This is a genomic window from Faecalibacterium butyricigenerans, from assembly GCF_020687345.1.
Classification (GTDB): Bacteria; Bacillota; Clostridia; order Oscillospirales; family Ruminococcaceae; genus Faecalibacterium; species Faecalibacterium butyricigenerans.
The window spans coordinates 1-56,616 of record NZ_JAJEQL010000002.1 but is presented as its reverse complement, the minus strand read 5'-3'; the positions used below and the strand labels follow the sequence as shown (position 1 = coordinate 56,616).

Here is a 56,616-nt window from a genome sequence, read left to right as displayed (position 1 = left end):
CAACGCCCGCCGGGACACCAACGGCATCGCCCACGCACTGCTGGAACGGTTTGGCAGCTTTACCGGGGTGCTGGAGGCCAGCGAAGAAGAGCTGTGCAGTGTGGCGGGCATCGGCCCGGCCAGCGCCCGGATGCTGCATCTCCTGCCCGAGGTGAGCCGATACTATGAGCACGACCGCACCAGTGCCGAGGGTGCGCTGACGACCACCGAGCGGCTGGTGACTTACCTGAAGCCCCGCTTCGCCGGGGCAAGGCAGGAGAGGGTCCTGCTCCTCTCGCTGGACAGCCGCAGCCGGGTAAAGGGAGTCTGCTGGCTGAAAGAAGGGAACAGCCGGATGGTGGGTCTGGAGGTGAAGGATGTTGTCTCGGCGGCGCTCCGAGGCGGGACGGAGAGTGTTGTGCTCTGCCATAATCACCCGAACGGTGTGCCGCTGCCCTCCCGGGAAGACCTTGCCGCCACAGAAAACATCGTCCGTGCGCTGGGGCTGGTGAAGATACGCCTGCGCGACCACATCATCATCGCGGAAAATGAGTATTTTTCCATGCGGGAATCCAACCGCCTGCCCTTCTACGACTTCGAGACCGGCACAATGTTACGCCCATATGGAAGAGAATGATTTACATTATAAAATAATTGTGGTATAATAACGCTACGACATACAACTAATCGTAGTTTCAAAAAGGAGGGCTTTTTGTGGCAGAGGAAAAATTCCATCTGGTGTCGTCCTACGCCCCCACGGGCGACCAGCCGCAGGCCATCGCCCGGCTGGTGGAAGGGGTAGAGCGGGGCGACCGCTGCCAGACCTTGCTGGGCGTCACCGGCAGCGGCAAGACCTTCACGATGGCGAACGTCATCGCCCAGTGCAACCGTCCCACGCTGGTGCTGGCCCATAATAAGACGCTGGCGGCCCAGCTCTGCACCGAGTTCCGTTCGTTCTTCCCGGACAATGCTGTGGAGTATTTCGTCTCCTACTACGACTACTACCAGCCGGAGGCCTATATCCCCAGCACCGACACCTATATCGAGAAGGACAGTGCCATCAACGACGAGATCGACCGTCTGCGCCACTCGGCCACGGCGGCGCTGTCGGAGCGGCGGGATGTCATCATCGTGGCGTCGGTGTCCTGCATCTACTCTCTGGGCGACCCTATTGATTACCGCAGCATGGTCATCAGCCTGCGGCCCGGGATGCAGATGGAGCGGGACGAGCTGTGCGAGAAACTGGTGACGCTGCAATATGAGCGGAACGACGTCAACTTTATCCGCAATAAATTCCGCGTCCATGGGGACATCGTGGACATCTATCTGGCCTATATGAGCGAGCTGGCCATCCGGGTGGAATTTTTCGGCGACGAGATCGACCGCATCACCGAATTCAACCCCCTCACCGGCGCAAAACAGAACGTGGTGAAGCACGTTGCCATCTTCCCGGCCAGCCACTATATCGTCAGCGCCGACAAAAAGGCTGCGGCCATCGAGAAGATCCGGGCAGAGTGCGACGCGCAGGTGAAGCAGTTCACCTCGGAGGGCAAGCTCATCGAGGCCCAGCGCATCCAGCAGCGGACGAACTACGACATCGAGATGCTCACCGAGGTGGGCATCTGCAAGGGCATTGAGAACTATTCCGCTGTCCTGTCGGGCCGCGCGCCGGGCAGTATGCCCACGACCCTGCTGGACTATTTCCCGGAGGATTTTCTGCTCTTCGTGGACGAGAGCCATGTCACCCTGCCGCAGGTGCGGGCCATGTACGGCGGGGACTATGCCCGCAAAAAGACGCTGGTGGAGTACGGCTTCCGCCTGCCGTCGGCCTTCGACAACCGCCCCCTCAAGTTTGAAGAGGTGGAATCCAAGCTCAACCAGATGATCTTCGTCTCGGCCACCCCCGGCGAGTACGAGCGCCAGAACAGCACGCAGGTGGCCCAGCAGGTCATCCGGCCGACCGGTCTGCTCGACCCGCTCATCTCGGTGCGCCCGGTGGAGGGGCAGGTGACAGACCTCTTGGGCGAGATCAATGCCCGCATCCAGCGGCATGAGCGCGTCCTTGTCACGACCCTGACCAAGAAGATGGCCGAGGACCTGACGGATTACTTCACCGAGCAGGGAATAAAGGTCAAGTATATGCATCACGAGGTGGACACCTTTGAGCGGATGGAGATCATCAAAGACCTCCGCCTCGGCACCATCGACGTGGTGGTGGGCATCAACCTGCTGCGTGAGGGCCTCGATCTGCCCGAGGTGAGCCTTGTGGCCATCCTCGACGCCGATAAAGAAGGCTTCCTCCGCAGTGAGACCAGCCTGATCCAGACCATCGGCCGTGCGGCCCGCAACGCAGAAGGTTTGGTCATCATGTACGCCGACGAGGTGACGGACAGCATGGACCGCGCCATCACTGAGACGGAGCGCCGCCGCGCCATCCAGACGGCCTACAACGCCGCGCACGGCATCGTGCCCAAGACCATCGTGAAGGCCATCCCGGACAGCATCGAGATCAGCGACAAGGCCGAGAACGCCAAGATGAACACCCGGCGGATGGGCAAGCTGGAGCGGGAAGCCGCCATTGACCGCCTGACCCGGGAGATGAAGGAGGCAGCAAAGCTGCTGGAATTTGAGCACGCGGCCTTCCTGCGCGACCAGATCGACCGGCTGCGCCGGGGCGAGAACCCCACCGTGGATTCCTCGGCGGAGACAGAGCGGAAGCAGAACCATGCACAGACACAAAGAAGAGGGAGAAAGTACCTTGGCAAACGATAAAATAGTCATAAAGGGTGCGCGGGAGCATAACCTGAAAAATGTAAATCTGACCCTCCCGAGGGAAAAGCTCATCGTCATGACCGGCCTGTCCGGCTCGGGCAAATCGAGCCTCGCCTTCGACACCATCTACGCCGACGGCCAGCGCCGCTATGTGGAGAGCCTGTCCAGCTATGCCCGGATGTTCCTTGGCCGGATGGACAAGCCCGATGTGGACGAGATCACCGGCCTGTCACCGGCCATTTCCATCGACCAGAAGACCACCAGCCACAACCCCCGTTCTACGGTGGGCACTGTGACCGAGATCTACGATTACCTGCGCCTTCTGTACGCCCGTGTGGGCGTGCCCCACTGTCCGGTCTGCGGGCGGGTCATCAGCCAGCAGACCGTGGACGAGATGGTGGACGCCGTCCTCAAGCTGGAAGAGGGGACGAAGTTTCAGATCCTTGCCCCCGTCGTCCGCCAGCGCAAGGGCACCCAGCAGAAAGAGCTGGAAGCCGCCCGCCGCGCTGGCTATGCCCGCGTGAAGATCGACGGCAACCTGTACGATCTCGACGAGGAGATCACGCTGGAAAAGAACATCAAGCACACCGTGGAGGTGGTGGTGGACCGCCTCGCCCTGCGCAAGGGCATCCGGGGCCGTCTGGCGGACTCGCTGGAGACCGCCCTTGCCCTCACCGGCGGCGTGGCCGAGGTGGATGTTATCGGCGGCGAGTGCATGACCTTCAGCCAGAATTTCGCCTGTCCGGAGCACGGCATCTCCATCAGCGACCTGTCGCCCCGTCTCTTCTCCTTCAACAACCCGCTGGGTGCCTGCGAAAAGTGCACCGGCCTCGGTACCTTTATGCGGGTTGACGAGGAGCGCATCCTGCCCAACCGGAATCTTTCCATCCGGGAAGGGGCCATCAAGGCCAGCGGCTGGTACTACGCCGAGGGCTCTGTGTCGGAGATGTACTATCTGGGTCTGGGAAAAAAGTACGGCTTCACGCTGGATACGCCGATCAAGGATATGAGCACTGAAGCCGTCAACGCCCTGCTCTACGGCACCAACGGCGAAAAGATCGAGATGCACCGCACCAACGAGTTCGGCAGCGGTGTCTACTACAACACCTTTGAGGGCATCGTCGAGAACCTTGAGCGCCGCTTCCGGGAGACCAACAGCGAGTGGATGAAGGAGGAGATCGGCAGCTTTATGTCAGGCGTCGAGTGCCCCGACTGCCACGGCAAACGCCTCAAGCCGGTGGTGCTGGCGGTGACCATCGGAGACAAGAACATCAGCGACTTCTGCGAGCTGTCCATCCGGGACGAGCTGAAGTTCATCGCCGACAATGAGCCGAAACTGACCGAAAAACAGAAGCAGATCGGCGGCCAGATCATGAAGGAAATCAAGAACCGCTTGCAGTTCTTGCAGAGCGTGGGACTCGACTACCTCACGCTGGCCCGGGCGGCAGGCACTCTGTCCGGCGGCGAGAGCCAGCGCATCCGCCTGACGACCCAGATCGGCAGTGCGCTCTCCGGCGTGCTCTATGTGTTGGATGAGCCGTCCATCGGCCTGCATCAGCGGGACAATGATAAGCTCATCGCTACGCTGAAAAATCTCCGCGACCTCGGCAACACGGTCATCGTGGTCGAGCACGATGAAGATACCATGCGCAGCGCGGACTATATCGTGGACGTCGGCCCCGGCGCAGGCGTCCATGGCGGTGAGATCGTGGCTGCCGGCTCGGTGAAGGACATCTGCAAGGCCAAGCGCAGCATTACCGGCGACTATCTATCAGGCCGCAAGCGCATCGAGGTGCCCCAGACCCGCCGCACCGGCAATGGCAATTTCCTCACGGTGAGGGGGGCACGGGAGAACAATCTGCGGAATATTGATGTGAAGTTCCCGCTGGGAGAGTTTATCTGCGTGACAGGCATCTCTGGCTCGGGCAAATCGAGCCTCATCAATGAGATCCTGTATAAGACGCTGGCCTGTGAGTTGAACGGCGCGCGTTCCCGCGCAGGCAGATGCGATGGGGTAGAGGGCCTCGAATTTGTGGATAAGGTCATCGGCATCGACCAGCAGCCCATCGGCCGGACACCCCGCTCCAACCCGGCCACCTATACCGGCGTCTTCAACGACATCCGCACCGTCTTTTCGCAGACACAGGACGCCAAGATGCGGGGCTATGGCCCGGGCCGGTTCAGCTTTAACGTCCGGGGAGGCCGCTGCGAGGCCTGCGAGGGCAACGGTATCCTCCAGATCGAGATGCACTTCCTGCCTGATGTCTACGTCCCCTGCGAGGTCTGCAAGGGTGCACGTTACAACCGGGAGACGCTGGAAGTCAAATATAAGGAAAAGACCATCTCCGACGTGCTGAACATGACGGTGGAGGAGGCAGTGGTCTTCTTCGCCAATCAGCCGAAGATCGCCCGCAAGCTGCAGACCCTGCTGGATGTGGGGCTGGGCTATGTCACACTGGGACAGAGCGCCACGACCCTTTCGGGCGGCGAAGCCCAGCGCGTCAAGCTGGCCAATGAGCTGGCCCGCCGCAGCACCGGCAAGACCGTGTATATTCTCGACGAGCCGACTACAGGCCTCCACATCGCGGATGTCCACCGCCTCATCGAGGTGCTGCAGAAACTGGTGGATGCGGGCAATACCGTCATCGTCATCGAACACAACCTCGACCTCATCAAGTGCGCCGACCACATCATCGACCTCGGTCCCGAGGGCGGAAGTGCCGGCGGACTCATCGTGGCGGAGGGAACACCCGAGCAGGTGGCAGAGGTACCGGAGAGCTTTACCGGCCAGTACCTCAAGCCGCTGCTGGACAAGGACGCCCGCCTCCGCGCAGAGGGAAAATAAGGATACAGAAGCAGACAGAGCCGCAGCCCCCGAAAGGACTGCGGCTCTGTTGTTTAAAAAGCTTCGGATAAAATAAAAAAGCTCCTCAATCGAGCCAACCCGAAGGTTGTTCGACTGAGAAGCAAATGGTCCGAGTGGCGAGAATCGAACTCACGGCCTCTTGAACCCCATTCAAGCGCGCTACCAAAACTGCGCTACACCCGGTCATCATCCGGTGCTTTTTTCTGTCGGAGCACCGGCGACATGAAATATTATACTCAGATATGACGTCCCTGTCAACGGTTTTTTGAGAATTTTTTGAATTTTTTCGAAAAAAGTATGATTTTCACGGTAATGCGTTGCTTTGCATCACGCGGGGCAGGGGGGATCAGAGCATCTTCAGTGTCAGAACTTCGCTGGTAAGCTCCTGCGCGGTGTTGGCCTGCTCGGGGGAGTCGAGGATGTACCGCAGCACCAGGACCTCGCCTACATAGAGGACGGCTACCTTGATGGGAATGCTGCCGGAGTCCAGCGGGCTTTCCTGTGCGCCGCAGCGAAGGACGACATCGGCCAGCGATGCGCCGGGGGAGTCCTCGTAATGGGTCAGAAGGATGATCTTCGCGCCGGCAGCTTTGGCCGTGCGGAGAGTCTCCATCATATCGCGGGTCGCACCCGAGTAGGAGACGAAGAGGACGACGTCGGCCTCGTTCATCAGGCTGGAGGTCAACAACTGCAGATGGCTGTCGCCGGAGGTGCGGAATTTGGTGGAGAGGCTGGCGAAGCGGGCGCAGATGTCGTTGGCCAGCAGCATACTGCCGCCCTGTCCGAAGCAGAAGACCTGCTTGGCCTCCCGGAGCATCCGTGCGGCCTCATCCACGGCCTCGGCAGAGAGGGCGTTCTGAGTGCCGTTGATGGCGGTAAAGAGACGGGCGCTGGCGTGTTCAAAGAGCGTCTCGGTGGAAGCCCCGGGCTGAAGCTCCCGCTGGCTGGACATGGTGCCGGTGGCATTGGCCTGCGCCAGCGCAATGCGCATCTCGTGGTAGCCGTCGAACCCGAGCGCCCGGCAGAACCGGAACACCGTGGCCTCGGCGACATTGCACTCCCGGGCCAGAGAGGAAATGGAAAGATACTGCGCCTCATCGGCGTGCTGTAAGAGGTAGTCGGCCACGGCATGGCCGGATCTCGTCAACTGGCCCTGCCGCTGCTGCAGCAGTTCCCAAAAATTCGTACCCATAACTTTGCTCCTTCGGTCAGGCGGGCCGCAATGCCCGCAGGCGTCTTACACCTTCTTATCCTTATCGCCCCGTCCGCCGCGCAGGGGAGGGGACGCCTATATAAAAAGTATAAAAGAATTTCAGCGGCTTGACAAGTGTACCTTTTACCATAATTCAGGCGCAGATGCTGTGCAGAGCATCCAAAAATTGAGGAAAAGTAGTACCCATTACTGAAAATAAATTTCAAAAACGAAAAATGATCGAGAAAATATTTTTCCTGTTGAAAATGACAAACTGCGCAGAGATGATTACAAAATGGCTACAACGACGTATAAAATTAGCGAAAATGGCCAAAAAATAGCTGGTATCCCAGATATTTGTGCGGAATAGACAAGAAAACTTTCTGAAAATTGTGTATGCAACCGATGGACAAAATGAAAGAGATTTTCTATAATAAGGCCAACAAGAGCGGTCTGGGATGAAGGGCCGCCGATATGATAGGTAAGGAGAACTCATTATGAAGAATGTTATCTCTCGTCGCTCCTTCTTGAAGGCCGTTGGCGCTTTGAGCGCAGCCGGTGCTCTGGCTGCCTGCGGCGGTAAGCCCGCTTCCACCAGCACTGCAGCTTCTGCCGCTGCTTCCACCGCAGCCTCCGGCGCAAGCATCAAGCTGTGGACATACCCCATCGGCGGCTGGGGCAAGGACGAGACCGTGCAGGAGCTGATCGCCAGCTTCAATGCAAAGTACCCTGACATCAAGGTGGCCGTCGAGTATCTGGACTATACCAACGGCGACGATCAGGTCAACACCGCCATCGAGGGCGGCAGCGCACCCGACCTCATCATGGAAGGACCCGAGCGTCTGGTGGCCAACTGGGGCGCGAAGGGCGTCATGGCCCCGCTGAACGACCTGTGGACCGATGATGCCAAGAAGGACATCTACGAGTCCGTCAACTCCGCCTGCCACAACGACAAGGGCGACTACTACGAGTACCCCCTGTGCATGACGGCACACTGCATGGCCGTCAACATGACCAAGGTCAAGGAAGTGGGCGCAGACAAGTACATCGACACCGATAAGCACACTTGGAGCACCGAGGGCTTCCTGAACACCGTTGACGCCCTGTACAAGGGCGGCTACGAGAACGTGGCGGCTGTCTACTGCGGCGGTCAGGGCGGCGATCAGGGAACCCGTGCGATCATCAACAATATGTACGGCGGCACCTTCACCGACGATGCACACACCAAGTACACCGCAGACTCCGCTGAGAACATCAAGGCCATCCAGACCCTGTACGACACCGACGGCATCAACTTCGACGCTTCCATCGCAGGCGGCGACGAGATCACCCTGTTCCGCAACGGCACTTTGCAGATGGCTTTCTGCTGGAACATCGCGCAGCAGCTGAACAGCGACAACAACGACGCCGGCCTGACCAACGACGGCGACGAGATCATGCCGATGGCATTCCCCACTGCAAGCGGCGACCCGAAGCTCTGCGGCGGCATCTGGGGCTTCGGCATCTTCGACAACGGCGACGAGGCAAAGGTCAAGGCAGCAAAGACCTTTATCGAGTTCATCGCAGCGGACCCCGATCAGGTCAAGAACAGCGTCCTGGCTTCTACCTACTTCCCGGTCCGTGCCAGCGTGGGCGACATCTACGCCGACAACGCCATCATGAGCGAGTACACCAAGTTCATGTCCTATCTGGGTGACTATTACCAGATCACTCCGGGCTGGGCAACGGCTCGCACCGAGTGGTGGAATATGCTCCAGCGCGTGGGCACCGGTGAGGACGTTGCAACTGCTGTTGCCACCTTCGTCGAGAACGCCAACGCAGCCGCAGCGGCCGAAGCATAAGCGTCCCGCCTGAGGGCAAATCAGGAAATGCGTGCCCCTCCCTCGAACATCCCGGCGAGGGAGGGGTATTTTTGGGTAAGACACCGCACCCCATCAGAACGAAAGGTTTGGTGATTTCTTTGGCTGCAAAGACAGCAAGGGTCAAAGAGCCGAAGCGCAGCAGCGCCTTGGTTCGGCAGGAGACCATCGCTTCCTATCTGTTTCTCCTGCCCAGTCTCATCTTCTTCCTCGGCTTTGTCATCTACCCTATGATCCTCTGCGTGGTCACGAGCTTTTTTGACTCGACCATGAACCGCGCGGACATATTCGTGGGTCTTGCGAACTATAAAGAGCTGTTCGCTGACCCTATCTTCCGCGGTGCGCTGAAGAACACCTTCATCATCGTGGTCGTCTCGGTGCCTGTGACCTGCGCGTTCTCGCTGTGGATCAGCTCAGCCATCGTTGACCTGCCTGAGTGGGCGACGAGCCTCTTCCGCTGCGTGTTCTACCTGCCGGTCGTCACCGGCTCGGTGGCCGTCACCGTCGTGTGGAAGTGGATGTACAACAACTACTACGGCATCTTCAACTATCTGGGCAAGGCCGTGGGACTCATCGACAAGAACATCAACTGGCTGGGCGATGAAAAGTATGCACTGGGCTGCATCATCCTCATCCTGCTCACCACCTCCGTCGGCCAGCCCATCGTGCTGTATGTTTCTGCGCTGGGCAATGTGGATCAATCCATCGTGGAAGCCGCTGAGGTGGACGGCGCAACGGATTTCCAGTGCTTCTGGAAGATCAAGTGGCCCGCCATTATGCCCACCACCCTGTACATTCTGGTCATCACCACCATCAACTCCTTCCAGTGCTTCGCGCTGATCCAGCTGCTGACCTCCGGCGGCCCCAACCACAGCACCGATACCATCATGTACTATATCTACTACACCGCGTTCAAGCTCTACCGCTATGGTTACGGCAACGCAATGGGCGTTGTGCTGGCCGTTATCATCGCCATCCTGTCGGCTGTCCAGTTCAAGCTTGGCAGTCAGGATAATTAAAGGAGGTGCCGGGCAATGACTGCAACTGCAAAAAAACAGAAACCGCTGAAGCGTCACCCCAGCAAGCTGAAAAAGATGAGCGCCTACATGATCCTGACCCTCATCCTCATCAGCATCATGGCCGTGCTGTTCGCCTTCCCGCTGTACTGGATCATCACCGGCTCCTTCAAGACCGGCGCGGCTATAAACTCTACCACCCCTGAGTGGTGGCCCAGTCAGTGGGTGCTGACCAACTACCAGAAGCTTTTCGCCGGCAAGAGCGCACCCCTGTGGCAGCTGGCGGTTCCGTTCAGCGGCTCGTTCAGCGCGGACGGCGAACCCATCTATTTCTCCATCGGCCCTACGGCCCCGGCAGCCCTGCGCTGGATGATCAACACGGTGTTCATGGCTGTCATGTCCATGATCCTCACCTGCATCACCGCAGCAATGGCAGGCTATGCGCTGGCCAAAAAGCGCTTCGTCGGCCGTAAACTGCTCTTTACCCTCATCGTCTGCGCGATGGCCCTGCCCAAGCAGGTCATCCTCATCCCGCTGCTGCGTGAGATGAGCTCGCTCAACCTCTACAACACCATCTGGGCCGTCATTTTCCCCATCGTGGGCTGGCCCTTCGGCGTCTTCCTGATGAAACAGTTCAGTGAGGGCATCCCCACCGAAATGCTGGAGGCGGCCCGCATCGACGGAGCCAGCGAGGCGCGCACCTTTATCAGCGTCGTGCTGCCGATGGTCAAGCCGGGCATCGGCGCACTGGCCATCTTCACCTTCATCAACAGCTGGAACGACTACTTCATGCAGCTCATCATGCTGTCCAGCACCAGCAACCTTACCATCTCGCTGGGCATCGCAAAGCTGCAGGCAGAGAACAGCACCGATTTCGGCCTCATCATGGCCGGTGCCGCGCTGGCCGCTGTGCCGATCATCATCATCTTCCTCATCTTCCAGAAGTATTTCACCAAGGGCATCGCAATGGGTGCGGTTAAAGGCTAAAGTTGCGACCGCGGCCAGCGGCCGAAACAGGGAGCAACTTTTGGCACCGCGGTCTGCAAGACGCGAGGCCCGCCCAAGGGCCGAAGCGGATGCAGGGCACCGCAAGAGGAAAGCCGCTTTGGAAGAGCATCGAGTTTGATTGAAATTATCAGAAAGGACATAGACAAATGAAAGACATCACCAAATATCAGGGCGTGATCCCGGCTTTCTACGCCTGCTATGACGCAGAGGGCAACATCTCCACCGAGGGCGTCAGGGCGCTGACCCGCCACCTCATCGCCAAGGGAGTCAAGGGCGTGTATGTGGGCGGCTCGTCGGGCGAGTGCATCTACCAGCACGTCGATGAGCGCAAGGCTGTCCTCGAGGCGGTCATGAGCGAAGCTAAGGGCAAACTGACCGTCATCGCACACGTCGGCTGCAACAACACCGCCGACAGCGTCGAGCTGGCCCGTCATGCCGAGAGCGTGGGTGTGGACGCCATCGCATCCATCCCGCCCATCTACTTTCACCTGCCGGAGTACGCCATCGCCAAGTATTGGAACGATATGTCCGCCGCAGCGCCCAACACCGAGTTCGTCATCTACAACATCCCACAGCTGGCCGGCACCGGCCTGACCATGAGCCTGCTGGGGGAGATGCTCAAGAACCCCAATGTCGTCGCGGTCAAAAACAGCTCGATGCCCACGCAGGACATCCAGATGTTCAAGGACGCCGGCGTCGCCGCCCGGGGCGAGGGCAGTTTCGTGGTCTTCAACGGCCCCGATGAGCAGTTCGTCTCCGGCCGCGTCATCGGCGCAGACGGCGGCATCGGCGGCACCTACGCCGTCATGCCCGAGCTGTATCTGGCTATGAACGACCACATCAACAAGGGTGAGATCAAGGAGGCACAGGCCATCCAGTACGACGCCGACCGCATCATCTATAAGATGTGCTCGGCCCACGGCAACCTCTACGCTGTGCAGAAAGAGATCCTGCGCCGGATGTACGGCCTTGAGCTGGGCGGCGTCCGTCAGCCGATGCCCGGCCTCATCCCAGAGGATGAAGCAGTCATCGCCGAGGCACAGGCCATGATCGAAGCCGCTATCGCAAAGCTCTGAAAAGCAAAAAAAGCGTCCCCCTCTCCGTCTTTTCATGAGGGGCGAGGGCAGACGCTCTTTGTGCTTGTGAAAAAAATCAGTTAGGAGAAAATCACCATGATCTGCGACGCACTGGAGAACCTGAACCGTTACCGGGGACTCCACAAGAATCTGGAAACTGCCATCGACTACCTCACCGCCTACTATGTAGCTCACGACCTGAGCGACCTTCCGCTGGGCCGCACCGAGGTGGACGGAGAAAATGTCTTCATCAACGTGATGGAGGCCGGGCTGAACCCCGACAGTGCCCGCCTCGAGTACCACAAAAAGTACGCCGACCTTCAGATCGACCTGACCGGCGGCGAGGGCTGGGGCTATACCAACCTGCCCGGCGAGGAAGCAGGGGAGTTTGCGGGAGACATCGGTTTCAGGACCAGTCCGGACGCCGTCAGCGGTGTGCTGGGCGAGGGACGGTTCGTTCTGTTCTTCCCCGGTGAGCTGCACAAGCCCGGCGTGGCACGCCCCGGCTGTGACCATGTGCGCAAAGCAGTCATCAAGATCAGGATGGAGGACTGATGGATATGGAAAAAGAAAAGCTGTTTGAGCAGATCAAGGGTGGGCTTATCGTCTCCTGTCAGGCCCTTGAGACGGAGCCTCTCTACACCAAAGAGGGCGGAGTCATGCCTCTGATGGCAAAGGCGGCCGCCATGAGTGGCGCTGTGGGCATCCGCGCCAACACCGTCCGGGACATCACCCAGATCAAGCAGGTGGTGGACCTGCCGGTCATCGGCATCATCAAAAAGGATTACCCCGGCACGCCGATGTACATCACTGTCACCATGAAGGAAGTGGACGAGCTGGCAGCCTGCGGCGTGGACATCCTCGCCGTGCAGGGCACGGGTGCGCTGCGCCCCGATGGCTCTACCTCGGCCCAGTTCATCCGTGCCATCAAGGAAAAATACCCCGACCAGCTGGTGATGGCCGACTGCGACAACTTCGAGAATGCCATGCTCTGCGCGGAAGCCGGGGCTGACTTTGTGGGCACGACCATGCGCGGCTATACGCCCGAGACCAAGGGCATCGACGACATTGATTTTGACTTTGTCCACAAGCTGGCCGCAGAGTGTCCGGCAAAGATCATCGCCGAGGGCCACATCCACTACCCAGAACAGGCCGTCAAGGCGCTGGAGGCCGGTGCGTTCGCCCTCGTCGTCGGCGGTGCCATCACCCGCCCGGCTGAGATCACGGCCCGCTTTACCGGGGCCATCAACGCCATGCAAAAATAAAAATGATACGGAGATACGACTATGAAACAGTATCTTGCCATCGACATCGGCGGCACCAGCGTCAAGCTTGGCATCGTAGATGAAGGGGGCTGCGTCCTTGCCAAGGCGGAGCAGAGCGTCTGTTTCGACTACTATGAGACACCCATCCTCACGACGGTGCTTTCGGCCTCCGAACAGTTTCTGAAGGAGCAGGACGTCAGGCCGCAGAGCCTTGCGGGCATCGGCGTCTCGGCCACGGGCCAGATCGACACCCACACGGGCACGGTCGTGGGCACTTGCGGCAGCCTGCCCAACTACATCGGAAGCCCCATCAAGGCCGAGCTGGAAGCAAAATTCGGCCTGCCCGTCACCGTCGCCAACGACGCCAACTGCATGACGCTGGGCGAAGTCTGGGTCGGCGGGGCGAAAGGCTATACGGACGTCATCGGTGTCACGCTGGGCACCGGTGTGGGCGGCGGCATCCTGACCGGCGGACGGCTGTTGGAAGGTGCCCGGGGCCTCGGCGGTGAGCTGGGCCATTACCGTACCCATGCGCTGGACGGCGTCCTCTGCACCTGCGGTGCATCGGGCTGCTGGGAGCGGTATGCCGCCACTACGGCCCTCGTGCGTGCTGCGCAGCCTCGCAATCATAAGTGGAGAGATGGCCGTGCCATCTTCGAATCGGCCCATGCGGGCGACCCCATCATCCTCACCCTTCTCGAGGACTGGACGGACGAGATCGCGCAGGGCCTTGCGGGATTGGTGCACATCTTCAACCCGCAGCTCATCCTCATCGGCGGCGGCGTCAGCGCTCAGCAGGAGCTGCTCATCGAACCCATCGCCAGAAAGGTGAGGGCTTCCATCATGCCTGCCTTTGCAGAGGGACTGGAGATCCGCGCCGCCCAGCTTCACAACGACGCCGGCATGGTGGGCGCAGTCTACTACTTCCGCCAGTCACGGGGTGAAAACTGAAAAGGGGGATGGAACGATGAAAAAGCATATCCTTTGTCTGGGCGACTCCAACACTCACGGCTATTGCGCCGACCCGGCGGACTGCGCCGACCACGGCATCCGCTTCAACGAGGATGAGCGCTGGACCTGTCGGCTGCAAACAGCGCTGGGCAGCGAGTATCTTGTGACGGAAGAGGGCCTTTCGGGCCGGACGACGGTTTTCGTGGACCCCATCCATGAGTCGATGGACGCTTTGAGCGTGGCCTATGCGCTCCTCAAGAGCCATGAGGTCATCGACCTGCTCATCATCATGCTGGGCACCAACGACGTCAAGGAGCGGTTCAACGCCAACGCCGCCTGCATCGGCGCAGGGATGGAGCGCCTCATCCTCAAGGCAAAGAGCGTGGACTGCTGGGGCACCAAAGCCCCCAACATCCTTGTCGTGGCTCCGCCCCGCATCGGCGACGGCTTCCACGACGCCGTCATGGGCGAGGGCTGCGTGGAGAAGTCGAAGGGCGTGGCAGAGCAGTTCCGCATCGTCGCCGAGCGGCAGGGCGTCCACTTCCTCGATGCTGCCGACTGCGCATTCAATCAGGTGGATTTCATGCACCTGACCCGTCACGGTCACGCACAGCTGGCCGAAAAGCTGGCGGCGCTTGTCCCGACGCTGGTGTAACGGTAGGAGAAAAAAGGCCGGAGTCCCGAGAGATCCTTGGGGCTTCGGCCTTTTTTGCGTCATATTTTCCTCATGTCCGCGCATAAAGTGTACCCAGAAACGGGAAGAGAGGGGAGAGCGTTTTGGCAAATCAGGAACGAATCGAGCAGGCGGCAGTCTGCCGCGAGATAGGGGCACGCACCGGCGGAGACATCCTCATCGGCGTGGTGGGGCCGGTGCGCACGGGCAAGAGCACCCTCATCAAGCAGTTTATGGAGAAGCTGGTGCTGCCTGCCATCGGGTCGGAGGACGCAAAGCTCCGTGCCCGCGATGAGCTGCCTCAGTCGGCGGCGGGGCGCACCATCATGACCACCGAGCCGAAGTTCATCCCGGAGTCGGCGGTGCCGCTGGCGCTGGAGGGCGGGGGAGAGTGCAGCATCCGGCTCATCGACTGTGTGGGCTATATGGTGGAGGGGGCGATGGGCCACGAGGAGAATGACAAGCCCCGGATGGTCAAAAGTCCGTGGTTCGACGAGGAGATCCCATTCGACCTCGCCGCCGAGACCGGCACCCGGAAGGTCATCCGGGACCACTCCACCATCGGCATCGTCGTCACCACCGACGGCACCATCAGCGAGATACCGCGGGAAAACTACGTCCCGGCGGAAAAACGGGTCATCGACGAGCTGGAAGCGCTGGGCAAGCCCTTTGTTATCCTGCTCAACAGCACCCATCCCGATGCCCCCGGGACAAAGGCGCTGGCGGCGGAGATGGAAGAAAGCTACGGCCGGACGGTGCTGCCTGTGAGCTGCCTCGACCTCGACGAAGAGCAGCTGGGGGAGATCCTGCGCCGGGTGCTTTACGAGTTCCCGGTGCGGGAGCTGGATTTTGCCCTGCCGCGCTGGGTGACGATGCTGGACAAAGGCCACTGGCTCCAGACTGAGGTGTACACAGCGGCCATGCAGCTCTCCGGGCAGATCGCGCGGATGAAGGACATCTCGGATTCTGGCCGGGCGGTGCTGGACTGCGAGGCGGTGGAGAACGCCGCCCTCAGCGGGATGGATCTTGCCGACGGCATCGTGCGCATCACGGTGCTGCTCAAGCCGGAGGTGTTCTACAGGGTGCTCAGCGAGCAGACGGGGCTTGAGATCGGCGACGAGGCCGGGCTGATGCCCTGCATCATCGAGCTGGCGAAAGCGAAGCGTGCCTATGAGAAGATACGCAGCGCGATGGAGCAGGTGGAGGCCACCGGCTATGGCATCGTGATGCCCTCCATCGATGAGCTGTCGCTGGAGCAGCCCGAGATCGTCCGGCAGGGCGGGCGGTATGGCGTCCGCCTTGAAGCCAGCGCACCGTCCATCCACATGATGAAGGCGATCATCCACACCGAGCTAAGCCCCATCGTGGGCACCGAGAAGCAGAGCGAAGACCTCGTGCAGAGCCTCTTGCAGGATTTCGAGGACGACCCCGTCCGCCTGTGGGAGTCGAACATCTTCGGAAAAAGCCTCCACGAGTTGGTCAACGACGGCTTGCAGAACAAGCTGCTCCATATGCCGCAGGAGGCCCGAAGCCGCCTGCAGGAGACGCTGGAGCGGGTCATCAACGAGGGCTGCACCGGGCTTATCTGCATCCTGCTGTAACAAAAACGGCCGCTGCACGTTGGTTTCGTGCAGCGGCCATTTCGGTCATTTCTCTTCTTCGGTGAGCTTCGTGATGAGCATCTGATAAATCTCGTTGCCCTTGAGGATGAACTGCTTTTTCACCAGCTCGGCGCTCAGCCGATCGGGCGTGCCGATGTCCAGACAGAACAGCTCGCTGTCCAGCGCCTTCACCTGACAGCGCACCGAACAGTGGCCGTCGGCTTTTTCGCGGATGCGGGCGCTGTACTCGGCCTCCTTGCGCGTCCACGTCTGGCTGCGCAGCACAGCGGCCACCGCCTTTTCCCGCACGCTGCGGGGCAGGTCGTAGGCCAGCTCCTGCGCCACTTTCCGGCCCTTGTCGGTGATGGTATACCGGTCGCCGTCCACCACCACGAGCTGCTGCTTGGCGATGTCGTCCAAGCAGGAGCCGATCTCAAAATAATTCACCAGAGCCTCTTCCATCAGGGCGTTTTCGATCTCCGCCCGGGTGATCGGCCCGGCATTCTTGACAAGATAACACAGCAGCAGTCGGATCTCGGTGCTGTTGGTCAGCCCACCGGGACGAACACCGGCGGTAAAAGCATCGTTGGCAGCCATTGTTATTCCCATCTCCCGTGTTCTATAGTATATCTATAGTATAAAGGGTTTCAGGCCGGATTGCAAGCCATGTCCGCAAAATCGGTCTCGATGCGCTTGCGGCTCTCGGGGGTGGAGTAGAGCCAGTGGTCGAGATGCCCTTCGGTGATGAAGTACCGCAGCTCGAAGCGGTGGCTCTGGCTGAGGGCATGATTGACGATGACCAGCTTGATCTTCATCTTCTCGGGCAGGATGTTTTTGATGTAGACGCTCACGGCCTGCCCGGGATGCAGGTCGGGGCAGCTCTCGGCGAGGCCCGCGAGGTTGGGCGCGATCTCGACGAAGGTGCCGTATTCCTCCACGCTTCGCACGATGCCCACCACCGTCTCGCCCACCGTAAAGGCGGCGGCGTTCTCGGCCCATGTGCCCAGAAGCTCCCGGATGGTCAGCACGAACCGCCCTTGCGCGTCCCGGCTCTTGATGGCGCAGAGGATCTGCTGCCCCACGCTGACCCGGTCGGCGGGGGAGGAGATGCGGCTCACCGACATACAATCGATGGGTAGAAGAGCGCTGATGCCGCAGCCCACATCACAGAACGCGCCGAAAGGCTCGATGTGGGTCACGACGCAGGGCAGGATGTCGCCGGGCTGAAGCTGGTCGAGGTATTCGGCCTTGCACATCCGCTGGGCCTCGGCCCGGGAGAGCCGGTAGAAGGGCTGTCCGTTTTCGTCGGTGTCGATGCCCTCAATGACGAAGCAGGTGGGGCGACCCACCCGCGTCAGCACGGCGATGTCCCGCACGCTGCCGGTGTCGGCCCCGTCGGCGCACTGTCCGAAGGGCATCACGGCCCGGCAGCCGCCCAGCTCGAACCGAAGCTGACGCTGGGTGTCGAAGGCCAGAGCGGTGCTCTGCAAAATTTCGCGGCTGGTCATCGCGGCCCGCAGCTCGGCGGCGCTCAGGCGGGAAGCATTGCGGTAGTTGTTTTCAGTACGAAACGCTTGCATCATCTTTCATTCCTCTTTCTCTGATTTTTTGGGTTGCAGCGCAGGGTGTGCTGCATGGTTAAACCATATGCGGCTGCATTTGCATTTTATACGAGTTTGGATTATACTATAGGTGTGTGTCATGCATTGGGCACACGGCCTGTGCCATCTATGGACAGACAGAAGGGAGCCAATATGGATATTGCAGTCGGCGATACCATCCTCACCCGCAAGCAGCACCCCTGCGGAGCGTCCAGCTTCGAGGTGCTGCGGGTGGGCATGGATTTCAAGATCCGCTGCACGGGCTGCGGCCGCGAGGTCATGCTGCCCCGGGCAAAGATCGAGAAGAACATCAAAAAAGTCATCCGGCCGGGTCAGGAATAGCCCGGCGGCACAGCACATTCAGAAACTGTTTTGTAAGGAGAACTGCCTGATATGCCGAATCTGACTTCCCAAATGGAGGCCGTCTGCCGTCGGTTCGAAGAACTTTCCGTCCGTCTCAATCAGCCCGAAACTGCTGCCGACCCGGCGCAGTTCCGCCGCCTGATGCAGGAGTACCACGAGGCAGAGCCGGTGGTGGAAGCCTACCGCGCCCTTGCCACTGCGCAGGATCATCTTGCACAGGCGAAAGCCCTGCTGGAAGGGGAGGAACCCCTTGATGCGGACTTTAAGGCTATGATACAGCAGGAGATCAGCGAAAAGAGTCAGGATGTGGCAGAGCTGGAAAATAATCTCAAAATTCTGCTGCTGCCGAAGGATGCAAACGACGAAAAAAGCGTCATCATGGAGATACGCGCCGGTGCCGGCGGCGAGGAAGCTGCGCTGTTTGCCCACAGCCTCGTGCGGATGTACACGATGTACGTTCAGGGGCGGGGCTGGGAGATGGAGCTGCTGAACCTCAATGAGACCGAGCTTGGCGGCACGAAGGAAGCCGTCTTCGCAGTCAATGGCCGGGGCGCGTACAACCGTCTCAAGTACGAGAGCGGCGTCCACCGGGTGCAGCGCGTCCCCGAGACGGAGACGCAGGGCCGCATCCACACCTCGACAGCTACGGTGGCCGTGATGCCGCAGGCCGAGGAGGTGGACTTTGCGCTGGACATGAAAGACCTGCGCATCGACACCTTCCGCTCCTCGGGCGCAGGCGGACAGCACATCAACAAGACGTCCAGCGCCATCCGCGTCACCCACATCCCCACCGGGACGGTGGTCGAGTGCCAGAACGAGCGCAGCCAGTTCCAGAACAAGGACAAGGCTCTGGAGATCCTGCGCAGCCGACTGCTGGCCCAGAAACAGAAGGAGCAGCAGGATGCCATCAACGCCGACCGCGCCGGTCAGGTGGGAACAGGGGACCGCAGCGAGAAGATACGTACCTATAACTTCCCGCAGGATCGCTGTACCGACCACCGCATCGGCCTGACGGTGCATAACCTCGCTAAGATCATGGACGGCAATCTGGACGAGATCATCGACGCCCTCGCCACCCGTGAGCAGGCCGAGAAATTACAAAAACTGAACGCATAAACCTGCGCATATTGCGCATGAACATCTGTAAAGCTTGATTACTTTACATCAGAAAAGAGCGACGATTCGTATGAATATCAAAACTGAAGTCCGCCCGGCGGACGCGGAGGGCATTGCCCGCGCCGCCGAGCTTCTGCGGCGGGGCGAGCTGGTGGCTCTGCCCACCGAGACGGTCTATGGCATCGCGGCCGACGCCCGCAACGGCGAGGCCGTGAGCAAGATCTTCGTGGCGAAGGGGCGTCCGCAGGACAATCCCCTCATCGTCCATGTCACCGGCCCCGAGATGCTGCACGGCCTCGTCAGCGAGGTGCCCGAGCGCGCCCAGCTGCTGATGGCTGCGTTCTGCCCCGGGCCGCTGACCATCATCATGCCCCGCGGCCCCGAGGTGGCAGCGGAGTGCTGCGCGGGTCTGGATACCGTGGGCATCCGGATGCCCAGCCATCCGGTGGCCCGGGCCGTCATCGAGGCCAGCGGCTGTGCCTTTGCAGCCCCGTCGGCTAACCTGTCCGGCAAGCCCAGCCCCACCAATGCGCAGGATGTCTTTACCGATATGGATGGCCGCCTGCCCCTCATCCTCGACGGCGGCGAGTGCGACTGGGGCGTGGAGTCCACCGTCGTGTCGGTGGTGGGTGAGAAGCCCACCCTCTTCCGCCCCGGACACATCACGCTGGAGGATCTCGAGCGTGCGCTGGGCGAGGAGGTGGAAGTCTCCAAAGCCATCCTCGAAAAGCTGCCGGAGGGTGCGGTCGTCCGCAGCCCCGGCATGAAGTATAAACATTATGCCCCCAAGGCCGATGTTACCCTGCTGGACGGCACCTTCGAGCAGTTCAAGGCCTATGTGGACGCCCACGCCGCCGAGAGGCCCAGCTGCCTCTGCTTCACCGGTGAGGCCGAAAAGCTGGGGGTCCCCTGCGTGGAGTATGGCCGGGAGGGGGACGGTGCCGATCAGGCCAGACACATCTTCCGCTCTCTGCGTGCGCTGGATGAGCAGGGGGATGCCGTAGTCTACGCCCGCTGCCCTCGGAAGGACGGCCTGTCGATGGCGGTCTATAACCGTCTTATCCGTGCGGCCGCGTTCCGGGTGATCGAGCTATGATGACGCTGGGCATCACCGGCCGCAGCGGCTGCGGCAAATCCACCGTCACCGCGGTTTTTGCGGCCCGGGACATCCCGCTGGCAGACGCCGACCAGCTCTCCCGCGAGATCCTGCTTCCCGGCTCTCCGCTGCTGCCCCAGCTGGCGGAGCGCTTCGGGGCGGATATTATAAGGGCAGACGGCACCCTCGACCGCCGCCTGCTGGCCGACCGCGCCTTTGCGACCCCCGAGGGGAAGGCGGCGCTGGACGCGCTGACCCACCCGGAGATCGTCCGCCGCATCCGTGCCGCAAAACAGGCCGCTCTTCGTGCCGGTGCGAAGCTCTTCGTGCTGGACGGTGCGGTCATCGTCGGCACGGCGGCAGAAGCGGAGTGCGATAAGCTCTGTGTGGTCACGGCTCCTTTTGAGGTCAGTGTGGAGCGCATCGCTGCCCGGGACGGTATCTCGCCCGAGATGGCCGCCCGCCGTCTCAACGCCCAGACGCCGGAGGCGGTTCTGACCGCTCGAGCGGACTACATCCTCCCCAATACCTCCACCCGCGAGGCGCTGGCGAAGGCGGCGAACGAGCTGTGTGATACGCTCATCGGGGAGGGGTGCCGCACTTGAAAAAGCTGTTCCGACTGCTGTGCAGGCTGGTGGTGCTGGCCTGCATCGCGGCAGTGATACTGGTGACGCTGCCGCCCCTCGCCCGGAAGGCCGACCAGCTGCTCTACCCCCGCAAATACAGCCAGCAGGTGGAGCAGTGGGCCGCCGAATACGGCCTCGACCCGCTGCTGGTCTATGCGTTTATCCGCACCGAGAGCGGCTTCGACCCTGCTGCTACTTCCAGCGTCGATGCCCGGGGGCTGATGCAGATGACGGAGGAGACCTTCATCTGGCTGCGCAGCAAGATCGCGCCCGACGAGGGCCTGACCTTCGATGACCTCTACGACCCTGCGGTCAGCATCCGTTTCGGCTGCTACTACCTTCATCTCTGCATGGAACGGTACGGCGGCGATGTGGCCACGGCCGCAGCCGCCTACCACAGCGGGTGGGGGACGGTGGATAATCTGCTGCGGATGGAGGAGCATTCCTCGGACGGGCAGACGCTGAAGGGCTTTCCGTACAATCAGATGCACCACTACGTCGAAAAGATCACCGCCGGTTACGCCGCCTATACCCGGCTCTACGGCGGCTGATGTACTACAAACGAAGAAAACCGGAGAGGATAAGCCCTCGCTGGTTTTTGATAAATCAAAGTGTAAGAAAACAGAAAGGCAGGAGAGATCCTATGGCAGAAAAAACTCCGAACCAGCAGCTGGCTGAAAAGCTGCTGTTTAAGCCCGCTTACGCCGGTGACAAGTCCGCCGCCGTCAAGCAGGAGGCCCACGCATTCGCTGAGGGCTACAAGAAATTCCTTGATGCCGGCAAGACCGAGCGTGAGGTAGCCGCCGAGAGCGAGCGGATGCTGAAGGACGCTGGCTACCAGCAGTTCGACCCGAAGAAGACCTACGCCCCCGGCGACAAGGTCTACTTCAGCCAGCTGGGCAAGGCCATCGTGGCTTCCACCATCGGCACCCGCAGCTTCGAGGACGGCTTCCATCTGGTCATCGCTCACACCGACAGCCCCCGTCTGGACCTGCGCCCGACCCCGCTGTACGAGTCCGACCACTTCAGCTACTTCAAGACCCACTACTACGGCGGCATCCGCAAGTATCAGTGGGGTACTATGCCGCTGGCCATCCACGGCGTGTTCTCCCGCGCTGACGGCACCACCGTCTCTGTGAACGTGGGCGAGGACGAGAATGATCCCGTCTTCTGCATCACCGACCTGCTGCCCCATCTGAGCGCTGAGCAGAGCGAGCGCAAGCTGAGCGACGGCATCAAGGCAGAGGAACTGAACATCCTCATTGGTTCCGATGCTGTTGAGGATGAGGATGTGAAGGAAGCGGTCAAGCTGAACACCATGATCCTCCTCAACGAGAAGTACGGCATCACCGAAAAGGACTTCGCCCGCGCCGAGATCGAGATCGTCCCCGCTTATAAGTCCCGCGACGTCGGCTTCGACCGCTCCATGATCGGCGGCTACGGCCACGACGACCGCGTCGATGCATATCCCGCTCTGATGGCCGAGATCGCCACCAAGAATCCCGCCTTCACCACCGTCTGCGTCCTGACCGATAAGGAAGAGATCGGCTCCGACGGCGTCACCGGTATGCAGAGCATGTACGTCTTCCACTTCATGCAGGAGCTGTGCCGCACCGCCGGTCAGGATGACATCATTGCATTCCGCAACAGTGTCTGCCTGTCCGCCGACGTCACCGCTGCTTACGACCCGAGCTGGGCCAGCGCTTTCGAGCCGATGAACGGCACCTACGCAGGCCGCGGCATCGCGCTGTTCAAGTACACCGGCAGCCGCGGCAAGAGCGCTGCAAACGACGCTTCTGCCGAGCTGGTGGGCTATGTCACCCGCATGATGGACGCCGACGACGTTGCATGGCAGATCGGTGAGCTGGGCCGCCTCGATCTGGGCGGCGGCGGCACCATCGCAAAGTATGTTGCCAACCGCGGCATCCCCGTCATCGACATCGGTGTGCCTGTGCTGTCCATGCACTCTCCCTTCGAGGTCATCCACAAGACCGACCTGTACATGGCTTATCGTGCCTTCGTCCTGTTCAATCAGGCCGCTGAGTAAGCTGTTTCTACGCACCAAAGCCCCGGAAAGTCTGCCGTCTTGCAGGCCCTCCGGGGCTTTTTGCTATGTCGTGGGCAGGGGGACGGCCTGCTCTACCGTGAGGAAGGCGAAACCGTTGTCCTTATACCACTGGATGATGTCGGGCAGGGCTTCGGCTGTGGTGTGGGTGGTGGCCGAGTCGTGCATCAGCACGATGCACTGGGTCTGCTCGCCGGTCTCCCGCACGATATTGCGGAAGATGGTGCCTGCACTGGGCTTGCCGCCCACAGCGTCCTCGGCGCAGACGTTCCAGTCTACATAGGCGTATCCTTTTGCAGTGACTTCTTCTTTGAGCTGCTGCATCAGCCCGCGCCCGCCGTAGCGGCGGCTCACGGTGTTGGTACTGCCGCCGGGAAAGCGCAGGTACCGCAGGCCATCTGCCGAGAGGTAAGGGGAGAGCCGCTCTTTTAATAGGCTGATGTCCTTCCAGTAGGCGTCCGGGCTTTGGTAGATGTCGCTGTACTCGTGGGAGGCGGAGTGGAGCGCGATCTGATGCCCGGCGGCAGCAGCTTCCGACACGAGAGGCAGGTACTTGTCGTTGTGTCCGGTGGCGACCACGAAGAAGGTGGCTTTGACGCCGGCGCGGTTCAGTGCGGCCAGAACGTCCGGCGTTGTCTTGCTGGGGCCGTCGTCAAAGGTCAGACAGACCCATTTGTCCGGCAGCGGCTCAGGCTCGGGCGGCGTCTGTACCGACGATGCGGGGACAGGAGAGACGAAGCTTTCGTCCGGCAGCGGGGTCAGGTCGCTCTCCCGACAGCCTACGACTGGCTCTGCGCCGCAGAATATCCCCAGCCCGAACCCTGCCGCCGCCCCGGCCGAGAGCAGCAGGAGGCTCACCAGCCAACGCGGTGCTTTGCCGAATTTAAAAAAAGTCATTCCGAAAAACCTCCTTGTTAAGTTATTTCTGCACGGAAACTCCATTTACAAGATATGAATGGCAAAAAAATCTATGAAAACGCTTGACATTGCAGGGGGAGTATGGTATTATACTTGAGCAGTCAGCGATACGGCTTGAACCTCAGAGCGGTTACAAAACGCAGATTGCATCAAAACTTCATATGCGAGGGTGGCGGAACTGGCAGACGCGCACGTTTGAGGTGCGTGTGGTTTATCCTTGGGGGTTCAAATCCCCTCCCTCGCACCAAAGTCGAAACCCGCATGGGCACTGGAAGATCAAGTGTTCATGTGGGTTTTTCGTTGTGTGAGAAACTTCAGGTCCGGTCGAAGGTGTGAAGGGGCGTTTCCTTGTTCTGCGGCAAAACTCCATAGAGTTGAAATGCGTTGGAAACATCCATCGCCGCAAAGGAGATGCGGACGTCAAGGTGAGGGAGAGGTGCCTTGACCCTGCTGTACGATTTCTGCTCGTCAGCACAAAAAAACCTCCTGCGCCGGAAAACCGGAGCAGGAGGCTTCATTTTGTTGTATGATGAGGGAACCGTAATTTCTGATTTCACACCCGATAATATAGCAATTCAACTTTTTAATGCAACAGCAACAGCGTTGAATTGCATATCGCAAATATGCTGTTTTCATGTTGCACTAATTTCTTGCCTTGCGATAAATGAAGAACGCTATCGAAAAATGGAACAGAGATGTGATGTTTCAGCCTGCCTGCTGGTGCTTATCCAGCCGCATCTTATCGGCGATCATGGCGATGAACTCACTGTTGGTGGGCTTGCCGCGCAGGTTGTGGATGGTGTAGCCGAAATAAGAGTTCAGGGTATCCACATCGCCCCGGTCCCATGCCACCTCGATGGCGTGGCGGATGGCGCGCTCCACCCGGCTGGCGGTGGTGTCGTTTTTCTTGGCAATCTCCGGGTAGAGGCGCTTGGTGACGGCGTTGATGTACTCCGGCTCATTCATGGTGAGCAGGATGGCATCCCGCAGGAACTGGTAGCCTTTGATGTGGGCGGGGACGCCGATCTGGTGCAGAATGTCGGTGACTTTCAGCTCGTCGCTGTCCACGCTGGCCGTGATGAGGCGCTTCTGGTGGCCGTGGGCGACTTTGAGCACCCGGCTGGCGAGGACATTTTCGTCGAAGGGCTTGACAAAGTAGTAGGCGAAGCCCTCGTCCAGCAGCTCCTGCACCATCTCTTCGCTCTGGAACGCGCCGGTGACAAAGAAGGTGGTGTGTGTCCCGCCAGCGGCGACATATTTCTGCTTGACGGCCAGCGCGTCCAGCCCGGGCATGAAGGCGTCCAGCAGAACGACCTGCGGCCGTACCGCAAGCATCTTCTGCAAGATCTGAAGCCCGTCCTTTTCCACGACGGTCACTTCCACGCCCTTTTGCTCCAGCGCATCCCGGCAGGCCGCCGTAACATCCGCACTGGTATCCGACATCAAAAATCTTACTTTATCCATCGTACTTTCCTCCAATGTGTGCAGTTCCCTTTACGCTCTATATTTTACCATAATTTACCATGGAATGCAACAGGAAATTTTTACAATTTCTGGGATTTTCATAAAAAATCTTCCGGCTCATTCCGTTCTCTGCATTTCAGCGGCGTTTTTTGCCTGTTCCAGCATGGTCTGGGCGAAAATGCCATAGCCCCGGGTGGGGTCGTTGACCAGAACATGGGTCACAGCGCCCACAAGACGTCCGTTCTGGAGGATGGGGCTGCCGCTCATGCCCTGTACGATGCCGCCGGTGGAGGACAGAAGGGTGGGGTCTGTTACCCGGATGACCAGATTCCGCCGGGGGTCAGCATCGCTGACCCGCTCGATCTGGATGCGATAGGTGCGGGGCGTGCCACCCTCGGTGGTGGCCCATATCTCGGCAGGGCCGGTGGCGACCTCCTGCGCGAAGGCAACCTCCCGCAGCTGGCCCGGAAAGTGGGTGCGGGTGGTGCCGTAGACGCCATTCTCACCGTTGATGCGGATGGTGCCGATGGCGTGGGCGCTCAGAAAATGCCCCTTCAGCTCGCCGGGGCTTCCGGCAGTGCCCACGCTGCATCCGGTGATCTCGCAGGGGACGATCTCGCCGCTGCGCAGGGCGACGCTTTCGCCGGTGTCGCTGTCGCTGATGGGGTGGCCCAACCCCGCAAAAACGCCAAGCTCTTCGTCCGCGAAGGTCAGGGTGCCCACCCCGGCAGAGGAGTCCCGCACCCACATCCCGGCCCGCCACTGTCCGGAGGCACTGTCCCACACCGGGGTCAGAGTGGTCAACTTCTGCTCGCCGCTGCGGATATATACGACCTCCACGGCCTGTCCCTCGGCGGCGTCCAGTGCTTCCTTTACAGCATCGTTGCTCTCGGTGCGGGTCTGCCCGATGCAGATGACCCGGTCGCCGAGACGCAGCCCCGCTGCCTTGGCAGGATTCGATGTGCCGCCGCTGGCCTGCCCGATCTCGGAGAACCCCACGATGAGTGCCCCTTCGGAGAACATCTTGACGCCGAAGGGGGTGCCGCAGACCGTCACCTTGGGCCGCTCTGCCACCACGGCCCGGATGGTCTTGATGGGGAACCAGCCGCCCAGCGTCAGGGTGGTCTGGTAGCTGCCCACGGCCCGGGTGCTGGCGACATTCTGGCTCCCATGGCCGCTCTGCGGCTCGACCCACTGGAAGCGGGGGAGCGATAGGGCCTGTCCCGGTTCCAGGTAGACCCGGTCCGGCAGGCTGCTGTACAGCCAGCCCAGAGCCGCAGCGAGGGCCAACAGCAGATACGCCGCCGCAAGCCCTGCCCGCTGCTGCCATGACCGGTGCTTTTTCTTCACGCCGAGGGCCTCCCTTGCTGTTTTTGGGGTTATTATGCGCCAAGAAAGAGAGAATTATCACCCGGCAGTTGACTTTTGCCGCGAATCTTGTTACTATAAATAAAGTTTCCGTGCGGGAGTGGCGGAATGGCAGACGCGCTGGTTTTAGGCACCAGTTCCAACGGAGTGAGGGTTCGACCCCCTTCTCCCGCATAAAAAATGGCCCCAAGCCCATGCTTGGGGTCATTTTTTATCTTGCGGAGAAGAGGGGGCGAACAGCACGGCTGCCCGCAGGCGGCAAGCAATCAGCCCGGCAATCTCGAGGAGAGTCTGCCAGTGCGGCTTGACGAACACCCACAGAATCCCTATACTATAAGGAGTAGAAGAAGCAAGAAATAAACAAGAGAAGGGACTGTGTAAATCCCCTTATGCTGAAAATCGCATTCTGTGACGACGAAACCGCAGAGATCGCGCAGCTGGAAGAGCTGCTGGAAGAATATGCCGCTGCCCGAGGGCAGGAATTTGTCCATACATCCTACCAAAGCTCGGTGGAGCTGATGGCAGACATCGAGAAGGGCGAACGCTTCGACATCATGCTGCTGGATATTCTGATGCCGGGCGAGAACGGGATGACGGCGGCCCGGGAGGTTCGGGAGCACGACACCAACGTAAAGATCATCTTCCTCACCGCAAGCCCGGAGTTTGCGGTGGAGTCCTATGCGGTGGATGCGTGGTATTACCAGCTCAAGCCCATCCGGCAGGAGGACTTTTTCCGCCTGATGGACTCAGCCTGCGCCGCCTGCAGCAAAGAGCAGACCCACAGCCTCATCCTCCGCAGTAAAAACGGCATCGTCCGAGTAGAGCTGGAAAAGCTGGTCTACTGCGAGGTGATGGGCAGGACGCTCACCTTCCACCTGAACAGCGGGGTCGTGCTGGAGAGCATGGGCCGGCTGGACGACCTCTGCAATCAGCTCGTGCCCTACCCGAACTTCCTCCGCCCCCACCGCTCCTTCCTCATCAATATGGAGTACATCGCCAACATCGCAGCCCGCTCCATCACGATGCAGGACGGGGCCGAGGTGCCGCTGCCCCACGGGAAGTATTCGGAAACGAAGGACCGCTACCTGAGCTATATTTTTGACAGAAAGAAGGCGGTCCTGTAATGAACGTGCTTACCGTGCCGAACGGCATCGTCGTGGCCCTGTTCGGCATCGTGCTCTCGGCATCCTTCTGCGACATCTGCTGGACGAAACGGAACCGCATCGTGCTGGCAGCCGGTACAGCCGCCATTCTCCTGCTGCAGGGGGCCATCACCTTCGGGGCAAGCTGGGATGCGATGCAGGAGCTGTATCCTTTTACGACCCATCTGCCCCTTGCCGCCGTCCTCGGCGTCCTCAGCGGAGATTGGCTCTGGCCCACCATCTCCGTTTTTGCAGCATACCTGTGCTGTCAGCTCCGGCGCTGGGCGGCGCTTCTGGTGGTCGCGCTGATGCCGACCCCCGCCGACTGGCTGCAGCCTGCCATTGAGATGCTGGTCACATTGCCGCTTCTGGCCGCCCTGCTGCGCTATGTCGCGCCGTCGGCCCGCAGCTTTGCCCATTATCCGCGCTCTATGCAGCTGCAGTTCGGCGTGGTGCCGCTGGCAGGCTACCTTTCTGACTATGTGACCCGTATCTATACGAGTCTCCTCGCCGACGGCAATCAGGCAGCGGTGGAGTTCATGTTCTTTGTGAGCAGCGTGATGTATATCGTTTTCATCTTCCGGTTCTCGGCGGAGGAGAGCGCCCGCGGCCAGCTCGAGCAGACCCGGAACAACCTCAAGCTGCAGGTCGGTCAGGCGGTGCGGGAGATCGAGGCCTTGCGCACCTCCCAGCAGCAGACCCGCGCCTACCGCCACGACCTGCGCCACCATCTGCAATACATCTCCGCCTGCATCGAGAACGGCAGGGGAGAGCAGGCGCAGGAGTACATCCAGAGCATCTGCTCCGAGATAGAGGCCAGCAAGGTGACGATCTACTGCGAGAACGAGGCTGCGAACCTCATCTTCTCGTCCTTTGCAGGCCGGTCGGAGAGCTGCGGTGTGCCGCTCAACATTCAGGCTCATATCCCGCAGCTTATCTCGGTGGCTGAGACAGATCTCTGCGTGCTGCTCTCCAATGCGCTGGAAAATGCGCTCCGGGCCTGCCGCAGGATGAAAGCGGAGAATGGCCCTGTATACATTGAAGTTACTGCCCGGGAAAAGAACGGGCATCTCTTTTTGCAGTTCGTCAATCCCTGTCCGGAGGGGATACAGTTTGAAAACGGCCTGCCGGTGACCAACGCCGAAGGACACGGCATCGGTGTGCGCAGCATCTGCGCTATCGTAGAAAAGTACAAGGGGCTTTCGGACTTTTCGGTGCAGGAGGGGCGCTTCATTCTCCGCGTTTCCCTGTGAACCGGGTCGATTGAGAGCAGTTTTGGGGCGAATCGTGTCAAACTGCCCGCCGCAGGGGCAGAAAAGAGTATACTGGAACCAGACAAAATGTGCTCTCCGAATATCGCACAAGGAGGAAAAGTTTTATGAAACGTATCACTTCTCTTGCACTCAGCGCGGCACTTTTGGCTTCGCTTTCGACACCGGTGCTGGCCGCGCCGGCCATCTCTGTGGATGCGGCCCCTACGGCAGCTGTGCTGGAAGAGGAAAACTCTTTGTGGGAGCTTCCGCAGGCAGACACGCCGGACATGAGCAACACGGTCTGGTCGTTTGCCGGCGGCTACATCGACGGCGGCGAGATGACTCAGGCCGAGATGGACGAGTCTCTGGCGGCATACGGCGGTACGCTGCAGTTCACCTTTGATGCCGCAGGCGGCGCAAAGATGATTCAGGGCGGCGGCACGCTGAACGGCACTTACCAGTATCTCGACGACGGCAGCGTGGGCGTCATCTTCGACTACAACGGCGAGGAGCTGCGCTACGCCTGCATCTTTACCTGGACGGACGAGGACGAGCTGCTCATGGTCGCCATCTCGGATGTGGAGGGTGCCGACGGCATTTACTTTGTCCAGTAAATTTGTTTCATCGTGTCTTTCGGATGCGATGCAAATAAGCCTTGTCCGGGTTTCCGGCTTCGTTGGCTGCTTTCAGCGGAAAGGCGGCTTGCCCTGCGGGAGCCGGGATGCCCACCCCGGACAAGGCTGGAGGAATCAGAGACAGGCCCGGCAAATGCTGCCGGGTCTGTTTTCTTATCGAAAAAGCTGGGGAGAGAAGGACTTTTCTGAAAAAAGGGAAGAAAATCTCAAATCACCTCTTGCATTTTTTTCGGAGAGTGCTATAATATTAAAGCAATCGTTTCCAAGGCCGCTCGAGGGGGTAGCCGATATTGAAGGTTGTGATGGGCACATACATTAAATATGGCCCCAATAAGTCAGAACCAGAAATGAGGTGAAAAGAATGAAACAGGGTATCCATCCGAACTACGTTGACTGCACCATCACCTGCGCTTGCGGCAACGTCATCAAGACTCGTTCCACCAAGCCCGAGATCCACGTCGAAGTTTGCTCCAAGTGCCATCCTTTCTACACTGGTAAGCAGAAGCTGGTTGACTCCGGCGGACGTGTTGAGCGCTTCAACAAGCGCTTCGGCCGTAAGTAATTGCATCGATTACTGGTCATCCAAGAGCGTCGTTCCCCTTGCGGGGAGCGGTGCTCTTTTTTTGCGTCCGGGCGCAGAAAATGCCGAAACAGCGCCAGAAAAGCAATATTTGGAAACACACACAGGTTTATCTTATTTCTGACACATTTTCGGGCTAGAATGATGCAGACATTCCCAATAACTTCTTGAAAAAAGGAGCGTTTTTTGTGATAGAAGTATCCCACCTTACGAAGCGCTACGGCAGCCGCCTCGCCGTGGACGATGTATCCTTTACGGTGGAGGATGGCGTCATCTACGGCCTGCTTGGCCCGAACGGCGCAGGCAAATCTACCATCATGAACATCCTCACCGGGTATCTCGCTGCCACCGAAGGGCAGGTGACGGTAGCGGGCCACCCGCTGCCCGAGGAAGCCGACGCCGCCAAGGCCTGCGTGGGCTACCTGCCGGAACAGCCGCCCCTCTACCCGGAGATGACGGTGGCCGAGTATCTCGACTTTGCCGCGGAGCTGAAGGGCGTGAAGAAGGCAGACCGCCCCGCACAGGTGCAGTCTGCCGCCCGCCGCACCGGGCTGGAAGACGTTCTGCCCCGACTCATCCGCAGCCTGTCGAAGGGCTACCGCCAGCGGGTAGGCGTGGCACAGGCGCTGCTGGGCAGCCCGAAGCTCATCATTCTGGACGAGCCGACGGTGGGCCTCGACCCGGCGCAGGTCATCGAGCTGCGCCGCCTCATCCGGGAGCTGGGCCGCACCCACACGGTCATCCTGTCCAGCCACATCCTCAGCGAAGTAAAGGCCGTCTGCGATAAGGCACTCATCCTGTCGCAGGGGCATCTGGCCGCTGTGGTGGACCTTACGGAAGAGCAGCGGGATCTGGAAGAGCTTTTCCTTGCGCTGACGGCTCCGGAAGCGGCTTCGGACAAAAAGGAGGACTGACGATGTTTGCCATCTACAAGCGGGAGCTGCGCAGCTTTTTCCACGGCATGATGGGCTATGTGCTCACAGCCTTTCTGCTGGCGGCCTCCGGCATCTATTTTCTGGCGCTGAACCTCGGCTACGGCCTGACGGATTTTGGCTATTATACGCTTTACCGCACCATTTTTATGCTTCTGCTCTATTTCCCGGTGCTGGCCATGCGCTCGCTGGCCGAGGAGCGCCGCGCCCGCACCGACCAGCTGCTCCTCACCAGCCCGGTGTCGGTGTGGGGCATCGTGGCGGGCAAGTATCTGGCTCTCTGCACCGTATTCGCGCTGCCCTGTCTGGCCGACGGCGTCATGATCGTGGTGCTCTGGCTGCTGGGCAGCACGGCCTCGGCCTGCGGCGCGAATTTTGCTGCGCTGCTGTGCTATTTTCTGCTGGGCTGTGCGGCCATCGCGGTCTGTGAGTTCTGCTCCGGCCTCACAGAGAACCAGATCATCGCGGCGGTCATGGGCTTTTCGGCCCTGCTGCTGGCCTATATGATGCCCAGCCTCCGCAGTATGTTCAACGCGGGCAGCGCGGTGGCACTGGTGGTCTTTACGGCCCTGTCGGCGGGGGCATCCCTTGCACTGGGTCTGCGCACCCGGAGCTTTACTCTGGGCTGCTTTGTGTTCGCGGCCCTCTGTGCCGGTCTGAGCGCGCTGTTCCTCCTGCGCAGCACATGGCTCACCGAGGCCTTCAGCGCCGTGCTGAGCGCCCTCTGCCTCTTTGCGCCCTTTGAAGAGTTCGTCAACAACAGCTTCTCCATCCCCACGCTGGTCTATTATCTGACGACGGCGGTGCTCTTCCTCTTCTTTACGGCGCAGGGCATCGAGAAGCGCCGCTGGAACTGAAAGGGGGACTGACCATGAAGAAATTCGAGAAAAAGAGCGCAGGCCCGCTGGAACGCCTCCGCCTGAAAAGCGGCATATACGCCGCCTCTTTCACCGTGCTGGCCATCCTGCTGGCTGTCCTGCTCAACCTCATCGTCCGGGCTGTCCCGGCGAAGTACACCGAGTTCGACCTTTCGGAGGCGGGGCTTTACTCCCTCAGCGACAGCTCCAAGGAGATCGCCCGGAGCCTTACGCAGGATGTGAACATCTATTATCTGGCCGAGACGGGCAGCGAGGACGCCATCCTCACAAAGCTGCTGGACCGCTACGCCTCCGAGAGCAGCCACATCCGGTGGGAGCGGAAAGACCCTGCTGTTTACCCGACCTTTGCAACCCAGTATGGCGTTCAGTCGGCGGAGAACGGCAGCCTCATCCTCGTCTCGGGGGAGAAGAGCGTCGTGCTGGAAGCATCGGACCTCTACGATTACGACTACTCCGACTACTACGCCACCGGCAGCTACAGCGTGACCTTCGGAGGCGAAAACAAGCTCACCGCTGCCATCTACCGCGTCACCAGCGGCGAGACGCTCCATGCCTACTACACCACCAACCACGGTGAGCAGGCCCTGACGGACACCCTCATCGACGCCTTGGAGGGCCAGAACCTCGCAGTCAGCCCCCTCGACCTGCTGACGGACGCCATCCCTGACGACTGCGACCTGCTCATCGTCAACACCCCGCAGCAGGACTTTGCAGCGGCGGGCAGTCTCGTGGATGAGATGTCGGCCCTCCGCGCCTATCTGAAAAGCGGCGGACGCCTGATGCTCACCACCGACAGCTACTACTCCACCCCAAACCTCGACGCCCTGATGGCCGAGTTCGGCCTGAGCCGGACGCCGGGCCTTGTGGTGGAGGGGGACAGCGGCCACTCCCTGAGCGGCTACCCCTACTATCTGCTGCCCGACTACGCCGAAGACACCGGGAGCGGCACACTGGACGGCATCGACACCAGCCGCCGGGTGCTGCTTCAGATGGCGCAGGGCATCACCCTCACCGAGACGGAGGGCGTCACCTCCGAGCCTCTGCTGGTCAGCTCGGAAAGCTCCTACAGCAAGACGGCAGGCTACGAGATGGCCACCGCCGGGCAGGAGGAGGGCGACCCCGACGGTCCCTTCACGCTGGCGGCTTACGCCTCCAACAACGCCACCGGCGCTGAGGTCATCTGGGTCAACTGCGGCAATATGGACAACGAGGCCGTCTACCAGACCGTCCCCGGCAACGTGACCTTCTTACAGGGCTGTGCGGCCGCTCTGGCCGGGCAGGAGGGGACGACCCTCGTGGAGTCCAAGGCGCTGGAGGCCGCGCCCATCACCATCCCGAACCACACCGCCGCCGCGCTGGGGCTGGTGTTCGTCCTCATCCTTCCGGCGGCTGTGCTGGCCGTGGGTGCAGTGGTCGTATTGCTGCGCCGCCGCAGATAAAGGGGGCAGGACGATGAAAGCAAAACAGCGCACCCTTGCGTTCCTGCTGGTGCTCGTCCTCGCCGCCGGGGCGGCGCTGGCCCTGCTGACCCACGCGAACCGGAAAGCCGAACAGGCCGCCAGTGAGGTCGAGGACGGGAGCATCCCCCTGCTGGACGTGACCGGAGACACGCTGGAACAGGTGGCAGTCCAGTATGAAGGAGAGACTCTGACCCTTCTGCCCGGCGATGGGTGGACGCTGGCCGAGGACCCGGACTACCATCTGGACGACTCTGCCTGCGACACCATCCGCACCGCGCTGGCAGACATGAGGGCAAAGCGCCAGCTCGAGGCACAGCCCGGTGAGGACTACGGCTTCGATGTGCCCCGGCTTGTCGTGAATGTGACGGCGGCGGGGGAGCGCACCACCCTCACGGTAGGGGCTGAGAACCCTGTCACCGGCGACGTCTACGTCCGCCGGAACGGTGAGGACACGGTCTACGCCGTGGACGCGGCCAAGTTCCGCTGCATGGAACAGACCAAAGCCGAGCTGTTCGGGGCGTTCAGCCCGGCGGGCATCACCGCCTCGGACATCGAGGCCCTGCGCTATACCCTCCAGAGCGGCGAGGTGGTCAGTCTGCAGGCGGTCTCTCAGCCCACCGGGGCCGACAGCACAGCCTATCAGACCGTCTGGCGGCTTACAGATGCGCCGGATGCTGCACTGGATGCCGACAAGACAGATGCCCTGCTGGCCGCGCTGGCCAGCTATGTCACCGGGCAGGACACCGCCGCAGACTCCTACGCCTGCGGCTTCGATGACCCGCTGGTGACGGCGGAGGTGACGACAGCAGACGGCACGGCTGTCCTGACCTACGCCATCGGCACCGACGGCTATTATATGAGGGTGTCGGGGGACGAATCGGTCTACACCGTGGACGGCCAGACCGTGGCGGCACTCTGTCAGACCGCAGAGCAGTTAAAATAGGCTTTTCCCGGGCAGCATCCCTGCCCGCTCAGGCGCCCGCGCGCCGGCTCTCCTTTTGGGAGAGCTTTTTTTGTTGCAGCGAGAGATGGATGGATGCAGGTCAAAGTTTCGGCAAACATCAGCAGAGCGATTGACATTTTGACAAAGATTGTTTAAGATAGACAAGAAAGGGCAGAATAACTGCGCAATGTTACGGTCGTCATGGATGTTGTGCGGGAAAAGTCACCCTAGTGCGAAAGAGGGATGGGGCGAAAGACCCCTTCTTTTTTCGTATCTGAGTTACAAGGAGGATATAGGAAAAAATGAACAACTCGGTGATCGTTTCACTGCGAGACATCGTAGTGGACTTTGATGGTCAGCGCATTCTGGATGGGCTGAACCTCGACATCCATGACAAAGAGTTTGTGACGCTGCTGGGACCCTCCGGCTGCGGCAAAACCACCACCCTCCGCCTCATCGCAGGCTTTCTGGAGCCAACCTCCGGCAAGGTGCTTCTGAAGGGCGAGGACATCACGGGCGTGCCGCCCTACAAGCGTCCGGTGAACACCGTGTTTCAGAAGTACGCGCTGTTCCCCCATCTGAACGTCTTCGAGAATGTAGCCTTCGGCCTCCGCCTCAAGAAGATGGACGAAGAGACCATCCGCCGCAAGGTGCGGGATATGCTGGAGGTCGTGGGCCTGAAAGGCTTCGAGCGCCGCAGCATCGGCCAGATGTCCGGCGGCCAGCAGCAGCGCGTGGCCATCGCACGCAGTCTGGTCAACGAGCCGGAGATCCTGCTTCTGGACGAGCCTCTGGGCGCACTGGACCTCAAGCTGCGCAAGGAGATGCAGCTGGAGCTGAAGCGTCTGCAGCGCGAGATGAACATCACCTTCATCTACGTCACCCACGATCAGGAAGAGGCCCTGACCATGTCCGACACCGTCGTCGTCATGAACGGCGGCAAGGTGCAGCAGATCGGCACCCCCGAGGACATCTACAATGAGCCGAAGAACGCTTTCGTGGCAGACTTTATCGGCGACTCCAACATCGTGGACGGCGTGATGCACCGCGATTTCCTCGTCTCTTTCTCGGGCGTGGATTTCCCCTGCGTGGACCGCGGCTTTTCCCGGGAGCAGAGCGTGCAGGTGGTCGTCCGCCCCGAGGACATCGAGGTGGTCTCCCCGGTGGAGGGCCAGCTGGTGGGCGTCGTCAATGACGTCATCTTCAAGGGCGTCCACTTCGAGATGCACGTCGAGTGCGAGGGCCGTGAGTGGCTCATCCACTCCACCCGCGCCTGCACGCCCGGCGAGACCATCGGTATGCGCATCGGCCCCAACGAGATCCACATCATGGCGCGTTCAGAGGGGTGAGGCTGCATGAAGATTTACGATAAGAAGCTGGCCTATCCGTACTTTGTATGGATGGTGCTGTTCACAGTGGTGCCCTTGTTCATCGTGGTGTACTACGCCCTGACCGATGCCAGCGGCAGCTTTACGCTGGACAATCTGGTGGCCATCAGCGGCTATGGTTCGGTGTTTGCCCGGAGCCTGCTGCTGGCCCTTATCGCCACGGTCGTCTGCCTCATCCTCGCGTTCCCGGTGGGGTACTTCCTCTCCCGGCTGCGCGTCAACAAGCAGCACATCATGCTGATGCTGGTGATGCTGCCCATGTGGATGAACTTCCTGCTGCGCACCTACGCATGGATGGGCCTGCTGAGCGTCAACGGCCCCGTGAATGCGGTGCTGGGCGTGTTCGGCCTCGGACCCTACACCATGCTGAACACCTCCGGCGCTGTGGTGCTGGGCATGGTGTACAACTATGTGCCCTATATGATCCTGCCCCTCTACACCAGCATGACCAAGATCGACCAGAGCATCGTGGAGGCGGCGCAGGATCTGGGGGCTTCCACCACCAAGACCCTGCTGCGGGTGCTCATCCCCATGAGCGTGCCCGGCATCAGCACCGGCATCACGATGGTGTTCGTCCCGGCGGTGTCCACCTTCGTCATCAGCCGTATGCTGGGCGGCGGCTCCAACCTGCTCATCGGCGACCTGATCGAGATGCAGTTCCTCGGCAACAGCTACAACCTCAACGTCGGCTCTGCCATGAGCCTCGTGCTGATGATCATCGTGCTGCTCTGCATGAGCTTCACGTCCAGCTTCGACGAGGATGAGATGGAGGGTGTGTCCTGATGAAAACGAAACATCTGCGTCTGATGCAGCGCGCCTATGTCATCCTGTTCTTCTGCTTCATGTACCTGCCCATCGCGTATATGATCGTGTTCAGCTTCAACCAGAGCAAGGGCTACTCGCTCTTCACCGGCTTCACCCTCAAGTGGTACACCAGCCTTTTCCACAATGCGTCGATCCTTCACGCGCTGTGGGTGTCGCTGGAAGTGGCCCTCATCTCGGCCATCATCGCCACGGTGCTGGGCACGGCGGCCTCTCTGGGCATCGCGTCCATGGGCCGCAAGAGCCGTCTGCTGGTGACGAACATCACCTATATCCCGGTGGTCAACCCCGAGATCATCACTGGTATCTCGCTGATGCTGCTCTTTGTGGCGTACCAGCGCTTCGCGGGCGGGCTGGACTTCCTGCCTGATAACATCATGGGTCTGCCCACGCTGCTCATCGCCCACATCGCGTTCAATGTGCCGTATGTCATCTTCAACGTCACGCCCAAGCTCAAGCAGCTGGACATCAAGCTGTATGAGGCGGCACTGGACCTCGGCTGCGACCCCAAGCAGGCGTTCTTCAAGGTCATCCTGCCCGAGATCAGCCCGGCCATCTTGTCGGCCTTCCTCATCTGCCTGACCTACTCCATCGACGATTTCATGATCTCCTATTTCAACTGCGGCACGGTGGAGACGCTGCCCATCGCCATCTACTCCATGACCCGCAAGAAGGTCAGCCCGGAGATCTACGCGCTGTCCACCATCATGTTCGTGGTCATCCTGACCATCATCCTCGTCTCCAACGCCATGGAGAGCCGCGGCTACCGCCGCGACCAGCGTGCACTGAGAGGAGGAGATGCGAAATGAAGCGCTTTGTCATTCTTCTGCTGACGGCAGTGCTGGCGCTGACCATGCCGCTGTCGGCTCTGGCTGCGGGCCAGATCGAGGTCACGGAGGATGTGTCGGTCTCGGATGACTACGACTGGACCCGCTTCAAGGGCCAGAACGTCACCCTGAACGTCTACAACTGGGGCGAGTATATCTCCAACGGTTCAGACGACAGCGTGGACGTGGTGGCCGCCTTCGAAAAGCTTACCGGCATCAAGGTCAACTACACCACCTTTGACTCCAACGAGTCCCTCTACGCGAAGCTGAAGTCCGGTGCGGCCAACTACGATGTCATCATCCCGTCGGACTACATGGTCGCCAAGATGATCGCAGAAGGAATGCTGAAACCGCTGGACTACAGCAACATCCCGAACTTTGCGAACATCGACGAGGCCTACCGCAACGCGGATTACGACCCCGAAAACGCCTATACGGTGCCCTATATGCTCTGCACCACCGGCATCATCTACAACACGACGATGGTGGACGAGGCCCCGGCCAGCTGGGCCGACCTGTGGGATGAGCAGTACGCGGGCAATATCCTGATGTTCAACAACAGCCGCGATGCCTACGCCATCGGTGCGTTCAAGAGCGGAAACAGCATCAACCCCCAGACCACCGAAGAGGTGGACGCTGTGGTGGAGGAGCTGAAGGCTCAGAAGCCGCTGGTACAGGCCTACGTCATGGATGAGATCTTCGATAAGATGATCGGCGGCGAGGCGGCGGTCGGCGTCTACTACTCCGGCGACGCCATCACCATGATCGACGACAACCCCGATCTGGCCTGGGTGTTCCCGGAGGAGGGGACGGTGCTGTCGGTGGACAGCATGGCCATCCCCGCCGCCAGCGAGCATCAGGAAGCCGCTGAGATGTTCATCAACTTCATGTGTGAGCCGGACATCGGCAAGGCCAATGCGGAGTATATCGGCTACACCACCCCCATGCAGGCGGTATGGGATATTCTGGACGAAGATCTCAAGTACAGCGAGATCGCCTATCCCTCCGAGGAGATCGCGGCCAAGGAGAAGGTCTTTACCGCGCTGAGCGATGAGGTCAACAGCGAGCTGGACGTGAAGTGGAGCGAGATGAAGAGCTACGACGAGGGCGGCAGCGGGTATCTGTTCCTGATGCTGCTGCTGGCGATGCTGGCTCTGGCCTGCTTCAATATCTGGCGCAAGGTGCGCAGGAAAACGCGCAATATGTATTGATCCTAAGGGGGCTGTGCGGAGGCGTACAGCCCCTTTTTGTCGAGGAAAGGGAGAAAACGATGAGTGAATACAGAAGTTATACTGAGCATATGACCGTGCTGGACGGTGACAGCGATTTCCGCCGCTGCCTGAAGCCCAGCGCCCTCTTCCGCTATGTGGAACAGGTGTCGGCAGACCACGCTCGGGCCTACGGCATGGACTACGCCTTTTTTAAGGAGCGCCACAGTGCGTTCCTCGTGGGCAAACAGGCCCTCCGGGTCTGGCGGATGCCGGGCCGGGCCGAAAAGATAGCGCTCACGACGGCCTGTGAGACCTTCAAGAAGGGCACCATGAAGCGCCTGACCACCATCACCAGCGAGACGGGGGAGAAGCTGGCCCTCGTGGACTGCCGCTGGATGGCCGTGGATACAGAGGCAGGGCGCATCCTGCGCACCCCCGGCTGGAACACGCCGGACTTCCAGAACGACGACCTGTCCGAAGAGCTGCCCCAGATCGTCCACAAGAGCCAGCCCCTGACGGCGGCAGGGGAGCGCCGGGCCAGCTACTCCATGTGCGACCTCAACGGCCACATCAACAACTCCCTCTATCTGGACATCGCCTGCGACGCCCTGCCGCAGGAGGTGGTGGAGGCTGCGCCGCTCTCCTTCGCCTCCATCAAGTACCACCGCGAGGTGCCGATGGGCCAGAGCGTGCAGGTGTTCTACGCCCCCTCGAAGGAGGGCTGGTATGTGCTGGGCCGGAGGGAGGAACACGCGGCCTTTGAGTGCTATCTGGAGTTCGGGGAGCCTGTCACAGAATCTTTACAAAAATAATTACAAAGAAATTACAAAAAACTATTGCAAAAATCCTTCAAAAGAGTTACAATATGGTTACAGGAAGGGCGACGCCCTTCTGGATCATGAAATCTTTTTCTTCTTGTTTTTGGAATATCGGGTGTCCGCCCTCCTCCTCCGGCTGTTCTCCTTCACAGCTGTCGGCGGACACCGCACAGGCGATATTCCGCTTCGTGTGCAAAAAGGCCCGTCCGAGACTGGACGGGCTTTTTTGCATCCCCAAAACCGGAGAAGTCCGGCTCATGCTGGGGGAAAGTATGACCTTGCACCAATTTGGTGGTCAATTTGCCTGTTTTTCTGCAAAGGACATTTATAAAGTTTGGCGGGGCAGGGGTTTGTATTCTGCAAGGATTTGTGATAAAGTATATACAATCAATTCCTAAGTCGAAAACATGAAATTGTTTTGATGTGATCCGTTGTTGATGCGTTAAGAAAAAGGAGTTTGAACATGGCTTATTTTTACGAAGAACCCTCCCGTACCTTTGGCGAGTACCTGCTGGTGCCGGGCTACTCTTCTGCCGAGAACGTCCCCACGGCGGTCAGCCTCAAGACCCCGCTGGTCAAGTACCGCAAGGGCGAGGAGGCCTGCCCGCTGGAAATGAACATCCCCATGATCAGCGCCATCATGCAGTCTGTCTCCGGCGATAAGCTGGCCATCGCGCTGGCCCGTCAGGGCGGCGTCTCCTTCATCTACGGTTCCCAGAGCATTGAGAACGAGGCCGCTATGGTCCGCCGCGTCAAGAGCTTCAAGGCAGGCTACGTCGTCTCCGACTCCAATCTGGCCCCCACTGCCACCCTGCATGATGTGCTGGAGCTGAAGGCCCGCACCGGCCACTCCACCATCGCCATCACCGCCGACGGTACCCCGGGCGGCAAGCTGCTGGGCATCGTGGCTTCCCGTGATTACCGCGTCAACCACACCCCTGACGACGCCTCTGTCACAACCTTCATGACCCCCATCGAGAAGCTGGTCACTGCTCCGGAGAACACCTCTCTGCACGACTGCAACAACATCATCTGGGACAACAAGATCAACACCCTGCCTCTGGTGGACGCCGAGGGCAACCTGAAGTATATCGTCTTCCGCAAGGATTACGACTCCCACAAGCAGAATGCCAACGAGCTGCTGGATAAGAACAAGAGCTATGTGGTCGGCGCCGGCATCAACACCCGCGACTACGCCCAGCGCGTGCCCGCACTGGTGGAGGCTGGTGTGGATGTCCTCTGCATCGACTCCTCCGAGGGCTACTCTGAGTGGCAGAGCCGCACCATCGGCTGGATCCGTGAGCACTACGGTGATACCGTCAAGGTGGGCGCAGGCAACGTCGTGGACGCCGAGGGCTTCCGCTTCCTCGCCAAGGCTGGCGCAGACTTCGTGAAGATCGGCATCGGCGGCGGCTCCATCTGCATCACCCGTGAGACCAAGGGCATCGGCCGCGGTCAGGCTACTGCTGTCATCGAGGTGGCCAAGGCCCGCGATGAGTACTACAAGGAGACCGGCATCTATGTGCCCATCTGCTCTGACGGCGGCATCGTCCACGATTACCACATCACTCTCGCTCTGGCCATGGGCGCAGACTTCGTCATGCTGGGCCGCTACTTTGCCCGCTTCGACGAGAGCCCCACGAACAAGGTGCGCATCAACGGCCAGTATATGAAGGAGTACTGGGGCGAAGGCTCCAACCGTGCCCGCAACTGGCAGCGCTACGACCTCGGCGGCTCCACCAAGCTGAGCTTCGAGGAGGGCGTGGACAGCTACGTCCCGTATGCCGGCCCGCTGGCGGACGGCGTCCAGACCACTCTGTACAAGGTCAAGAGCACCATGTGCAACTGCGGTGCACTCTCCATCCCCGAGCTGCAGCAGAAGGCCAAGCTGACCGTCGTGTCCTCCACCTCCATCGTCGAGGGCGGCAGCCATGACGTCGTGCTGAAGAACGCTACCCCCAGCATCATGAACGGCTGAGTTTGAAAAAATGAGCACCTGCGGCGCTGATGAGGCGCTGCGGGTGCTTTTTGCATCCACAGAAGCAGGGGAGGGCCTCCCCGAAACGGCGGAATAAAATGCCGGTAAAGAACCTGCAAAAAACATTTTTCTTTTCTGCCGTCATTTTCTGCCAAAACCTCTTGCGTCGGCCCGTCAAAGATGCTATAGTGGTACAAACGCCCTGTCATGACAGGACGAAACGTGCGCTGTGCCCGAAAATGCGCGGTGGCGCAGAGCTGGTTTGGCAGCACCCGCTGTGAGGGTGTGCAGAAAAAGAGAGGAAACTTTTCATGAGTGAGATCAAAGTTGTGCCGTACATCCCGGATGAGGACTACGACAATCCGGCAATGGTCGTTGATTTTTATGAGTTCACGATGGCCAACTGCCTGTTTTTAAACGGCTTTAAGAACACCACCCTTGTCTTTGATATGTTCTTCCGCAAGAACCCGGACAATCAGGGCTATTCCATCAGTGCAGGCCAGCGCAAGCTGACCCGTTTCCTGCTGAACTACCACTTCAACGAGCAGGACGTCCACTGGCTGCGTACCAAGGGCATGAGCGAGGAGTTCTGCGAGTATCTGCGCACCTACCGCTGGAAGGGCGATATGTACGCCCTGCCGGAGGGCACGGTCTGCTATCCTCATGTCCAGATGGTGCGCATCGAGTGCGACCTCGTGGGCGCGATCCTCATCGAGACCTACCTGCTCCAGACCATGAACTTCCACAGCCTCATCGCCACCAAGGCCACCCGCATCACCGGCCTGAACACCCACACCCCACGCAGCGTCATGGAGTTCGGCACCCGCCGCGCACAGGGCGAGAGCGCAGGCAACGACGGCGCATATGCGGCCGTTCTGGGCGGCTGCATCGGCACGGCCAACTGTCTGGCGGAGATGAAGTTCGGCTCTGAGGTCAAGGCCGTGGGCACGGTGGCCCACAGCTTCATCGAGTTCTTCCCGACCGAGTTCGACGCCTTCAAGGCCTTTGCCGATACCTACCCGGATTCGGTGAGCCTGCTGCTGGACACCTACAACATCATGGAGAGCGGTCTGCCCAACCTCATCAAGCTGGACGACTACCTCATCGAGAAGTATCCCAATGACCCCAACCGCCGTGTCAAGAGCGCCCGCATCGACTCCGGCGACCTCGCCCGCGGTTCCAAGCGTCTGCGCAAGGCGCTGGATGCAGCAGGGAAGTCCTACATCAAGCTGGTGGCATCCAACGGTCTGGACGAGAAGAAGATTGCCAACATGGAGCTGTACGAGCACGCACACTTCGACTCCTACGGCGTGGGCGAGAACCTCATCACCTCCGCCTCGGACCCCGTCTTTGGCGGCGTGTACAAGCTGGTGGCGGTGAAGCGGCCGGACGGCACCTATCAGCCCAAGATGAAGTGCTCTGACTCTGCCAGCAAGGCCATCATCCCCGGCAAGAAGATGCCGTGGCGTCTCTATGACGAAAATGGTCAGGCCCAGTGCGACCTCATCGCAATGGACGGCGAGGTCATCGAGGCGGGTAAGCCGGTCACGATGGTCAACCTCGACTCCGACGCCATCGAGCGCACTGTCACCTTCGTCCCCACCCGGGTCAAGCAGCTGCTGGTGCCCCACATCCTGCACGGTGAGCTGGCCATTGAGCTGCCCTCCATCGCGGAGAAGAAGGCCTATATCGCAAAGCAGCTCACCGAGGAGACTTGGGAGAGTGAGCTGCGCATCGAGATGCCCCATAAGCACTACGTCAACATGACCCCGGCTGTGGCGGACTGCCGCTCCCGTATGTACGCAGAGCTGCACGGCGGCAAGGTTTAACTTGACAAAACAGCATTTCTATTGTATCATATGAGCTGCCGCTTGCAGGAATGTGGGCGGCAGCTCATTCAGAAGCCGCTGTGGTGAAATTGGCAGACACGAGGGACTTAAAATCCCTTTCTGGAGACAGAGTACGGGTTCGACCCCCGTCGGCGGCATGGAAAAGCCCCCGGAAGCGTAACGCTGCGCTTCCGGGGGCTTTTTGCGTCTTGAAAAAAGATACCGGACTTGGGTATTTGCTCTATCGGAGGGGGTATTATATTACTCCCTGTTAAGCTCTTCCTCCTGCGCGTGGAACCGCTCAAGGAAGCTGTGCTCCACGCCCTCGGATTTATAGCCGGGCATGGTGTCCAGCGCCACGGCGTGGATGCTGCGGAAGATGCTGTTCTCGATGTTAGGGTTGTCGCGTTTCAGTCGGCGGAGCAGGATCTTCGTCTCCTGCCGCTTGGAACCGCCGCCGCCATTGTCGCACATGGTGCAGTTCTCAGTGAAGCGGCAGGCGCACTGGATGAATTCCAGCTCGTTGTATCGCTTCCATGCCAGAATATCCTCTTCCCGGATGCAATACATCGGGCGGATGAGGGTCATGCCGGGAAAACTGGTGCTGTGGAGCATGGGGGGCATGGCCTGCAGCTGAGAGCCGTAGAACATACTCATGACGGTGGTCTCGATGACATCGTTGAAGTGGTGGCCCAGTGCAATCTTGTTGCAGCCCAGCTCCTTGGCCTTGCTGTAGAGGTGGCCGCGGCGCATCCGGGCGCAGAGATAGCAGGGGTTTTTGTCGGTGTTGTTGGCCACGGAGAAGATGTTGCTCTCAAAGATGGTCACGGGGATGTGGAGAAGCTCGGCGTTGGATTCGATCTTCTGGCGGTTGATCTCGTTGTAGCCGGGGTCCATCACGAGAAAGACCAGCTCGAAGGGCACATCGCTGTGGCGCTGCAGCTCCTGCATGAGCTTTGCCATCAGCATCGAGTCCTTGCCGCCCGAGATGCAGACGGCGATCTTGTCCCCGGCCTTGATGAGTTCGTAGCGCTTGACCGCCACGATGAAGGGGGTCCACAGCTCCTTGCGGTATTTTTTGATGATGCTTCGCTCGATGAGCTGGTAGGGTTCCATTTCGCGTTTCATGGTTCTCTGTCCTTTCCGTTATTGCGGCCGGGTCAGCCGGGTATAGCAGGCGTCGAAGGCGCGGAGGAAGCCGTCCAGTTCCTCCTGCGTGGTCAGGTGGCTCAGGCTGATGCGCCACGAGGAGAGGGCGTTCCGCCGGTCGCGGCTGACGGCGAACACAGCCCGGGAGGGCAGACCGTCCGACGAGCAGGCCGATTTGACCGACACGCAGACGCCTTCGGCGTCCAGCTCCCGCTGGAATACGGTGCCCTTGACGTTCTCGACGCTCAGATTCAGGATGTGGGGGATCGCGTTCTCCGGGCTGTTGATGTGTACCTTCGGGTACCTGCTGAGGGCGTCGCGGAGGAAGGCATTCGCTTCCTTTACCCGGGCGGTACGCGCGGGCAACTCCCCAACGGCGGCTTCCAGCGCCGTTTCCAGCGAGGCCGCCAAGGCCACGGTAGGCGTGCCGCTGCGGTAGATAGTGGTGCTCTCGCCGCCGTGGATGAGCGGCTCGAGGGCAAGCTTTCGCCGCTTGAGCAGTAGGCCGATGCCGTTCAGACCGTAGAACTTATGGGCCGTCAGGCTCATGGTGTCCACCCCCTCAAAGGAGACGGGGATCTTGCCCACGGCCTGCGTGGCATCTACGTGTAAGTGACAGTTGGGCCATGCCTGCAAGAGTTCTGAAATTTCTTTTACGGGCTGCACGACGCCCAGCTCACTGTCCACCAGCGTCACCGCCACCGCGATGGTGTCGGGACGGAGAAGCTCTTTCAGATGCCCGAGGTCGATGGTCCCGTCCCGCCGGATGTCCACCAGATCGATCTCATAGCCCTGCTCCTGCAATGCGGTCAGGGTGCCGCTGACGGACGAGTGCTCCAGCGGGGTAGAGATGATGTGCCTGCCCGCATGGCGGGAGAGCTTCGCCAGACCCTTGAGGGCGAAGTTGTTGGCCTCGCTGGCCCCGGAGGTGTAGATGACCTCTGCGGGCTGTGCGCCCAAAAGCCCCGCGATGTTCTGGGTGGCGTGGTCGATGACCAGCTTGGCCTCCCGCCCGGCCTGATGGCGGGAATTCGCGTTGCCGGGGCAGCTGCGCTCCACTTCACAAAAGCGCTCCAGCACCCCGGGGGAGGCGGGGGTGTTGGCGGAGTAGTCGAGATATATCATAAGCGTCCTTTTATAATAGTATGGCTGTTGTTGTTTCGGCTGCCGCCGCCGGCCCTGCGACCAACTGCGGCAATAGGTTATATTATAGTGTGGAATGCGGCATATTTCAAGGCCGTCAGCCCCTAGCTGACAGAAAATCACCGCAAAATACAGGAAAAAGGTTGTCAGTGTCCGGCATTTATGCTATACTATGCCGAAGAATGAGAGGAAGGGGGAGAGCAGGATGCGGAAAAAGAGTCTGTCTTTTGTATGCGTCGGCTGTATCTTCCGTTTCCGATTTCGTCCCGAGATCTGAGGCATTGCCGCTTTCCTGCGGTAGTGCCTCTTTTTTTGGGCCTGCAAGTAGAAGGAGGAAATCATGAGTCAGAATATCGATTATTCCAAGGGCATTTATGATGCCCGCCAGCTGGGCGGGGGCCGGATGCTCATCCTTGGCATCCAGCATATGTTCGCCATGTTCGGCGCCACCGTTCTGGTGCCCCTGCTCACCGGTCTGAGCGTCTCCACCACCCTGCTCTGCGCAGGTCTGGGCACCCTGCTGTTCCACTTCATCACCAAGCGCAAGGTCCCGGCCTTCCTCGGCTCGTCCTTCGCGTATCTGGGCGGCTTCTCCATCGTGGCCCCCATGCTGGCCGACGCCGACGGCAACCTGACCGTTGCCAACACCCAGATGCTGCCCTACGCCTGCGCAGGCGTGGCATTCTCGGGTCTGGTCTATCTGGTCGTCAGCCTGCTCATCTCCACCTTCGGCATCCGGCGCATCATGCGCTTCTTCCCGCCGGTGGTCACTGGCCCCATCATCATCGCCATCGGCCTGATCCTGGCCCCCTCGGCCATCAACAACTGTCAGGCAAACTGGCTGCTGGCCTTCGTGGCACTGGGCACGGTCATCGTCTGCAACATCTGGGGCAAGGGCATGGTCAAGATCCTGCCCATCCTCATTGGCGTGCTGGTTTCCTACGCGGTGGCCCTCGTGACCGGTGCAGTGGATTTTGAGCGCATCGCCTCCGCTGCATGGTTCGGCATCCCCCTCCACAAGGAGGCAATGGGCCTCTTCGCCATTGACGGCAGCCCCGAGTTCATCAGCGCCCTCTTCACCATCATCCCCATCGCCCTTGCGACCATGATGGAGCACGTCGGCGACATTGCAGCCATCAGTGCTACCGTCGGCCACAACTACATCAATGACCCCGGCCTGAACCGTACCCTGATGGGCGACGGCCTCGCCACCGCGCTGGCTGGCCTGCTGGGCGGCCCGGCCAACACCACCTATGGCGAGAACACCGGCGTTCTGGCTCTGAGCAAGATCTACGACCCCCTCGTCATCCGCATCGCCGCTGTGCTGGCCATCATCCTGAGCTTCAGCCCCAAGTTTGAGGCCGTCATCAACACCATTCCCACCGGCATCATCGGCGGCATCAGCTTCGTGCTTTACGGCATGATCTCCGCCATCGGTGTCCGCAACGTGGTCGAGAACCGGGTGGACTTCACCAACAGCCGAAACCTCATCATCGCCGCTGTCATTCTGGTGTCTGCGCTGGGCTTCAACTCGGTGGGCGGCCTGACCTTCGCGGTCGCCGGTGTGTCGGTCAACCTGTCCGGTCTGGCCATCGCCGCCATCGTGGGCATCCTGCTCAACGCCATCCTCCCCGGCAACGACTACGAGTTCGACTCTGCCGACGGTGCCGACGCTCCTTCCAGCGGCAACCTGCAGGTCTGAGGCAGGCAGAAAAAGCCCTTTTTCGGCAGAAGTGACATCTTTTGTGTTCGTTTTTTGGACAAAGTGTGAGACTTTTATTAACTAAGAATAATTCTTAGAATCAGCCTTGACTAACTAGGAATTATTCGCTATAATAGACTCAGAAACAAGGCCTGCTGTACCAGAGCAGGCCACCCAATAACAACAAACAAAAATGGAGGATAAATCTTATGAAGAAGTACGTTTGCACCGTCTGTGGTTACATCGCTGAGGGCAGCATCCCCGAGCAGTGCCCTGTCTGCAAGGCTCCCGCTTCCGCTTTCGTCGAGAAGACCGGCAACACCTACGTCACCGAGCACGTCGTGGGCATCGGCAAGGCTGAGGGCGTTCCTCAGGAGATCGTCGATGGTCTGCGCGCCAACTTCGAGGGCGAGTGCAGCGAGGTCGGCATGTATCTGGCAATGGCCCGTGTGGCTGAGCGTGAGGGCTATCCCGAGATCGCTGAGGCATACAAGCGCTACGCCTACGAGGAGGCCGATCACGCTTCCCGTTTCGCTGAGCTGCTGGGTGAGGTCGTCACCGACAGCACCAAGAAGAACCTGATGATGCGTGCAGAGGCCGAGTGCGGTGCCTGCTCCGGCAAGATGGACCTCGCCAAGAAGGCTAAGGCTCTGAACCTCGACGCCATCCACGACACCGTCCACGAGATGGCAAAGGATGAGGCCCGTCATGGCCGCGGCTTCGAGGGCCTGCTGAAGCGCTACTTCAATACCGAAGTCTAAGCAAGGGTACTCCAGTCATTGTGATACGCCGCCCCGGCGTGCAGTTTGCAGCTGCCGCCGGGGCGGCTTTTTGCATTTATTTTCCGGCTGTGTTATACTCTCTCTATCTCGACTTGGGGAAGAGGGAAGGATAAAAAATATGGAACAGCAACAATCGCTCCGCTATCGTCTGCTGGACGAGCTGCGGGGGCTTGACCTCATCAGCATGATGCTCTATCACGGGATGTGGGATGTGGTCTTTCTCTTTGGCATCCCGCAGAAGTGGTACATCGGGCGTCCGGGCTTTCTGTGGCAGCAGAGCATCTGCTGGGTGTTCCTCCTGCTGTCGGGCTTCTGCCTGCCGATGGGGCGTCATCCCTTCAAGCGGGGAGCTGTCGTATTCGGGGCTGGTGCGATGGTCACGGCGGTCACGCTGCTCTTCCTGCCGGAGGATGTGGTGTGGTTCGGTGTGCTGACGCTGCTGGGTTCGGCGATGCTCCTCACGGCAGTGCTGGACGGTCTGCTGCGCCGCATCCCGCCTGCTACGGGTGTGGTGGTCAGCGCAGCGCTCTTCTGGGTGACATATCCCACGATGAGAGGCTTCTGGAACCTGCCCGGCGGGCGGCTGGCTCTGCCGCAGGCCCTCTATGCCAATGGTCTGACGGCCTATCTCGGCTTCATGCCGAAGGACTTTTTCTCCACCGACTATTTCCCGCTGCTGCCGTGGCTGTTTTTGTTCTGGGTGGGGTACTTTCTCCATCAGATGGTGGGCCGTGCGGGGATGGAGCCTCTGCGCAGGTCGGTCTGCCCGCCGCTGGGCTGGATGGGGCGTCACTCGCTGGTGCTCTACCTGCTCCACCAGCCGGTCATCCTCGGCGTGCTGACGGTGGCATTCCGGCTAATGAGGGCAGCGTAAAGAACCAAAAAAGTTAGCACGCTTGACCGCTTGACAAAGCGGGGCTGCTGTGGTACTCTATGGATGGTTAGAGAAACCTAACCCGAGAAATGCGTCTGAGCCTGCATCTGACGCATTTTTACAGGACAGAAAGTTAGAAATAGCTAACCTAATAAAGCAAAAGTGAGGCTGAACATTATGAGCAAAGTAGCAATCGTATTCTGGAGCGCAACGGGCAACACCGAGACCATGGCAAACTGCATCGCTGAGGGTGCAGGCGCTGCCGCCGCCATCGTGCCCTGTGCCGAGATGGACGCAGCAAAGCTGAACGAGTATGACGTGGTGGCATTCGGCTGCCCGGCAATGGGCGCGGAGCAGCTGGAGGAGAGCGAGTTCGAGCCGATGTTCGCAGGCCTTGAGGGCTCTCTGAACGGCAAGAAGGTCGCTCTGTTCGGCTCCTACGGCTGGGGCGACGGCCAGTGGATGCGCGATTGGTGTGAGCGCGTCAAGGAGGACGGCGCACAGCTGTTCAGCGAAGAGGGCCTCATCTGCAATGAGACTCCTGACGACGACACGCAGGCTGCATGCCGCAAGCTGGGCGCTGATCTGGCCAACTGGTAAAAAATAACACCGATACATCCTGCATAACGCTTTGTCTTTGGGGCAACCTAGGGACAAAGAGGTGATGAACAAATGGAAAACACAGGTGTTCGCTGTGATGTCTGCGAGTGCCGTCACAACGTGGAAAGCTGCAAATGTGATCTGCCGCAGATCACGGTGACGGAGCGCTGCACCTGCTCTTCGCAGCAGGTGGACATCCCGCACTATTGCCAGAGCTACGAGAAAAAGTAACCTCTGCGCATAAAAAAGACCTCTGCCCGGCAAAGCCGTCGGGCAGAGGTCTTTTGCTGTCAGTGGATGGTGACGCCGAAGGTGGGAAGGCTGCGCAGCAGGCTGCCTACACTGTGCATCTGGTAGGTGCCGAGGCCCAGAAGGCTGGCAGCCTTGATGTTATCGGCACGGTCATCGATGAAGATACACTCGTCGGCTTTCAGCTGGTATTTGTCCAGCAGCGCCTGATAGATGCGGGGGTCAGGTTTGTTGATCTTCACCTCGCAGGAGGCTACGCCGCCGTCGAAAAGACCCTTGAAGTCCCGCTCCATCAGCAGGGCAAGCACATCCTCGGGAATGTTGCTCAGGTAGTAGACGCAGTAGCCATGCTGCTTGAGTTGCTCAACAAGGGTCTGCATCCGGCGGCGGGGGCGGAGGATATGCATCCAGTCGTCCAGAACGCCCTGTACCTCAAAGGCGCGGCCTGCCTTCTTGGCCCGGTCGAGCATCCGGAGGTTCGCTTCGCCGCGGGTGATCCTGCCGGCATCCAGCAGCTGCCATTCCTCACTGCCGAAGGTCAGGGCAAAGACTTCGTCCTCCACCTCGTGGTTCCCGAACAGATCGACCAGATACTCGTAAGGGTCGAAATCCACCATGACGCCGCCGAAATCGAATACGATATTTTTATACATCCGTTATCCCTCTTAAAAAGTTGAAATTCACTGTGCCCAGTATAGCACATCCGGGGCAGGTTTTTCCAGCCCTTTTGCATTCTGATCTCCGCTCCGGCATAGGATGAAGGGAAAAGGGGGCGGGGGAACTATGACCTTTCGGGAACTTTGCACCAAGGAGGTCGTCCAGCTGAAGGATGGGGCCTGCCTTGGCCGGGTGGACGATCTAGAACTGGACGAGGCTTCGGCCCGAATCGAGAGCCTGCTTTTGCTGGGACGTCCCCGGCTGTTCGGGCTTCTGGGACGGGATGAGACGCTGACCATCCCATGGGCGGACATCGAGCGCATCGGGCTGGACGCCATTCTTGTGCGGACCGACATCCCGGCGGCACCGCCCTCCCGCGGAGGACTGCTGGACAAATTACGTCAATGGCTGAACGGATGAAAGTTTTTCAACTGTTTTTTGTCTGTCGGGACTGGATTTTGGAGGAAGGAGGATTATAATAGAAAACCGGACAGAACTTGCTGCCCATAAATGACAAAAAAACCGCAGAAGTGAAAGGAACTTCTTTATGAAACACCATTCCAAGGCGGCGCCCGTCTGGCTGCACGGGGCGCGGCTTCTCTTTCCACCCGCAGCCACCCTCCTGTTTCTGGTGCTGACCGAGTGGATCGCCCGGGGCACTCTGAATGCAGACACCTTTTTGCAGTACATCTTCCCCCATGCGGAGGCCTATCTTCTGGCGTGGGGGCTGCTCTTCCTTGTCTGGCTGGCGCTGGACTGGCTTACCCGCTTTGCTCCGCTGGCAACGCTGCTGTCAGCCCTGCTGGGCTGTCTGCCCGCTACGGTGGATTTCTACACCCTTCAGCTGCGGGGTGAGCCGTTCCTTCCATGGGACTTGGCACAGGTGTCCGAGGCGGCAGGCGTGGCCTCCGCTGCAGGCATCCATGTCCAGACCAGCATGATCTTCTCCGCTGTTCTGGTGCTGGCGCTGACGGTCGGCTCCTTCTTCCTCTACCGGGGACGGCAGAAGCTGCCGTGGGTGCGGCGGCTGGCAGGCTTTGCGGCCAGCACGGCGGCGGCCTGCGCCCTCGTCTTCGGTGTGTTTTTGCAGCCTGCCGTTACGCAGGCTCTGGGCATCCTGCCCGACGCATGGATGCAGGACCGCTACTACCGCTACTATGGCGTTGTCACCAGCTTCCTCACCAACCTGACGAATCTGGAGATCGACAAGCCCGAAAGCTACTCGGAAGAAGCCATCGACGCCATTCTCGATGACGTGGAGGCAGGGGAAAAGTATACTACCAGCTCGGCCTACCCCGACTCCTACGCTGCCCAGACCCCGGCAGAGGAGCGGGTGGAGCAGCCCACCATCCTCTATGTGATGGATGAGTCCTACTGGGACGTTTCGGAGCTGGAACAGTACGGCTTCCAGTTCGATACCGATGTCTCGGCCAACCTCCACGCGCTCCAGCAGGGCAGCGCCTATGGCCGGGTCTACAGCCCCAGTTTCGGCGGCGGCACCTGTGACGTGGAGTTCGAGGCTCTGACCGGCTATTCGGTGTCCTACCTGCCGAACGGCAGCAAGCCCTACCAGCAGCATGTGACAAAGCCCATGTTCGCCCTGCCCAGCTACCTCAAGACGCAGGGCTACCAGACGGCGGCAGTGCACTGCTTCTGGGCCAGATATTGGAGCCGCGATACGGCCTACCCCAACCTCGGGCTGGACGATTTCATCAGCCTTGAGAAGATGCACGGCGTCGAGAAGGTGCGCCGCCACTACTGGACGACGGGCCTCGTCACCGACGACTCGATGGCCGACCAGATCATCAGCCAGTACGAGACGATGAAGGAGAAGTCTGACGCGCCGGTCTTCCTCCACGCCGTCACCATGCAGAACCATACCAATTATAATAAGGACAACTATCCCGACGACCAGCGGGTGAAGGTCACGGAAGCCCCGGCGGGCCTCAAGGCCAGCACCGTGGGTGCGCTGGAAGACTTCGCCACCGGCATCCGGGACGCCGACGCCATGCTGGGAAAGCTGACGGAGTACTTCTCGCAGGTGGACGAGCCAGTCATTCTGGTGTTCTGGGGCGACCACTACAACCCCATCGACTCTAACTACGATATCTACACTCGCAGCGGCTATGCCAGCGATTCCAGCGCCGATCCCCGTCTCCACCAGACGACGCTGCTGATGTGGTCGAACTACTCCGACCGCGCGGTCGATCTCGGCACCATCGCAGCCTACGACATCTCGCCGGTGATGATGGAGCTGTTCGGCCTGCGTCAGCCTCTCTACTTCCAGTTCCTTGGCCGCCAGCTCCGCGCCGCCTACCGGGCCAACACCCGGGGCACCATCATGGAAAAGGACGGCACGACCTCGAACGAGCTGACGCCCTTGCAGCAGAAATGGCGCGACGAGCACTGGCTCCTTCAGTATGACCTCATGTTCGGCAAGGGGTATGCACTCGGCCGGATGGGCCTCGAAGGACTGGCCGAGGACGCAGATTGACGAAAAAGTGCGTTCCATTTTAGAAAAAAGCACGAAAACCCCTTGCAACAGCGCTTCGTTTGTGCTATTATTACTTAGCATTACACACGCATCACTATGCCCTTTTGTGCTCTTAGGAGTGGAGGGCAGTCCGCCGCCGTCCGATACGGCGGCAGATCACGGTGTGCGGAGGCAAAACAAATTTTGGAGGTAATTTTACTATGGCAGTCGTTTCTATGAAGCAGCTTCTCGAGGCAGGCGTTCACTTTGGTCACCAGACCCGCCGCTGGAACCCCAAGATGGCGAAGTATATCTTCACCGAGCGCAACGGCATCTATATCATCGACCTGCAGAAGACCGTCAAGAAGCTGGACGAGGCTTACAACTACGTGAAGGAAGTTGCAGCTGAGGGCGGCGACATCCTGTTCGTCGGCACCAAGAAGCAGGCTCAGGAGTCCATCCGTGACGAGGCTCTGCGCTGCGGCATGCACTATGTCAACGCTCGCTGGCTGGGCGGTATGCTGACCAACTTCCGCACCATCCGTAAGCGCATCGACCGCATGGCTCAGCTGCAGAACATGAAGGACAACGGCACCTTCGAGCTGCTGCCCAAGAAGGAAGTGGCTAAGCTGGAGCTGGAGATGGAGAAGCTGGACAAGTACCTCGGCGGCGTCAAGAACATGAAGACCCTGCCCAAGGCTATGTTCATCGTCGATCCTCACAAGGAGCGCATCGCTGTTGCTGAGGCCCGCAAGCTGAACATCCCCATCGTTGCTATCGTTGATACCAACTGCAACCCCGACGAGATCGATTACGTCATCCCCGGCAACGACGACGCTATCCGCGCTGTCAAGCTGATCGCTGGCGCTATGGCTGACGCTGTGCTGGAAGGCAAGCAGGGCAATCAGGAGGCCGCTCCCGCTGAGGACGCAGCAAACGCCTGATTTTCCCGATTCTCACAAACCGATCAATAATGTGTAAGGGAGAATACTAAAATGGCTATTACTGCAAAGGACGTTATGGAACTGCGCAAGCAGACCGACTGCGGCATGATGGAGTGCAAGAAGGCTCTGACCGAGGCTGACGGCAACTTCGAGAAGGCTGTCGAGATCCTGCGTGAGCGTGGTCTGGCTACCGCCGCCAAGAAGGCAAGCCGCGTGGCTGCCGAGGGCATGGTCTACGCTGATTACTGCCCCGAGTGCAAGGTGGGCGTCGTCATCGAGGTCAACGCCGAGACCGACTTCGTCGCCAAGAACGACAAGTTCGTTGCTTTCGTCAAGGAGGCCACCAAGGTCATCATGAAGCAGAACCCCGCTGATGTCGAGGCTCTGATGGCATGCAAGACCGAGAGCGGCGAGACCGTCGATGAGGCTCTGAAGAACCTCATTCTGGTCATCAAGGAGAACATCAAGGTCCGCCGTTTCGTCCGTTACGAGGGCGTCTGCTCTGCATACGTCCACGGCGGCGGCACCCACGGCATCCTGGTCAACTTCGAGACCACCAACGGCATCGAGGCTAAGGACGAGTTCGCTGCATACGGCAAGGATGTTGCCATGCAGGTCGCAGCTGCCAACCCCAGCTACGTCGATGAGGCTGCTGTCCCCGCTGAGGTCGTCGCCAAGGAGAAGGAGATCCTCCTCGCTCAGATGGCTAACGACCCCAAGAACGCCAACAAGCCCGACGCTGTCAAGCAGAAGATGATCGAGGGCAAGATCAAGAAGTACTTCAAGGAGAACTGCCTGGTCGATCAGGAGTTCGTCAAGGACGGCGACATGACCGTTGGTCAGTACACTGCCAAGGTCGCGAAGGATCTGGGCGGCGACATCAAGGTCATCAAGTTCACCCACTTCGTCAAGGGCGAGGGCTTGGAGAAGCGTTCTGACGACTTCGCTGCTGAAGTCGCAAGCATGGTGAAGTAAGCCAGCTTCTACTGCTGAAGTAAACGAGAGCCGCAGTACCTGTAACAAGGTGCTGCGGCTCTTTTTGTTTGCACTCGGATGCAGGATATGTTATGATAAAGAAACTATGAAAGAAAGGAGGACGACCGAAATGAATTTGAATGAATCCGCGTCTTTCCAGAAGGAGAGCGCGGCCTGACAAAGGAGCACTCCTATGAAGAAACTCGAATTTGAAATTGCGGGCATCCCGGCACTTCTCGTCGGTGAGCCGTCCGAAAGGCTTTATCTGTATGTCCATGGAAAGATGGGCTGTAAAGAGGAAGCGCTGGATTTTGCAGAGCGTGCCTGCCCGGCAGGGTATCAGGTGCTGGCTATCGACCTGCTCGAGCACGGCCAGCGGAAGGGGAGAACGAAAAAGCTCCTGCCATGGGTCGCCGTGCCAGAGCTTCAGGCCGTTTACCGATATGCCGCCGCACGCTGGCCGGAGGTCTCGCTTCGCGCTACCAGCATCGGTGCATGGCTGTCTATGCAGGCATTGCAGAGAATGCCGCTGGAAAAGGCTCTGCTTGTCTCACCTGTGGTGGACATGGAAGACCTCATCACCCATATGATGCAGTGGGCGGATGTCACAGGGGCACAGCTGGAAGCGAAAGGAGAGATTCCGACCACCTTCGGCGAGACGCTTTCATGGCCCTATCTTTGCTGGGTGAAGGAGCATCCCATCTGCTGGAAGGTGCCGACACAGGTGCTCTATGGCGGTAAGGACAATTTGACCAGCCGCCCAGTCATCGAAGCGTTTTGCGATAAGAGCAGCGCAACACTGACCGTGATGGAAGAGGGAGAGCACTGGTTCCATACCGAGCTGCAATTGTCTGTTCTGCAGGAATGGGAGCGAGCACATATCTGAAAGAAGAGGAGAGAGGGAAACATGAAGATCGAACCCAGAGAATATGAGCTGCCCAGCGGAAAAGCACTGCTCGTCCGCAGTGTAACTGCCGCAGATGCTGAGGTACACATCAAATTCAAGTGCATGACCTCCGGTGAGACACACTTTATGGCGCGTTACCCGGAGGAATGTGTTTATAGTCCGGAAACGGCAGCCAGTCTGGCAGCTTGCGAGGAGAGTCCCTTTAACTTTGAGGTCGGTGCATTCGACGGGAAAGAGCAGGTTGGGCGTATCGGTGTCTGCTGTGTTCGGAGTATGCTGAAATATCGCCATCGTGCATATGTGGGCATCTCGATTGAACAAAAATACTGGGGCGGTGGTTTGGGCAGCTACCTGATGCAGCTTGCCATCGACCAGGCCCGGGCCAATGGCTTCGAGCAGCTGGAGCTGGGCGTATACAGCGATAACAGCCGTGCCATCCATCTCTATGAAAAGTTCGGCTTTGAGCGTTATGGCATCCAGCCCCGGGCCTTTAAGCTGAAGGACGGCACCTACCGGGATGAGATCATCATGGTGAAGATGCTGTAACCGGAAAAGAACATAATGAAACGCCGCTGACGGCTTCAGAACCG

54 protein-coding genes and 4 tRNA genes (1 of these 58 only partly in view) are annotated in these 56,616 nt (G+C 59.8%); 47 read left to right on the top strand and 11 right to left on the bottom strand.

Annotation, left to right across the window (positions count from 1 at the left end):
* The 3 genes from LKD23_RS01305 to uvrA form a co-directional block, all read left to right on the top strand.
* Window positions 1-616: the 3' portion of a JAB domain-containing protein gene (locus LKD23_RS01305; protein ID WP_227620004.1), read on the top strand. Its footprint begins 119 nt before the window's first position; the window shows 616 of its 735 coding nt (coding positions 120-735); its start codon lies beyond the left edge, outside the window; its stop codon occupies window positions 614-616.
* Window positions 617-693: 77 nt separating this feature from the next.
* The gene (uvrB, locus tag LKD23_RS01300) at window positions 694-2,751 is read left to right on the top strand and encodes an excinuclease ABC subunit UvrB (protein ID WP_227620003.1); all 2,058 of its coding nucleotides are present in this window, start codon (window positions 694-696) and stop codon (window positions 2,749-2,751) included.
* The gene (gene uvrA, locus LKD23_RS01295; RefSeq protein WP_227620002.1) at window positions 2,738-5,596 is read left to right on the top strand and encodes an excinuclease ABC subunit UvrA; all 2,859 of its coding nucleotides are present in this window, start codon (window positions 2,738-2,740) and stop codon (window positions 5,594-5,596) included. The genes uvrB and uvrA overlap by 14 nt, the downstream gene beginning before the upstream one ends.
* A gap of 126 nt (window positions 5,597-5,722) precedes the next feature.
* Here the strand turns inward: uvrA and LKD23_RS01290 are convergent.
* Window positions 5,723-5,800, bottom strand: a tRNA-Pro gene (locus LKD23_RS01290).
* 163 nt (window positions 5,801-5,963) lie between these two features.
* Window positions 5,964-6,809: a MurR/RpiR family transcriptional regulator gene (locus tag LKD23_RS01285; protein ID WP_227620001.1), complete on the bottom strand. Its 846-nt coding sequence runs from the start codon at window positions 6,807-6,809 to the stop codon at window positions 5,964-5,966.
* 497 nt (window positions 6,810-7,306) lie between these two features.
* Here LKD23_RS01285 and LKD23_RS01280 point away from each other — a divergent pair, with 497 nt between their 5' ends.
* The 9 genes from LKD23_RS01280 (at window position 7,307) to spoIVA (ending at window position 16,258) form a co-directional block, all read left to right on the top strand.
* On the top strand, window positions 7,307-8,650 hold the full coding sequence (locus tag LKD23_RS01280) for an extracellular solute-binding protein (RefSeq protein ID WP_227620000.1): 1,344 nt from the start codon (window positions 7,307-7,309) through the stop codon (window positions 8,648-8,650).
* Window positions 8,651-8,760: 110 nt separating this feature from the next.
* Complete coding sequence (locus LKD23_RS01275) at window positions 8,761-9,687, top strand: carbohydrate ABC transporter permease (RefSeq protein ID WP_227620078.1); 927 nt, start codon at window positions 8,761-8,763, stop codon at window positions 9,685-9,687.
* A gap of 15 nt (window positions 9,688-9,702) precedes the next feature.
* Entirely contained in the window at window positions 9,703-10,671 is a 969-nt protein-coding gene (locus tag LKD23_RS01270) for a carbohydrate ABC transporter permease (RefSeq protein ID WP_227619999.1), read from the top strand.
* A gap of 167 nt (window positions 10,672-10,838) precedes the next feature.
* The gene (locus LKD23_RS01265; protein WP_227619998.1) at window positions 10,839-11,768 is read left to right on the top strand and encodes a dihydrodipicolinate synthase family protein; all 930 of its coding nucleotides are present in this window, start codon (window positions 10,839-10,841) and stop codon (window positions 11,766-11,768) included.
* A 96-nt stretch (window positions 11,769-11,864) separates the two neighbouring features.
* The gene (locus LKD23_RS01260) at window positions 11,865-12,323 is read left to right on the top strand and encodes a NanQ anomerase/TabA/YiaL family protein (RefSeq protein WP_227619997.1); all 459 of its coding nucleotides are present in this window, start codon (window positions 11,865-11,867) and stop codon (window positions 12,321-12,323) included.
* 5 nt (window positions 12,324-12,328) lie between these two features.
* Window positions 12,329-13,033: an N-acetylmannosamine-6-phosphate 2-epimerase gene (locus tag LKD23_RS01255; protein WP_227619996.1), complete on the top strand. Its 705-nt coding sequence runs from the start codon at window positions 12,329-12,331 to the stop codon at window positions 13,031-13,033.
* Window positions 13,034-13,054: 21 nt separating this feature from the next.
* Window positions 13,055-13,984 carry an ROK family protein gene (locus LKD23_RS01250; RefSeq protein WP_227619995.1) on the top strand — a complete coding sequence of 310 codons (930 nt, stop codon included), beginning with the start codon at window positions 13,055-13,057 and terminating at the stop codon, window positions 13,982-13,984.
* A gap of 16 nt (window positions 13,985-14,000) precedes the next feature.
* Window positions 14,001-14,639: a GDSL-type esterase/lipase family protein gene (locus tag LKD23_RS01245; protein WP_227619994.1), complete on the top strand. Its 639-nt coding sequence runs from the start codon at window positions 14,001-14,003 to the stop codon at window positions 14,637-14,639.
* A gap of 122 nt (window positions 14,640-14,761) precedes the next feature.
* Entirely contained in the window at window positions 14,762-16,258 is a 1,497-nt protein-coding gene (spoIVA, locus tag LKD23_RS01240; protein WP_227619993.1) for a stage IV sporulation protein A, read from the top strand.
* Between the two features lie 45 nt (window positions 16,259-16,303).
* On the opposite strand, the gene LKD23_RS01235 is transcribed toward spoIVA, so the two are convergent.
* Entirely contained in the window at window positions 16,304-16,855 is a 552-nt protein-coding gene (locus tag LKD23_RS01235) for a DUF4364 family protein (RefSeq protein WP_227619992.1), read from the bottom strand.
* A 50-nt stretch (window positions 16,856-16,905) separates the two neighbouring features.
* Window positions 16,906-17,841, bottom strand: coding sequence for a S1 RNA-binding domain-containing protein (locus tag LKD23_RS01230; RefSeq protein WP_227619991.1), 936 nt, complete (start codon window positions 17,839-17,841; stop codon window positions 16,906-16,908).
* 171 nt (window positions 17,842-18,012) lie between these two features.
* Here LKD23_RS01230 and LKD23_RS01225 point away from each other — a divergent pair, with 171 nt between their 5' ends.
* The 6 genes from LKD23_RS01225 (at window position 18,013) to LKD23_RS01200 (ending at window position 23,107) form a co-directional block, all read left to right on the top strand.
* Window positions 18,013-18,201 (top strand): DUF951 domain-containing protein, encoded by a 189-nt coding sequence (locus tag LKD23_RS01225; RefSeq protein WP_227619990.1) that lies wholly within the window; start codon window positions 18,013-18,015, stop codon window positions 18,199-18,201.
* A 51-nt stretch (window positions 18,202-18,252) separates the two neighbouring features.
* Window positions 18,253-19,338 (top strand): peptide chain release factor 1, encoded by a 1,086-nt coding sequence (gene prfA / locus LKD23_RS01220; protein WP_227619989.1) that lies wholly within the window; start codon window positions 18,253-18,255, stop codon window positions 19,336-19,338.
* Between the two features lie 70 nt (window positions 19,339-19,408).
* The gene (locus tag LKD23_RS01215) at window positions 19,409-20,434 is read left to right on the top strand and encodes an L-threonylcarbamoyladenylate synthase (protein WP_227619988.1); all 1,026 of its coding nucleotides are present in this window, start codon (window positions 19,409-19,411) and stop codon (window positions 20,432-20,434) included.
* Window positions 20,431-21,039 (top strand): dephospho-CoA kinase, encoded by a 609-nt coding sequence (coaE, locus tag LKD23_RS01210; RefSeq protein WP_227619987.1) that lies wholly within the window; start codon window positions 20,431-20,433, stop codon window positions 21,037-21,039. The genes LKD23_RS01215 and coaE overlap by 4 nt, the downstream gene beginning before the upstream one ends.
* Window positions 21,027-21,611 (top strand): lytic transglycosylase domain-containing protein, encoded by a 585-nt coding sequence (locus LKD23_RS01205; RefSeq protein WP_227619986.1) that lies wholly within the window; start codon window positions 21,027-21,029, stop codon window positions 21,609-21,611. The genes coaE and LKD23_RS01205 overlap by 13 nt, the downstream gene beginning before the upstream one ends.
* 92 nt (window positions 21,612-21,703) lie before the next feature.
* Entirely contained in the window at window positions 21,704-23,107 is a 1,404-nt protein-coding gene (locus LKD23_RS01200; RefSeq protein WP_227619985.1) for an aminopeptidase, read from the top strand.
* A gap of 63 nt (window positions 23,108-23,170) precedes the next feature.
* Here the strand turns inward: LKD23_RS01200 and LKD23_RS01195 are convergent, their stop codons facing one another.
* Window positions 23,171-24,022: a polysaccharide deacetylase family protein gene (locus LKD23_RS01195; protein WP_227619984.1), complete on the bottom strand. Its 852-nt coding sequence runs from the start codon at window positions 24,020-24,022 to the stop codon at window positions 23,171-23,173.
* A gap of 184 nt (window positions 24,023-24,206) precedes the next feature.
* On the opposite strand from LKD23_RS01195, the gene LKD23_RS01190 reads away from it, so the two are divergent.
* Window positions 24,207-24,290 (top strand) — tRNA-Leu (locus LKD23_RS01190).
* 458 nt (window positions 24,291-24,748) lie between these two features.
* Here the strand turns inward: LKD23_RS01190 and spo0A are convergent.
* Together spo0A and spoIVB are read right to left on the bottom strand one after the other, a co-directional pair.
* On the bottom strand, window positions 24,749-25,507 hold the full coding sequence (spo0A, locus tag LKD23_RS01185) for a sporulation transcription factor Spo0A (RefSeq protein ID WP_227619983.1): 759 nt from the start codon (window positions 25,505-25,507) through the stop codon (window positions 24,749-24,751).
* Window positions 25,508-25,624: 117 nt separating this feature from the next.
* Window positions 25,625-26,857 carry a SpoIVB peptidase gene (gene spoIVB, locus LKD23_RS01180; RefSeq protein WP_227619982.1) on the bottom strand — a complete coding sequence of 411 codons (1,233 nt, stop codon included), beginning with the start codon at window positions 26,855-26,857 and terminating at the stop codon, window positions 25,625-25,627.
* A 112-nt stretch (window positions 26,858-26,969) separates the two neighbouring features.
* Between spoIVB and LKD23_RS01175 the strand changes: the two genes are divergently transcribed.
* The 14 genes from LKD23_RS01175 (at window position 26,970) to LKD23_RS01110 (ending at window position 39,758) form a co-directional block, all read left to right on the top strand.
* A tRNA-Leu gene (locus LKD23_RS01175) sits at window positions 26,970-27,049 on the top strand.
* Between the two features lie 215 nt (window positions 27,050-27,264).
* Window positions 27,265-27,999, top strand: a complete 735-nt coding sequence (locus LKD23_RS01170; RefSeq protein ID WP_227619981.1) for a LytR/AlgR family response regulator transcription factor — start codon at window positions 27,265-27,267, stop codon at window positions 27,997-27,999.
* Window positions 27,999-29,270, top strand: a complete 1,272-nt coding sequence (locus LKD23_RS01165; protein ID WP_227619980.1) for a sensor histidine kinase — start codon at window positions 27,999-28,001, stop codon at window positions 29,268-29,270. The genes LKD23_RS01170 and LKD23_RS01165 overlap by 1 nt, the downstream gene beginning before the upstream one ends.
* A gap of 125 nt (window positions 29,271-29,395) precedes the next feature.
* On the top strand, window positions 29,396-29,884 hold the full coding sequence (locus LKD23_RS01160; protein WP_227619979.1) for a hypothetical protein: 489 nt from the start codon (window positions 29,396-29,398) through the stop codon (window positions 29,882-29,884).
* A gap of 382 nt (window positions 29,885-30,266) precedes the next feature.
* Window positions 30,267-30,467: a 50S ribosomal protein L31 gene (gene rpmE, locus LKD23_RS01155; RefSeq protein WP_005937210.1), complete on the top strand. Its 201-nt coding sequence runs from the start codon at window positions 30,267-30,269 to the stop codon at window positions 30,465-30,467.
* Between the two features lie 206 nt (window positions 30,468-30,673).
* Entirely contained in the window at window positions 30,674-31,399 is a 726-nt protein-coding gene (locus tag LKD23_RS01150) for an ABC transporter ATP-binding protein (protein WP_368670596.1), read from the top strand.
* A 2-nt stretch (window positions 31,400-31,401) separates the two neighbouring features.
* Window positions 31,402-32,274, top strand: a complete 873-nt coding sequence (locus LKD23_RS01145; RefSeq protein WP_227619978.1) for an ABC transporter permease — start codon at window positions 31,402-31,404, stop codon at window positions 32,272-32,274.
* 14 nt (window positions 32,275-32,288) lie between these two features.
* Window positions 32,289-33,734 carry a GldG family protein gene (locus tag LKD23_RS01140; protein WP_227619977.1) on the top strand — a complete coding sequence of 482 codons (1,446 nt, stop codon included), beginning with the start codon at window positions 32,289-32,291 and terminating at the stop codon, window positions 33,732-33,734.
* Window positions 33,735-33,747: 13 nt separating this feature from the next.
* Window positions 33,748-34,698 carry a DUF4340 domain-containing protein gene (locus tag LKD23_RS01135; RefSeq protein WP_227619976.1) on the top strand — a complete coding sequence of 317 codons (951 nt, stop codon included), beginning with the start codon at window positions 33,748-33,750 and terminating at the stop codon, window positions 34,696-34,698.
* 302 nt (window positions 34,699-35,000) lie between these two features.
* The gene (gene potA, locus LKD23_RS01130; protein ID WP_227619975.1) at window positions 35,001-36,047 is read left to right on the top strand and encodes a spermidine/putrescine ABC transporter ATP-binding protein; all 1,047 of its coding nucleotides are present in this window, start codon (window positions 35,001-35,003) and stop codon (window positions 36,045-36,047) included.
* A gap of 6 nt (window positions 36,048-36,053) precedes the next feature.
* Window positions 36,054-36,869 carry an ABC transporter permease gene (locus tag LKD23_RS01125; protein WP_227619974.1) on the top strand — a complete coding sequence of 272 codons (816 nt, stop codon included), beginning with the start codon at window positions 36,054-36,056 and terminating at the stop codon, window positions 36,867-36,869.
* Entirely contained in the window at window positions 36,869-37,717 is an 849-nt protein-coding gene (locus LKD23_RS01120) for an ABC transporter permease (protein ID WP_227619973.1), read from the top strand. Before LKD23_RS01125 ends, LKD23_RS01120 begins: the two co-directional genes overlap by 1 nt.
* A complete protein-coding gene (locus tag LKD23_RS01115; protein WP_227619972.1) occupies window positions 37,714-38,946 on the top strand; it encodes an ABC transporter substrate-binding protein in 1,233 nt (410 codons plus the stop codon). The genes LKD23_RS01120 and LKD23_RS01115 overlap by 4 nt, the downstream gene beginning before the upstream one ends.
* Window positions 38,947-39,005: 59 nt before the next feature.
* Entirely contained in the window at window positions 39,006-39,758 is a 753-nt protein-coding gene (locus LKD23_RS01110; RefSeq protein ID WP_227619971.1) for an acyl-[acyl-carrier-protein] thioesterase, read from the top strand.
* A gap of 46 nt (window positions 39,759-39,804) precedes the next feature.
* Here the strand turns inward: LKD23_RS01110 and LKD23_RS01105 are convergent, their stop codons facing one another.
* Window positions 39,805-40,023, bottom strand: coding sequence for a hypothetical protein (locus LKD23_RS01105; RefSeq protein ID WP_227619970.1), 219 nt, complete (start codon window positions 40,021-40,023; stop codon window positions 39,805-39,807).
* Between the two features lie 204 nt (window positions 40,024-40,227).
* Here LKD23_RS01105 and LKD23_RS01100 point away from each other — a divergent pair, with 204 nt between their 5' ends.
* The 3 genes from LKD23_RS01100 (at window position 40,228) to LKD23_RS01090 (ending at window position 43,729) form a co-directional block, all read left to right on the top strand.
* Window positions 40,228-41,742, top strand: coding sequence for an IMP dehydrogenase (locus LKD23_RS01100; RefSeq protein WP_227619969.1), 1,515 nt, complete (start codon window positions 40,228-40,230; stop codon window positions 41,740-41,742).
* 311 nt (window positions 41,743-42,053) lie between these two features.
* Window positions 42,054-43,571, top strand: coding sequence for a nicotinate phosphoribosyltransferase (locus tag LKD23_RS01095; RefSeq protein WP_227619968.1), 1,518 nt, complete (start codon window positions 42,054-42,056; stop codon window positions 43,569-43,571).
* A gap of 74 nt (window positions 43,572-43,645) precedes the next feature.
* A tRNA-Leu gene (locus LKD23_RS01090) sits at window positions 43,646-43,729 on the top strand.
* Between the two features lie 103 nt (window positions 43,730-43,832).
* Here the strand turns inward: LKD23_RS01090 and LKD23_RS01085 are convergent.
* Complete coding sequence (locus LKD23_RS01085) at window positions 43,833-44,699, bottom strand: tRNA 2-thiocytidine biosynthesis TtcA family protein (protein ID WP_227619967.1); 867 nt, start codon at window positions 44,697-44,699, stop codon at window positions 43,833-43,835.
* An 18-nt stretch (window positions 44,700-44,717) separates the two neighbouring features.
* A complete protein-coding gene (locus LKD23_RS01080) occupies window positions 44,718-45,845 on the bottom strand; it encodes a cysteine desulfurase family protein (protein ID WP_227619966.1) in 1,128 nt (375 codons plus the stop codon).
* 358 nt (window positions 45,846-46,203) lie between these two features.
* On the opposite strand from LKD23_RS01080, the gene LKD23_RS01075 reads away from it, so the two are divergent.
* The 5 genes from LKD23_RS01075 to LKD23_RS01055 all read left to right on the top strand — a co-directional run bounded on the left by LKD23_RS01075 (window position 46,204) and on the right by LKD23_RS01055 (window position 50,052).
* Complete coding sequence (locus tag LKD23_RS01075; protein WP_227619965.1) at window positions 46,204-47,565, top strand: uracil-xanthine permease family protein; 1,362 nt, start codon at window positions 46,204-46,206, stop codon at window positions 47,563-47,565.
* Between the two features lie 209 nt (window positions 47,566-47,774).
* Window positions 47,775-48,326 carry a ferritin family protein gene (locus LKD23_RS01070; RefSeq protein ID WP_227619964.1) on the top strand — a complete coding sequence of 184 codons (552 nt, stop codon included), beginning with the start codon at window positions 47,775-47,777 and terminating at the stop codon, window positions 48,324-48,326.
* Between the two features lie 139 nt (window positions 48,327-48,465).
* Window positions 48,466-49,221, top strand: coding sequence for a heparan-alpha-glucosaminide N-acetyltransferase (locus LKD23_RS01065; RefSeq protein ID WP_227619963.1), 756 nt, complete (start codon window positions 48,466-48,468; stop codon window positions 49,219-49,221).
* 177 nt (window positions 49,222-49,398) lie between these two features.
* A complete protein-coding gene (locus LKD23_RS01060) occupies window positions 49,399-49,821 on the top strand; it encodes a flavodoxin (protein ID WP_227619962.1) in 423 nt (140 codons plus the stop codon).
* Window positions 49,822-49,893: 72 nt separating this feature from the next.
* A complete protein-coding gene (locus LKD23_RS01055; RefSeq protein WP_227619961.1) occupies window positions 49,894-50,052 on the top strand; it encodes a DUF1540 domain-containing protein in 159 nt (52 codons plus the stop codon).
* Window positions 50,053-50,111: 59 nt separating this feature from the next.
* Here the strand turns inward: LKD23_RS01055 and LKD23_RS01050 are convergent, their stop codons facing one another.
* Window positions 50,112-50,723 carry an HAD family hydrolase gene (locus LKD23_RS01050; protein WP_227619960.1) on the bottom strand — a complete coding sequence of 204 codons (612 nt, stop codon included), beginning with the start codon at window positions 50,721-50,723 and terminating at the stop codon, window positions 50,112-50,114.
* A 130-nt stretch (window positions 50,724-50,853) separates the two neighbouring features.
* On the opposite strand from LKD23_RS01050, the gene LKD23_RS01045 reads away from it, so the two are divergent.
* The 6 genes from LKD23_RS01045 (at window position 50,854) to LKD23_RS01020 (ending at window position 56,572) form a co-directional block, all read left to right on the top strand.
* The gene (locus LKD23_RS01045; protein WP_227619959.1) at window positions 50,854-51,147 is read left to right on the top strand and encodes a PRC-barrel domain-containing protein; all 294 of its coding nucleotides are present in this window, start codon (window positions 50,854-50,856) and stop codon (window positions 51,145-51,147) included.
* A 127-nt stretch (window positions 51,148-51,274) separates the two neighbouring features.
* On the top strand, window positions 51,275-53,221 hold the full coding sequence (locus LKD23_RS01040) for an LTA synthase family protein (RefSeq protein WP_227619958.1): 1,947 nt from the start codon (window positions 51,275-51,277) through the stop codon (window positions 53,219-53,221).
* A 200-nt stretch (window positions 53,222-53,421) separates the two neighbouring features.
* Complete coding sequence (gene rpsB, locus LKD23_RS01035; protein ID WP_015563994.1) at window positions 53,422-54,144, top strand: 30S ribosomal protein S2; 723 nt, start codon at window positions 53,422-53,424, stop codon at window positions 54,142-54,144.
* 51 nt (window positions 54,145-54,195) lie between these two features.
* Window positions 54,196-55,119 (top strand): translation elongation factor Ts, encoded by a 924-nt coding sequence (gene tsf / locus LKD23_RS01030; RefSeq protein WP_158386867.1) that lies wholly within the window; start codon window positions 54,196-54,198, stop codon window positions 55,117-55,119.
* A 193-nt stretch (window positions 55,120-55,312) separates the two neighbouring features.
* Entirely contained in the window at window positions 55,313-56,005 is a 693-nt protein-coding gene (locus LKD23_RS01025; protein ID WP_227619957.1) for an alpha/beta hydrolase, read from the top strand.
* Between the two features lie 21 nt (window positions 56,006-56,026).
* Window positions 56,027-56,572: a GNAT family N-acetyltransferase gene (locus LKD23_RS01020; RefSeq protein WP_227619956.1), complete on the top strand. Its 546-nt coding sequence runs from the start codon at window positions 56,027-56,029 to the stop codon at window positions 56,570-56,572.
* Window positions 56,573-56,616 lie beyond the last annotated feature (44 nt).

Excerpts from the sequence above, each read along its gene's own strand:
- LKD23_RS01285 (WP_227620001.1), bottom strand. The coding sequence starts at position 6,809 with ATGGGTACGAATTTTTGGGAACTGCTGCAGCAGCGGCAGGGCCAGTTG.
- LKD23_RS01280 (WP_227620000.1), top strand. The coding sequence starts at position 7,307 with ATGAAGAATGTTATCTCTCGTCGCTCCTTCTTGAAGGCCGTTGGCGCT.
- LKD23_RS01270 (WP_227619999.1), top strand. The coding sequence starts at position 9,703 with ATGACTGCAACTGCAAAAAAACAGAAACCGCTGAAGCGTCACCCCAGC.
- LKD23_RS01265 (WP_227619998.1), top strand. The coding sequence starts at position 10,839 with ATGAAAGACATCACCAAATATCAGGGCGTGATCCCGGCTTTCTACGCC.
- LKD23_RS01260 (WP_227619997.1), top strand. The coding sequence starts at position 11,865 with ATGATCTGCGACGCACTGGAGAACCTGAACCGTTACCGGGGACTCCAC.
- LKD23_RS01255 (WP_227619996.1), top strand. The coding sequence starts at position 12,329 with ATGGAAAAAGAAAAGCTGTTTGAGCAGATCAAGGGTGGGCTTATCGTC.
- LKD23_RS01250 (WP_227619995.1), top strand. The coding sequence starts at position 13,055 with ATGAAACAGTATCTTGCCATCGACATCGGCGGCACCAGCGTCAAGCTT.
- LKD23_RS01245 (WP_227619994.1), top strand. The coding sequence starts at position 14,001 with ATGAAAAAGCATATCCTTTGTCTGGGCGACTCCAACACTCACGGCTAT.
- LKD23_RS01235 (WP_227619992.1), bottom strand. The coding sequence starts at position 16,855 with ATGGCTGCCAACGATGCTTTTACCGCCGGTGTTCGTCCCGGTGGGCTG.
- LKD23_RS01230 (WP_227619991.1), bottom strand. The coding sequence starts at position 17,841 with ATGATGCAAGCGTTTCGTACTGAAAACAACTACCGCAATGCTTCCCGC.
- LKD23_RS01225 (WP_227619990.1), top strand. The coding sequence starts at position 18,013 with ATGGATATTGCAGTCGGCGATACCATCCTCACCCGCAAGCAGCACCCC.
- prfA (WP_227619989.1), top strand. The coding sequence starts at position 18,253 with ATGCCGAATCTGACTTCCCAAATGGAGGCCGTCTGCCGTCGGTTCGAA.
- LKD23_RS01215 (WP_227619988.1), top strand. The coding sequence starts at position 19,409 with ATGAATATCAAAACTGAAGTCCGCCCGGCGGACGCGGAGGGCATTGCC.
- coaE (WP_227619987.1), top strand. The coding sequence starts at position 20,431 with ATGATGACGCTGGGCATCACCGGCCGCAGCGGCTGCGGCAAATCCACC.
- LKD23_RS01200 (WP_227619985.1), top strand. The coding sequence starts at position 21,704 with ATGGCAGAAAAAACTCCGAACCAGCAGCTGGCTGAAAAGCTGCTGTTT.
- LKD23_RS01195 (WP_227619984.1), bottom strand. The coding sequence starts at position 24,022 with ATGACTTTTTTTAAATTCGGCAAAGCACCGCGTTGGCTGGTGAGCCTC.
- spo0A (WP_227619983.1), bottom strand. The coding sequence starts at position 25,507 with ATGGATAAAGTAAGATTTTTGATGTCGGATACCAGTGCGGATGTTACG.
- LKD23_RS01170 (WP_227619981.1), top strand. The coding sequence starts at position 27,265 with ATGCTGAAAATCGCATTCTGTGACGACGAAACCGCAGAGATCGCGCAG.
- LKD23_RS01165 (WP_227619980.1), top strand. The coding sequence starts at position 27,999 with ATGAACGTGCTTACCGTGCCGAACGGCATCGTCGTGGCCCTGTTCGGC.
- LKD23_RS01160 (WP_227619979.1), top strand. The coding sequence starts at position 29,396 with ATGAAACGTATCACTTCTCTTGCACTCAGCGCGGCACTTTTGGCTTCG.
- rpmE (WP_005937210.1), top strand. The coding sequence starts at position 30,267 with ATGAAACAGGGTATCCATCCGAACTACGTTGACTGCACCATCACCTGC.
- LKD23_RS01145 (WP_227619978.1), top strand. The coding sequence starts at position 31,402 with ATGTTTGCCATCTACAAGCGGGAGCTGCGCAGCTTTTTCCACGGCATG.
- LKD23_RS01140 (WP_227619977.1), top strand. The coding sequence starts at position 32,289 with ATGAAGAAATTCGAGAAAAAGAGCGCAGGCCCGCTGGAACGCCTCCGC.
- LKD23_RS01135 (WP_227619976.1), top strand. The coding sequence starts at position 33,748 with ATGAAAGCAAAACAGCGCACCCTTGCGTTCCTGCTGGTGCTCGTCCTC.
- potA (WP_227619975.1), top strand. The coding sequence starts at position 35,001 with ATGAACAACTCGGTGATCGTTTCACTGCGAGACATCGTAGTGGACTTT.
- LKD23_RS01125 (WP_227619974.1), top strand. The coding sequence starts at position 36,054 with ATGAAGATTTACGATAAGAAGCTGGCCTATCCGTACTTTGTATGGATG.
- LKD23_RS01120 (WP_227619973.1), top strand. The coding sequence starts at position 36,869 with ATGAAAACGAAACATCTGCGTCTGATGCAGCGCGCCTATGTCATCCTG.
- LKD23_RS01115 (WP_227619972.1), top strand. The coding sequence starts at position 37,714 with ATGAAGCGCTTTGTCATTCTTCTGCTGACGGCAGTGCTGGCGCTGACC.
- LKD23_RS01110 (WP_227619971.1), top strand. The coding sequence starts at position 39,006 with ATGAGTGAATACAGAAGTTATACTGAGCATATGACCGTGCTGGACGGT.
- LKD23_RS01105 (WP_227619970.1), bottom strand. The coding sequence starts at position 40,023 with ATGAGCCGGACTTCTCCGGTTTTGGGGATGCAAAAAAGCCCGTCCAGT.
- LKD23_RS01100 (WP_227619969.1), top strand. The coding sequence starts at position 40,228 with ATGGCTTATTTTTACGAAGAACCCTCCCGTACCTTTGGCGAGTACCTG.
- LKD23_RS01095 (WP_227619968.1), top strand. The coding sequence starts at position 42,054 with ATGAGTGAGATCAAAGTTGTGCCGTACATCCCGGATGAGGACTACGAC.
- LKD23_RS01085 (WP_227619967.1), bottom strand. The coding sequence starts at position 44,699 with ATGAAACGCGAAATGGAACCCTACCAGCTCATCGAGCGAAGCATCATC.
- LKD23_RS01080 (WP_227619966.1), bottom strand. The coding sequence starts at position 45,845 with ATGATATATCTCGACTACTCCGCCAACACCCCCGCCTCCCCCGGGGTG.
- LKD23_RS01075 (WP_227619965.1), top strand. The coding sequence starts at position 46,204 with ATGAGTCAGAATATCGATTATTCCAAGGGCATTTATGATGCCCGCCAG.
- LKD23_RS01070 (WP_227619964.1), top strand. The coding sequence starts at position 47,775 with ATGAAGAAGTACGTTTGCACCGTCTGTGGTTACATCGCTGAGGGCAGC.
- LKD23_RS01065 (WP_227619963.1), top strand. The coding sequence starts at position 48,466 with ATGGAACAGCAACAATCGCTCCGCTATCGTCTGCTGGACGAGCTGCGG.
- LKD23_RS01060 (WP_227619962.1), top strand. The coding sequence starts at position 49,399 with ATGAGCAAAGTAGCAATCGTATTCTGGAGCGCAACGGGCAACACCGAG.
- LKD23_RS01055 (WP_227619961.1), top strand. The coding sequence starts at position 49,894 with ATGGAAAACACAGGTGTTCGCTGTGATGTCTGCGAGTGCCGTCACAAC.
- LKD23_RS01050 (WP_227619960.1), bottom strand. The coding sequence starts at position 50,723 with ATGTATAAAAATATCGTATTCGATTTCGGCGGCGTCATGGTGGATTTC.
- LKD23_RS01045 (WP_227619959.1), top strand. The coding sequence starts at position 50,854 with ATGACCTTTCGGGAACTTTGCACCAAGGAGGTCGTCCAGCTGAAGGAT.
- LKD23_RS01040 (WP_227619958.1), top strand. The coding sequence starts at position 51,275 with ATGAAACACCATTCCAAGGCGGCGCCCGTCTGGCTGCACGGGGCGCGG.
- rpsB (WP_015563994.1), top strand. The coding sequence starts at position 53,422 with ATGGCAGTCGTTTCTATGAAGCAGCTTCTCGAGGCAGGCGTTCACTTT.
- tsf (WP_158386867.1), top strand. The coding sequence starts at position 54,196 with ATGGCTATTACTGCAAAGGACGTTATGGAACTGCGCAAGCAGACCGAC.
- LKD23_RS01025 (WP_227619957.1), top strand. The coding sequence starts at position 55,313 with ATGAAGAAACTCGAATTTGAAATTGCGGGCATCCCGGCACTTCTCGTC.
- LKD23_RS01020 (WP_227619956.1), top strand. The coding sequence starts at position 56,027 with ATGAAGATCGAACCCAGAGAATATGAGCTGCCCAGCGGAAAAGCACTG.